Genomic DNA, 45,342 nt, shown 5'->3' on the forward strand with positions numbered 1-45,342 from the left:
TTTCATGGAATTGCCTTCCATTATGTATTCGGCGGATGTTTGGCTAACGGGTTTGTCATGGATAGGATTATTCTGTCTATTTATTATTATAGTGCGGGCTAACCAGCCTCCCCCGCATAAAATAGCCAATATTATTACGGTAGGAATGATAAACTTTGGCAGTCTTGGCGGATTTTTTAAAAGCTGTTCTACGGGGATTGGCTGTTCCTGAATACGGAGCGCCCTGTAAAGCGAAATTAATTTTTGATTGTCAAGTTCAAGGTATGAGCCGTAATTTTTTATAAAACCGATTAGGTAGGGTTCGCCGGGAAAGATGCCAAAATTTTCCGCCTCTAAAGCTTCAAGATAACGAACGGCAATGTTTGTTTCACGGCTGATTTGATCGATGGTCAATCCCTTTTCTTCACGAGTTGTTCTTAATTTTTCGCCCAGAGATTCCATTAATTTTCCTCCGCCTAATTAGAATCTCTAAATAAGAAATTATCATACATATTTGCCGAAGGCGGAATATCATAGGCAAAACGCGCCTCGGGAATACCGACATTTAATCTGATATTCGTAAAATCAAAACGCAGTTCACTCTCGCCAATTGTCCGTCCTTCAATCCGTCGGATTAATTTTGTTTCGGGATTTATGCTTAAAATAATTTCTCTAAAGCCTTCCGAAACAGAACGTCTTGTAAGGCGCAGTTTTACAACTCTCTCTCCCGATGTGCTATCCAACGGTTCAGGATTAGGACCTGTAACAAACGACGCCACATAATTGCGCTTTAAAAGTGAAAGCCCCTGGGAACTTGCCAATCCCGCTCCCGATGCTCCCGGTTTTCTGTTAATATTCTGATTTAATACGGCTCTGAATTCCGGCAGGTAAACGATTAGTACGTCACCGTTAAAAACAATAACCTGTCCCGACGGTCTTGTAAAATCAATACGCATAAAGCATGGCGACAGGTAGCTCACATTTCCGCTCATATCGGAATTTCCTGAGCGTAACGTTATAACTGCCTCATAATCCCTGATTGTAGAATAATTATCCGATACTATTCCAAGGTATGCTTCCGCAGTAACTATCTCCTGTCCAAAAAGATGAGTAAAACACGACATCAATATTAAAAACAGGAATATTCCTCGTTTTATCAAAATTAACCTCTGCAAACAATTCTATCTATTATAATAGTTAAAATCAAGGTTTATTGCAAGCGGTTTGCAAACCGAATATGGCTCGTTGACAATACCCCAAACAGGGTGATAATCTGGTAATACAGGTCCAGTAGCTCAGGGGATAGAGCGGCCGCCTCCTAAGCGGCAGGTCGGCTGTTCGAGTCAGCCCTGGATCATGGCCTGCCCACATAATCTTCGATTATGTGGGCAGGCTTAGCAGTTTCGCACAAGTGCGAAACTGCAACTGAGAGCCGAAGGCTTTTTGGGTTAGCAAATTCGCAGGGGCGAATATGCAACATTTGAGAGGCAAAGGCTTTTTGACAAATTGCGGCCGTCGTATAACGGCATTACCCTAGCTTCCCAAGCTCGTGACGCGGGTTCGACTCCCGTCGGCCGCTTTAGGATAAATTGACTAAAAACTGTTACAAGTTTTTAGTTTTTGATGATTTTAATAAAAAGTGTAAGACGGGAGTCGAGGAGTTTTATTAGTATTCATTACAGACTTTGCGGTTGCTGCATACCTCCGTCTGCCCGCGGCGCAAACGGCGGGATAAATCCCGCCTCATTTTATTCATCTGGGTTAAGCTGTTCGGCGCCGGAACGTTTAGATTTGGTTCAGCTACGCCCCTTGACGGGGCGCGGTTAATTGTTCCCCGTCGGCCGCTTTAGGATAAATTAACTAAAAACTGTTACTGATTTTTCGTTTTTGATAATTTTATGAAAAGTGTGAGACGGGAGTCGAGGAGTTTTATTAGTATTCATTACAGACTTTGCGGTGGTTACATACCTCCGTCTGCCCGCGGCGCGGACGGCGGGATAAATCCCGCCTCATTTTATTCATCGTGGCGGAGCTGTTCGGCGCCGGAACGTTTAGATTTGGTTCAGCTACGCCCCTTGACGGGGCGCGGTTAATTGTTCCCCGTCGGCCGCTTTAGGATAAATTGGATAAAAACTGTTACTGGGTTTTTATTCAAAGTCAGAACGTTTAAAAATATTAACTTGTGTCTTTAATAAAACAGCTTCAGAAATGATGTATTCCAGAATTGATTTTGCCAGATATTTTGTATGGGCGCTACTTTTGTCTCGCGGAATACGGTTTCCGGCACTGTCTTTAACCCATAATTCAAAGTGCCAATAATTGACTCTTGTTGGTTTATGAGAGAATGAAAGAATATGCGTTTCCCCATTAAAATCAATTTCTTGCCGATCCAATTTTGCTGCCGCGAGATAAAGCGGAAAAGATATTTCTTGAAAAAATTGTATATCATCAGCCATCAATTCCGGCAATTCCTTGTTCCAATCGGCAAACAACGCGGCATCTTTTACCCGAATTCCGATATGCCGATCTTCATAGTAACCGTACAAAAAGGTTGAAAGCTCGAAAACTTCACGCAATGACGGTTGGGGAGCAGTCACTAAAGGTAAAACATCGTCCGGTTCATACCCCGGTTTTGTAAGGAACCGATACACATCTACCATTGTCTCGCGCACCAAGGCGTTATCTCTTACATCATCATTTTTCAGAATCGGGTAAGTTTGACGGGAAAGAAGTATTTCTGGGTAACGCGCCACTAAAAACTTCCCAATGTTTCGGAAATACCGGCCAGATTACAATCTTTGACAAAAAGCTTTCCGTCTTTTCTGGTTAAAATAAAAACACTGTCCGGTTCATCAAAGTTATAATCAAGGACATAATCCTTGTTTTTATGATTTAGCCTGACTTTTACTGCTTTTTCCTGAAAGGTTATCCGCATTTTTTCATTGGCGGTACCAAGTTTTTCTATCGCCCGGAAAAACGGCTCGGTCTTTGCTATATCGAAATCGTTCTTACCATTGACGGATTTGTACCGCTTCATCGCGTCAACAAGGACTTCATTTTCCACTGTCTCAATATTGGTTTTATGGGTTTCTGGCACAGTCAGCGCAAATGGTATCCCTCCCCGCATTACGGCTTGTCTGAGGAATAGATTTATTGCTTCCGACATGGTTATGCCAAGTTTATCAAAAAGCGCAGTAGAGTCGTTTTTTGTCTGATCGTCAGTTCTTATTTGTATAGTAGGCATTTAAACCTCTTGACTGATAAAATAGTCAATTTTCTATTAATTGTCAATACATTGTAGTTAAGATTGCAGTACAAAAAACGAGCGCTATTTGCTTATAATCTAAAAGATACGCCAAAGCTAAAGTTTTGCACTGTATCAAACCCAAGTTCGGCAAATGCGCCGAAATTGGGCATGAAGAAATATCTGGCTCCAACGCTAACGCCAAACCAAAAAATATTATCACTTGTTGTACTTGATTTACTTTGGTTATTTGGGTTATTTGGGGGGTATGGGGTGCTTGTTTTAGTTGATACATTAACCTCAGCCTCAGCGAAAATTTCTCCAATAGTCACTAAAATATAAGGATCCAAACGCGGTATTTTATTAAAAAAATTCAAGTGATAAGCAATACGGCCGGCTACTAATAAAGCTGACAAATCAGTACTCGTTTCAGTAGTCAGAAAAGGAACCTTTATAGTATACTTTCCGGACTCAGATAAATATCCGGCAATTAGGCCAAGTGATACGGGAAAACCAATAACCGGAATTGCGATGTCCATAGAAATAGCAAGAGGCGGGCAGGCCATTTCAGTTTTCTTTCCTATTTGTTTTCCAAAACCTACTCCCGCATTTATAAAAATAGTGCCATTATTCATAATATACGGATAATCCGCGCTTTGTGAGTATAAATGAACAGTGCTAAAAAAAATTAGCAATAAAAATAACTTTCTCATAAGATTAACCTTTTTAGTAAATTACGATACCAACCATCGGACTTCCTATTATACGGAGAGAATTACTGCCGGAAGATCTTTCCGAATTAAAATACCATCTATTAAAATCATTGTCTTCGGGATCTCCAAATTCAAGTTTATAACCAAACCTTAAAGCAAATCCTTTTTGTCCGGGGATTAAATCTATTTTGGCTTCCAAGGTAGGTAATAAAGAGGAACTTTTTAGATTATCATCAATAAAGTATGTAAGACCGCCTTCAATTCCTAAAATAGCGTATTTCCATACAAAACTGTAACCGGTAGCAAAGCCAAAGCCGTAAACTAACTCCCCTTCTTTATTTTTAATCTTTTCCTGTACAGGGCTTATTGGGAGAATCGCTTTAAAGTCTAGCGAGAAGTTCCTATATCCAAAACCAAGCCCGCCTTCAACAGATAAAGCTTTTTCTGAATCACTTTCCTGTAGATTGTATAATGCCACTATATTGATATTTGAACGTTTTTCCAGTGGTTTCGAATTCCAATAATTTTCTTTTTCCCGCTTTTTTGTCACTTCTTTGTTACGCTTATCTGCTTTTTTTGCCACTTCTTTGTTATGCTTTTCTATTTCTTCAGGCAATAAAGGAACCAAAATTTGTTCTTTAGAAATAGTAGCTAAACTCTTTAATGGCATTTTACCGACATTGGTATTTCTTATGAAGTTATTTGCATTTGATAAATCCGCATTAATGTTGTTTATACTGTCAATCCGAATCTGCATATCGTCGGTTAATAAATTACCTTGAGTGGTTATAATCAATTTTCTTTCTTGGGTAGACACCGCTTTGATTCTATTATTGGATACTAAAATAAGCTGGCCATACATGACAAAATCAATCGTTCCGATTGGTTCATCTTCATTGTTATACAATGACGCCGTTATGTTATATGTTGAATATCCTTTAAAGGTATCATTTATTATTTGGTTTGCCTTGGTTGATTCAGCGGAAATAGTGGGCCAATTATCAAAGCCCCAATGATTTTTTTTGGAGTTTGTCTTGCTTAATTGTCTTAGAATGTCATTTAAAACATTTTCCATAGTCTTAACATTTTTATGGCGCATTCCTACAGTAAATTCATAATTAACTATTCCTGTGTCATAATCAATATCTCCTTTTTTGACCGGAACCGAAGTGTAGTATAATTCAAAAGGCGGATGATTCTTATAGAACTGTTCAAAAGCAATAAGGTTATTTTTCCAGTATGATTGTTGTTTTATATCTTCTTTTATCGCGGTTCCGGTGCCACCCATCATTTTAAAGGCATTGGCAGCCTGATTCTTTGCCGCTTGTGAACTTTTATCTGTATTTGACGCCGTATATGAATAAATTAACGCGTCTATCAAATTACCGCTCATGGACGCTTCATAGCTTAACGCGAGCGCATTCTGGGCTTCCAGTTCATCCGCGCTGATTTCTTTTCCCAACGCTTCCCTGCCGGCATCAGTTAAATTAACCTTAAGTTGTGGAAGAATGTTCGCAACGGCGGCGCGGCTTGCGGTTGAGTTAGTTATTTCTCTAAGTTTAATATTTGCTTTATTAAAATTAGCCTGACTTATACCCGTTTCAACATCGGTAACAGAAAGATTAAGCGTATAAGTTGTTCCTGTTTTTGTAAGCGTACCTGCCATTACATATCGGCTGTTTGCCAATTCACCAATTTTGATATAGTCTTTTTCGGAATAATTTCCCGAAAGAGAAAGGCGTTGCTGTTCCAGAATTTCTTTGTTATTCATGCTGTCAAAAAGTTTGATGGCGGAAAATTTGCCAACATCGTTGTAAAGAGCGCCCTGAATTATTCCAAGATATTTCTCTTCATCGGAAGATAAACCTTGTCCCGTAGGACGAAGAATGGCCATGGTCATGTCATCGCGGCCACCGCCTTCTTCGTACATTGGCAGATTCTCCGCTTTTGTAGAAGACTTATTATTAGAAATAGTTGAACAACCTCCAAGAATAAGAATAACCGCTGTTAATACTAATGTTACTTTAATTTTAGATTTCATTTTATTTATCCTTCTTAATAAAAATTATTTTCTTGTTAAAAGAGTCACCAGACTCCGTGCTTTTGCTTTTGGAAGCTCTTCAACCGGAGCAACTCTTACATATCCCTGCTGCATTGCTTTTTCCGTATTTATTCCATCAATATTGATAACCCTTACTACCATATCTTCCGTAATATCATTGTCAGCGTGAATAGCCTTAAAACTTATATGTATAATTTGAGAAGTATCGGCTAAAAGCGCATTTCTAAACGGAGTTATTCGGCTTTTAACTTTGAAGTTCGTTGACGCGACAACTTGATTTCTATTATTTACCAGTTCCGCGCTAACATTATAAGTCCTTGTTTTATCAAACAAAGGAGATCTGTACGGTCTTGTCATAAAACCCCATTGTTCCTGTAATTTTGTATTTATTAAACCTGTTTTTAGCGCCACATATACTTTTTGCATTGCTTCAAAAGAAACATCCTCTTGAAAATTTACTCTGAATTGAAGAACAGCGGTTCTGTTATCGTAATCGGTGTTTCCCTTTTGAAGCGGAAGCGGATCATAGGACAGAATAAAAGGCGGGTGAGTCTCATAAAATGAATCAAATTCATTTAGTATTTTTAGCCATTTGTCTCTTTCCTTTAAATCGCCTTTTACCGAGGCTCCGGCGTCTCCTGAAGCAAGTGAACTTGACAAACTTTGAAATTGGCTTGTCGCTTCGAGCAATGACGGGTCATAGGTTGACGCGTTATACAAATAGGTAAGCATCTCTATAGGGTTGTCGTTTTTTTCCGCAACTTTTCCCCGCGCTAAATTTATTGCGGCTTGTACTTCTTCTTTTGACGGATTTTTTAACGCCGCAAGTCCGGCATCTGTAAATTGAATATCAAGTTTTTTTGCTATATCCACAAATCCGGTATTAATCGCCTGCGCATTAAGGATGTCATTTGGCCGGATACTCGTACTTTGATATGACGCTTTCCGTAATCCTTTGGTAGTATCGGTTACGGTCAATTCCATTATGTAATTGTTGCCGCTTCTTGTCAGTTTACCCGCAAGAAGAAAAGCCGCATCAATTTTTACTCCGCTTGCCGTCTCTTGCGCGTTTGTTTTTACGGCAGTATATTTTTTAAAATTTGCAACCAGAAGATTTTGAATATAGCCAAGAACAAATTCGTCTTCTTTAGGAAGTCCTTCTCCCGTAGGCTTAATTATTATCAGCATTATTGCCGATCCGCCGTTGCCTGTGTAGTAATTCTCTGAAAAAACAAATTGTGGCAAAAAAATCAAATTAAAACAAATAAAAGCAATAAACTTAAGATACCTCATATAAAGTGTTCCTCAATGCAATAAATAATAATATTTTTCCATAAATTTATCAAGTACAATTATATTAATATTTGTAAAATATAGATAAATACGAAAATAGGTGTTAAAATAGGTTTTATCAAAATAATAATAAAAATTGAACAAAACCCTTATTAGGGGGAAGAAAAAGGAGAAAATATGTCGGAAAAAAACAATGAATGTAAATGTCCTTATGGCTGTGTGCGGCACGGTGATTGCAAGGCTTGTCAGGAGTACCATAGGAAAGACGGCTCCCGTACAAACTGCGGAAAGACTGGGTATGAGAACGGAAAGAAATAATTAAAATGTTTCTTTCCGTATTACGCAATTTTCATGATAAACTCATACACTGGACTTAACCTATCAGTGTCCGTATAACAAGAATATGTGACTATCCCCAACCTTCATTTATCACTGATACAATGTCTTTACTTTAACAAGGCTTTCGCTTTTTTCACAAAGTTGTCAACGTCTAGTCCGTAGCGGGTTACAAGGTAGTCCTGCGTTCCCACCTCGCCGAATTCGTCGTTAATGCCGATGCGCGCGAACTTGCAACGGCAGCCTTCCTCGGCAATTATTTCCGCTACCGCACTGCCAAGACCGCTCATCATTTGAGCGTTCTCCGCGCTGATGATGGCGCGTACTTTGCCGGCTTGATTCAGTATCGCGTCGCGGTCAATTGGTTTTAATGTGAGAACGTCAAGCACTCCGGCGCTGATTCCTTCTTCGGCAAGTTTTTCGCAGGCTTTAAGCGATTGGTTTACCATGAGGCTTCCAAGCGCTACAAAGCATACGTCTTTTCCTTCTTTTAAAACTTTTGCCTGCCCAAACTTGAATGTTTCATTTTCTGAATACAGATACGGTACGGGTTTACGCGGGATACGCAGATAATGACAGCCGTATTCTTCAGCCATCAAGCGGACAAAGGCGGCGCAGGACGTGGGGTCAGACGGCTCAATCATTGTAACTTTTGGAATTACCCTCATCAGGGCAAGCTCTTCAAAGGGCATGTGAGTTCCGCCGTTAAACGCGGCTGTTACGCCCGGATCGGTACCGATCAATTTTACGTTTAATTTTGCATAGTTGGCGGAAAGGAAAAATTGATCATATACGCGCCTTGATGAAAAACAGCCGAAGCCTGAGGCAAACGGAATTTTTCCAAGAGTGGACAGACCTGCGGCAACGCCAATCATGTTGGCTTCCGCAATACCGCAGTTGAAAAAACGGTCGGGATATGTTTTTTTAAAAATACCCGTGTTCGTGCAACTCATTAAATCCGCTTCCAGCACCACAATGTTTTTATTTTTTTCGGCTAATGCCATTACTGTATCGACATAAGCCATTCGCATTTCTTTTTGTTGTTCTGCCATGATTTACTCCTTATCCAAAGCGGCAATGGCTTCTCTTGCCTTTTCCATGTCGAAAGCCATGCTGTGATTTTTCTCCACGCCTTCCGCGAAGCTACAGCCCTTTCCTTTGATTGTGTGCATTACGATCATCGAAGCCCTTTCTTTTTCCGCGAGAGCTTTATCAATCGCGGCATCCAAAGCGGCAATGTCGTGACCATTGACTTCTTGAGTGAACCAGCCGAATTGTTCCCACTTTGCGGCAATGTTTCCCATGTCCAAAATGTCTTTGCAAAAGCCGTCAAGCTGTTGTTTGTTGTTATCGGTAAAAGCAATTAAGTTGGGGAGTTTTTGATAGCCGGCAAATAACGCGCCTTCCCAAATCTGCCCTTCGTTGGATTCGCCGTCTCCAATAATCGTGTATACGGTCGATGTTTTTTTATCCATCTTTAAACCGAGGGCTATGCCGATAGCGGCGGAAAAACCCTGCCCTAGAGAGCCTGTTGTCATATCGATGCCGGGTGTCTTATTGCGGTCGCAGTGGCTGGGGAGGCTTGTTCCGCCCTTGTTCAGGGTAGTAAGCCAGTCTTTGGGGAAAAATCCCTTGAGCGCTAAAGTCGCGTAAACTGCGGGACCGGAGTGCCCCTTAGAAACTACAAGCTGATCCCTTTCTTCCCAACGGGGATTTTTCGGATCAACTTTCATTTTGTGGAAGTATAACAGAGCCAAAAGGTCAACGATTGACATTGCCCCACCGATATGACCTGTTCCAAGATTTCCGATTTCTTCGATTGTCATTTTACGGATTTCTTTTGCCTGCGCTTTTAGATAATTTTCAGTTTCTTTATCCATGCTGTTCTCCTCTAAATAATAAATAATTATACCATGAATAAAAGCTTTTGTCATGTACCATTGACATTATAAAGAAAGAAAATCATTATTTATTAAAGATGCGATTAGAAAAACCTTATCTGGCGTTTATTTTTTTTATTTTGGTCAATATAGGTCAAATTGCCGCGCAAACATCGGAAGCGGAAAGGCCTTTCAGGATAGGGACAGGTCTGGGCTATTCATACACCGGATACCGGGAAGAAACGGATTTGCCTCTTAACAGATACTTTAATGCCCTAAATTTTAATATAAATTGTAATATCGAAAAAAATAATTTTTATTATTCACTTAATTTTGGATTTTTATCCGGTGAAAATAATGCTGTAGAAGTTGAAAATGATAATTTTTATGAATACCATCAGAGAGAATCTATTTTTTTAAGGGCATATTTGGAAAATGCGCTGGATTACAGACTGTGGGGAAACAGTGTTTTTCCGGGATACCTTGGCGGCGCAATTCGGGGCGATATTTATTATTCTGTTTTACAGCAGTCAAATTATTACAGCTTAACAATGTTGTTATCGCTCGATATTCATGTGACTCAGAAATGGATTATCAATGAAAAAAACAAATTTGTTTTTTCGGCGAGTCTTCCAGTTTTTGGTTACGGATTCAGACCCCCTTACTTTGGATTACTTTACGCGCCGCTTGACATGGAAAAAAGTATAACAAGCCTCCACAATTACAGGGCAGTTTTTGGAGATTTGAAATACCATCATCAAATAAACGGGTTATTTTCTTTTTATCTGGGGTTTGGTTTTGAATTTTCTCACATTACTTTTCCTCAGCCAAGAAAAGACGCGCTGTTCTGCGTGAACGCGGGAATTGCGTTTTCCCTTTAGGAGAAGGATTTGAAAATAAATTTTAAATTTTTGATATTACCGTTATTTGCATTACTGTCCGCGTGTCAGTTGTTTTTAGGACAAGACCCCGATGCCGGTCCTGAAGAAGTATTAAAAAGCCTCTGGAATGATTTTAATAATATTCATGCAAATTTAGATTTTAGAATGTGCAGTAACGCCAAGTATAACAGTTGGTATGATGTATATCATAATAAGTTAAATGGGTATGCTCTTAAAGTTTATTCCGGTATGCCTGATGGATATTTATTTGACGTATGCGCAAATATGTTAAAAGAATTAAATGATCCTCATGTTGGTTTATATGCCCCGGGTAAATATGCCGGAAGTTATGTTGACAGCTATAATGAAGATTTTAAACTTTCTACGGTAAAAAGTTATTTAATCGAAAACGGAAATAGTGATTATAAAAATTTTTTATATGGCAGATTTACAACTGAGCCTTATATAGGTTATATTTATATTGCATTATTTACAGATGAAGATTCTGAAAAGGATGAAAATGAATGGGGAAGGGCGATTAAGAATATTTTAAAAAGCCTTGCAAGTGCCGATGCTATTGTTTTGGATGTCCGCAACAATAGAGGAGGAGAGATATTTGTAATGGAATATATTGCCGCCCATTTCGCGTCCGAGCAAAAAGACTATATGAAAGCAAGAATCAAAACAGGTCCCGGACCAAATGACTTATCTTCCCCTAAAATTTACACTATAAAACCTTTTACAACAGTTTCTGATAACACGTATAATTATACAAAACATATTGTCCTATTAACAAATAGGAATTCAATTTCCGCAGCGGAATGGTTTACTATGGCATTGCGTACTCAGAGCCATGTAACGCATGTAGGAACGCCGACATGCGGGGCGTTTTCCGCGCGGAAAGATCGCCCTATGATAAACGGGTGGTTTTACTCGATCTCACCGGAAAGAGTGACGGATATGAACGGAATATACTATGAAGGAATTGGAATATTTCCCGATGAGAATCACATAATAGCAAATAAAACAGGCGATGAGCAGCTTGATTATGCTATTGAATTGGCAGCTAAGCTTGTGAAAGAAACAAAATGAAAACGAGTAACTTTTTAAAAATAAAAACTATTGCCATCTTTGTGGCAATAATTTTTATTGCTTGTGAAGACAAGGAAACTTCATACGGTAAAAATTACGCTATCACTTCACTTTCTGCCGACGGTTCTTCTGACATTCCAACAACCAAACTGTTCTTTACAGTTAACGACGATAACCTTGTTCTTACCGCCGAAGATATAAAAATAATTGCCGGCTTTTCTGTGATAAAGGGCGCTTTAATAAAGAATCTGGATACGATGATTTATGAGTTGCACATAACATCAGGGAAAACAGGTTTTATCAAAGTGGGTTTTGATCCTTATCGTGGTTTTACAGGGTGGGATGCAAAACAGGCAAATGTATACGCCGATTGGTACTTTACCGGCACTTCAGAATTGTCAATTACAGGTAAAAATAAACAAGGCGATTCGTTAGAAATACCGCCTGAAATAGACAAAGTACCAATCACTTCAATTAGTTTTGACGCGTTTAGTAATAAACATCTGACTAGCGTTATTATTCCCGAAAATATTACCGTTGTCGGGAATAACGCTTTTGCATATAATCAATTGACTACGATTGAGATTCCGGAAAGCGTTACCGCCATCGGAAATGCGGCATTTGCATATAATCAAATTACAAATATCACTATTTCAGAAAATGTTAAATCCATTGGGGACAACGCGTTTTACCATAACCAATTGTCCGTTTTTAATTTTCCGGAAAATATTACCGCTATCGGAAACGGAGTATTAGCATATAATCAGTTATCTTCCATTACTATACCAGAAAATGTTACCGTTATCGGTACAGGAGCCTTTGCGTATAACCAGTTATCTGACATTACTATACCTGAAAAAGTTATTACCATCGGAAATATCGCATTTGCATATAACCGATTAATTAATATTACTATTCCGGAAGGTGTTTTGTACATTGGAGACAATGCTTTTTCTTACAATCAATTGTACGAAGTTACTATTCCCAATAGCGTTACCACTATCGGAAGCAGCGCGTTTGCAAACAATAAACTAAGCGAAATTACCATTCCTGACGAGATTGTGACTATTGGGGCTAATACGTTTTTTAATAACCAATTAACTAAAGTTATTATTTCTGAAAAAGTTTCATCAATAGGAAATAGCGCGTTTGAGTACAACAAACTGGGCGAAATCACCATTCCTGAGAGCGTTAAAAGTATCGGCTTTCATGCGTTTTTTAATAACCAGATAATCAGTATCACCATCGGGGAAAATGTAACGCTTAGCGATTTGTCTTTTGGCGGCGGTTTTGAGAGAGCCTATAATATTGATCACGAAAAGGCGGCGGGAATTTATACGCGGTCTGATATTTACAGTAATGAATGGACATGGACAGAAAAAGAAGAATAGACTTGTATCGGGCTTAAGTCTGCGGAAACCCAGTTTGTTCCCGAACAAGTTCAATTACGCGCTTTCCACGCGCATCATGGATACGCTCTTCCCAGCATCTTTTGCGCCGCCTCAATATCTCCCGCGCTGATTGCGCTCCGGATGCGGCTTGAGCTGACAGGCAAAGCCCCTTCTGTAACTTTTGGTAAAATCTCTACCTGAATGTTATGCGAAGTAAAAAACTTCTGAATTGTCTCCGCGTCAGTGTCCTGTTGATAACCGCACCGGAAACCGCTTCCAACCGCGAAGAAACCGACATTGCCGCGCTTTAACAAAATATTTAAAAACTCAATACCCTTCATTTTTTTGAACTCTTCGGTAAAATCAATAACAACCGTTATCTTAATACCCATGCTTTTAAATATATCCAGTCTTTGATCAAAAGTTAAAATATTTCCGCTTTCAATTTTATGGTTATGCCTAAATGTGACAACAACAGGCGTTTTGTTTGCGTCATGTGAAACAATCCGCTTTAACAGCGCCTGATGACCAATATGTACGCCGTCAAAAATGCCTACAGTCATAGAAGAAGATTTTACGTTATGTGAAAATCCGTCTTCTAAAAACTTCTGCCATTCAATTATTTTCATCATTGGCGTTGTCATTAATCGACATGAGTTCTTCCAATTTTGTGCGGAAAAGCTCATAGTCCGGGGCAAGTCTTACCGCTCTTTTTACAAGGCGGATTGCCGATTTAATTTTTCCATTAACGTAATAAACAAGCCCCCATAAATAAAAAAGAGCCGGATCCGCTTTCGGTCGCGGCCTAATGGCGCATCTGAGTTTGTTGGAAGCTTCAAATTCTTTCGCGCTTCTGTCATAATTTTCAATACTAAACTCCCATTTTCCGGCAAGAGCGCGGGCTTCCCAGTCTTCTGTTCCAAGGAGGGACAGTTTTGGCATAAGAGCGGCAAGTTCCGGCATATTGTCTTGATTAAGGAAAATTTTCCCGGCGCTGACATAACGCGACAGAGCCTCTTTTTTATTTCCTGCCATTTCATGCGCGTTAGCCGCGTTAACTGCATATATGCCGTTTTCCGCGTTCATTTCAAAAGCTTTATCCCACGCTTCGGCTGAGTCAGCGTAATCTTTTAGTTCCCAAAGGCATTTTGCAAATAATGTGTAATAATCAATATCTTTATTTATATTTTGCTGATGTTTTATTATATATTCTTTTAACTCGGTAAATTTATTTAATTCATATAATATCTTTATTTTTTCAGTGCACGCTAATTTTCCTTCGGCTGAATCCGGCCATTGATCAAGAATAGCGTTAATAAATTCTTCTGCTGTTTTGTATTCTCTAAGCTGGAATGACATTCTTGCCGCAAGAAGCAGTTCTTTTTTTGTCCTTACGTCAGATACGGCGGAAACAGTACTAATAACTTCATCCCTTCGTTTCCACGCCCTGTTAATCTGATCCAGAGCCTTAACAGGTTCGTCCATTATGGCGTAAGTTTCGGCAAGCCTTAAACGCCCCTCGGCATTGATATTGGAATCGTCTGTCCATTTCTTATAGTATTCCTCTATTGATTTTATCCGCGTATCAACAGAGAGATAATCAAGCATCGCCTTACAAACATACTCATTTGATTCTTCGGCAGATTCATAAGAAGCCAAAGCAAAACCAAGCTTGCCATAAGCGATGGTATCGTCGGTTACTTCTCCCAGCCATTTGCCGTTTAGAAGAAAAATCAAACACGCGCCGCAGGTGATTATATTCATAGTAAAATTAATACCGTCAAAATCCGATATTTCAGTCCACGCAATAAGAGTTTTTGGCGCGTTATTCTTTACAACGTCAAGACGGAAATACCCCTTGCTGGAAACAAGCGCCAAATAATATGACTCCTCATCCATAATTCGAAAAATAATCCCGGCAGCCGAGTATCCGCCAAGAGTGTCCAATCTGATTTTTGCTTCTATTATGTGATCTTGAAATTCATAATCGGGCATATCTGCCCACGCGATACATTTTGCTTTTTTCAGGCCAAGCGTAAAAGAACCATTTGATAGGTAGGAATTATATGAAGATTCTGATTTAATATCAAAAGGAAGGTTTTTTGTTTTAGAAAAATCTATTGTCAACTTACCTTCGGAAGTGATGCCGTCCGCGTCATTATATCCCGGATTTATTTGCCGGATTTTATTGGAGAGCGTGTAAATGAGCCTTTTAGAAAAAGTAAGCATAGTTAAGATGTACCTTAAAAATCTAAAAAAGTCGATATGTAATATCAGCAGTATTGATATTATTATCATTATTACTTTGTTAATTTTGACCATATCCACATTAATCATGAAGTTGCCGGTTAAAAAGGAAGCCGAACCCAAACAGGTGAATCTTTATTTGTCTGTAAGCGGTGAAGAACTGTTTGGAAAAGAATTAATGGAAACATTAATATCGGAATTTGAAGAAAAAAATCCTGATATACGGCTTCTTTTTGCTAAGAGCGGCAGCGACAGCGATACTGATAGTGATACGGATATTGAACCGGACATCCTTTTTTTAATTGAAGGTGATTACAGCGCCCTTATCGCCGAAAACGCCTTGATGGAATTGAATTCATTTACTAACTACGAATCTGGCACGCGTCAAATGGCAATCCCTCTTGTCTCTTTTATGGATATGCTTTTTTACAATATTGATATCCTTACAGCCGCCGGTTTTGACCATCCGCCAAGGAACAGGGATGAATTTATTATTTATGCAAGAAAAGTCTCCCGAGGCAATTTCGGCGCGGCGGGATACGCGTTAAGTTTGAGCCAAAACGACAGTCAGGCTCTGTCTAGGGATATTTTTTCATGGATATGGGCGGCTGGCGGCGGCTTCTGGCCTGAGGAGGGAATCACTCCGACACTAACCAGGGCAATGACCAATGATCTTTCATTTTTTAGCGCTCTCAACCGTGAAGGAGTTTTAGCGCCGGATGTTTTTGAAACAACAGGCGATCAACGCCTTGATTCGTTTATTAGCGGAAAGATTGCAATGATGATCGCTTCTACACGTACAATTCCGTACTTAAGAGCGAAAATGGGAGACAACGTATTTGGCGTAACAACAATTCCCAGTCCGGAAACCGGAGGAAAGTACAACATAGGCATTTCCTCTATTTATACCGGCATATCCGCCAACACATCTCACCCGGATAAAGCGTGGAGTTTTCTTGCGTTTCTTGCTGAGAAAAGCCCTCTTCTTTGCGCTGAGTTAAAAGCTGTTCCCGGCATGGTTTCCAGCATTATTCCCGGTAATTATGTAAGCGATGATCTTTTCTATTCCAAAGCATGGGATATTTTTGAAGCGTCAGTAATCGCAGAAAGTTTTTCAGGAAAACCTGACGCGCAAAAATACGAAACTATTTTTTTAGAAGAATTGCGGCTTATGTTTGAAAGCAACCATACTGTACTGCAAACTACAGCCGCAATTCGGCAAAGATGGAATGAAGTTCCCAAGTTGAGGTAGCGGCTTCCTTCAAAATATATCAAGTAAAATGAAGGCATTTAAATTTAAATAGTAGGTTTTTATTTGTTTATTACGCTTTTTATCACTTTAGGGATATACCGTATCAGATCACTCGCCAGTACGGAATATTCAGTAAGGGCTAAACCGGCAAACCACCCGGCTTCTCCGTGCAAATACGCGCCAAGAATTGCCGCCTCGAAGCAAGTGCAGCCCTGCGCGATAAGGGAGACAATGATGCCGCTGAGTACGTCTCCCGTTCCGGCCTTCGCAAGAGCGGAATTTCCAAAAGGAAGAATGACTGCGGTTCCTTTCGCGTTGACAGCCAAAGAAGGGCTTCCCTTCAATAAAATATTTACATTTAATTGCGCCGCACAGTCCCTAAGCTTGTTTATCCTGTCGAGCGGTTCATCGGGCAAATCGCCAAAAAGCCTTTTCCACTCTCCCATGTGCGGGGTAATGACAATCTCCCCCTTGTGCCCTGCAAACTCCGGTAAACACCCAACAAACGCGTTCAGACCGTCTGCGTCAATTACAGCAGGTTTATCTATTTTACCGATAAGTTCCCGCACAAGAGACGCGCTCTGCTGGTCTCTTGACAACCCGGAACCGACGCAAAGAGCGTCCATACGCTCGCAGAGAGACAGGACTTCATTCAGCGCGGATGCCGCGCAAGCGCCGGATGCAGTTTCAGCTAACGGATGCAAAACAGGTTCAGTAACCTTAACGGACAATGTATTAATAAGTGATTCAGGGACAGCCAAATGAACCATTCCACATCCGCTGCGTAACGCTGCAATGGACGCAAGCGCGGCAGAGCCGGTCATTCCGCGCGAACCGCACACAAGAAGCGCAAGCCCGTGATCAATTTTTGATCCGGTTTCCTTACGTGCGGGCAGGATACGATTGAAGAAATTAATGTCAGGCAGAAAAATCCCGAGGGACTGCTCTTTTACAATATCCGCCGGATAACCCAAATCGGCGACTTGTAATTCACCGACATAAGCCCTGCCGGGGTAAAAAAATTGTCCCAATTTAAGAAATCCGGCAGACACGGTACAATCGGCTTTTATACATGAAGAAGTACATTTTCCGTTGTCGCAATCAAGCCCCGATGGAGTATCAACCGCTAAAACGAAAGCCTTGCTGGAGTTCACAGTCTTAATCAGCTCAGCGTACAATCCGCGAGGTTCTCCGTTCGCACCGATTCCAAGCATCGCGTCGATTATCAAACTGTAATTGTTAAAATCGGGTAATTTTTCATTGCTTGTAAGTATGCGAACGACGCCGTTTTCTAAACTGGCGTAATCCTTAAACGCCAATGCAGATTCACCGATTAATTCTTTGGTATCGCAAAGAGAAAAACAATCAACATTAATTCCTGCTTCTTGCAGTAGCCGCGCCGCGACATAGCCGTCTCCGCCGTTATTACCCTTACCGCATATTACCGCTATATTTTTATTCCCATCTTTCACGGCTGTCTTATCTAACATAGCCAACGCCGCTTGATAAATATGCTTGCCGGCGGCGCACATATAAGAGTACCCGGTATCGGTATTGCCGTTTATCGCCAGTTGATCAACAAGCTTCATTCGGGCGGTGGTGAGAACACTGTTTATATTTCTAAATTGAGTCGCCTCTGCCATAAAATGCTCCACCTCAAAAACATTCGGTATAAATACTAATGATCAGCTAACGCCGTGGAACCGCCGGTAATCTCCGCCATTTCCTGCGTAATACCCGCCTGACGCGCGCGGTTGTAACTTATTTTCAGTGAACCAAGCATATCTTCGGCGCTTTTGGAAGCCTCGTCCATCGCGTTCATGCGGGCGCTTTGTTCGCTGGCGTGAGATTCAACCATCGCCCCGTAAATAACGCCCTTAATATACTGAGGAACCAGCGTGTCAAACACCGCCCCCGTAGACGGCAAAAATTCAAATTTTAAATCCACTCTTTTCTCGCCGCCGATTTCAAAAATATCATGTTGAATCTTTTCTTTTACAAGAGGAATAATTTGATGTTCTGTTGGCAGAAGTTTTACCATACTGTACATGTGGGTATACACAATATGTATCGAATCAAACATTCCCCAAAGATACTGCGAGGTCACATAACCGGTAACTTCTCCTGCGTGTTCCAAAGTAGGCAACTGCGAATGGAAAGAAAAATTTTCCAGAATTGTATAATGAGTATGAGAAAAATAGCGATAAGCGATTGCGCCGCCGATAAGTATCAGAACCGGATTTTGCACTTTTGCGCAAAGCTCGTTTACAAGACGAAAAATATTCGCGTTATAACCGCCGGCAAGCCCCTTGTCGCTGGTTATTACAATTATCGCTGTACGGCCGGATTTTAAATCATCTGGTTTCTTAAAAAATTTGCTCTCAATATGATTCTCACTCGAAAGAATATCGTACATGGATTTTTGAATCCTGTTAAAATACGGCATGGTATCCGCGAGCATTTTTCGCCCTTTGCGCAATTTTGCAGTAGAGATAAGATTCATCGCCTTAGTAACTTTCAATGTCTGTTCGATAGCCCGCATCCGCAGGCGCACGTCCCTTAGGCTCGCCATTTATTTTCTCTCCGCTTTAAAAGATTTTACCGTTACGCGCAATTCTTCTTCCTGCTGATCTGAAACAACTCCCGTCTCCGAAATGCTCTTCATTAAATCAGCCTTTTGTTCTTTAAGGTATAACAAAAAATCTTTTGCAAACGCGGAAACATTTTCAGTTTTAATATCAAGAAGAAATCCCTCCACCGCGAGAAAAAGAACGACAATCTGTATTTCCAGCGGATGAGGCGAATACTGCGGCTGTTTCAGCACTTCCATAAGCCTTTCGCCCTGCGCAAGTTTGTCCTGAGTTGCCTTGTCCAAATCGCTGCCGAATTGCGCAAACGCCGCCATCTCTCGGTACTGGGCAAGATCGAGTCTGAGTCGGCCTGAAATTTTTCGCATTGTTTTTGTCTGCGCTGAACCACCGACACGGCTTACCGAAAGACCTACGTCAATCGCCGGACGGAAACCAGAATTAAACAATTCAGAATCAAGAAATATCTGTCCGTCAGTTATCGAAATTACGTTGGTGGGAATGTAAGACGAAATGTCGCCCGCTTGTGTTTCAACAATGGGCATCGCGGTAATTGAGCCGCCGCCCTTTGTCTGCGCCAGTTTTGCCGCCCGTTCCAAAAGCCGCGAATGTAGGTAAAATACGTCACCGGGAAAAGCCTCGCGTCCCGGCGGGCGGCGCAGAAGCAAACTGATTGCGCGGTAAGCGACGGCGTGTTTGGAAAGATCATCGTAAATTACAAGCACGTCTTTTCCCTGATGCAAAAAATGTTCCGCCATTGCGACCGCCGAATAAGGCGCGATGTATTGAAGAGCCGCCGAATCTGAAGCAGACGCAAGCACTACAAAGGTGTAGTCCATCGCGCCGTGTTTCTCAAGGTTATCAACAATTGCCACTACCGAAGACGACTTCTGCCCGATAGCGCAATACACGCAAATAACATTTTTTCCTTTTTGATTAATTATCGTATCAATAGCGATTGCGGTTTTTCCCGTTTGGCGGTCGCCGATTATCAGCTCACGCTGTCCGCGCCCGATGGGGATCATCGCGTCTATGGAAAGGCATCCTGTTTGAAGCGGAGTGTCCACGCTTCCACGGTCGATTACAGGCGCGGCGGGAGCCTCCATCGGCATAAATGCTTCGGCTGTTATAGGACCCTTTCCATCAAGAGGTTCGCCAAGCGGATTTATCACCCTGCCAAAGAACGCGTTACCTGAAGGAATAGACACAACCCTGCCGGTTCGTTTTACTTCTTCGCCGTCTTTAACCAAGTCTTCGCCCGTTAAAATTACGCAGCCGGCGTTCTCTTCCTCAAGATTGAAAACAATTCCATGGGCGCCGGAGGCAAATTCAACCATCTCTCCGTAGACTGCGTCGTTAAGACCGTAGACGGTGGCGACAGAATCGCCTACCTGAACAACAAAGCCCGAACTGCCGGACAAAGCCACGCCCTTCCAATTTTCAATTCGCTCTTTTAAAACTCTCGTTAAATCATCGTAGTTAGCCATTGCGGCCTCCTGTACTCTCTTTTAAATGAACCGCCATATCTTCCAATTGCCCCTTTAAACTTGCGTCAATATAATGACTGCCAATCCGCAGAAGGTAACCGCCCAGCAGTTCAGGTCTGAGGCGCATTTTCATTTTAACGCCCGACGCGCCGGTTTTCTCTTTTATCATTCGCGTCATTTCTTCTTCAAAGCCGCTGTCCGCAGGAGTTGCGGATTCAACAGTAACGTCAAGTATCCCGTTTTGCTCATTCAGACCTTGTTCAATCTTTTGCAGAACCAAACCAATTTGCGCAAAACGTTTTTTTTCAACTAACAGACACAGGAAGCGTATCGCGTACTCAATGGCGGGAGTTACTTGTGGGATAGATGCGGCGCTTTCTCTCAGTACTTTTTCAAGTTTTGCCGAGGCGTTGTGTCCGAAAAAAACGCCGTGTACGGTTTTAATCTGCGCGGAAAGCGCCGTAAGGCATAAAAACGCCTCGTTTGCGTCCGCGCCCGAAACGGCCAAAAACGCGCTTGCCCAACGTTGTGCGTGAAACACTTTAGCCCTTTCCTTTTTGCGCCGTCGCTGGAAGCGCAAGCTCGTCCAACAGCATATTCACATAACGCCTGTTGTCATCGCCAGAAAAGTCCTTCGCGGCAAGTTTTGCGGAGACGGCTATTATCAAAGCTGCGGCTTCAAGTTTGAACTTCGTAAGCGCCGCCTGACGTTCCATCTCAATCTGTTTAAGCGCGGCGGCTGTCATATCCTCTACGGAACGCTGACCTTCGGCAATAATCGACTGAGACTGACGCTCGGCGTCTTGATGCGCTATTTTTAAAATTTCATGAGCTTCCGCTTCGACGTTTTTCAGTTTGTCTTCGTATTCTGCAAGCAGTTTCTTCGCCGCTTCTTCGTCCTTCTGCGCCTGATCAATCGAGTCTTGAACGCGTTTTGCCCGCTCCGCCATGAACTTTGTTACCGGCTTAAACAATATCGCCTTTAATACAAAAAACAGAATCGTGATATTGATAATGGTAATTATAAATGTGACGGAAAAATCAAGCATAATTAACCCAATCTTGTGATTAGAAGAATCGAAATAACCAACCCGTAAATCGCCGTCGATTCAGCTAACGCCACGCCGACAAAGAACATCGGCGTCATTTTTCCGGTTGCCTCCGGCTGGCGCGAAATCGCCTGCAAAAAACCCGATGTCGCAATGCCGATGCCGATACCGGCTCCCAGTCCCGTGACTACCGCGATACCCGCGCCAATCGCAATCAATACTGTCAAATCCATAATTTAACCTCTTTTTTTATGCCGCGTGAGCGGCTAGTTATATCGAAGTCTCCGCAACGCGGAGACAAACCCCCTTTTTATTCATACCCGATCTATTTAAGTGATCAGTAAAATAATTCTATATTTCTTCATTAATTTTTACCGCCTCGCCGATATACAGGCTTGTCAAAAACACAAATATTGCCGCTTGAATCAATCCGTCAAAAAAATCAAAGTAGAGCGATAAAGCGACGGGAAGTGCAAGCGGAAACAGTCCCTCGATCATGCTCATCAGCACATAACCGCCTAACATATTTCCAAATAACCGCAGGGCAAGTGAGATAAGCCGCGTACCGTATTCCATAATATTGAAGGGAAACATAAACGGAACAGGTTTAAAAAGTTTTAAAACCCAGCCTCTTACCCCTCGCGCCGCAAACCCGCAGACAAGAACAAGCAAAATTGAAATGATAGCAAGTGCCGCCGTTACGTTGATGTCCCTTGTGGGGGGGCGGATTTCAAACATCGGAACAAATTCGTGTCCAAAGGCTTTCAGTCCCAGTGGCGACAAAACAGAGAGAATGTTAGCAAGGAGCAGGAACAAAAAGAGCGACCCCATGTATGGGCCAAGATATTTCGCAAATGGGCCAAATTGATTTTTCGCGAAGTTGTTCAGGAACTCGACCGCAGTTTCCAAAATCGCCTGCGGCCCTGTGGGAACCTCTTTGAGTTTGCGCGTAAGAATGAGCGATACGGCAATTAGTATGAGCATTACTACCCATGAAATTATGACTGTTTCGGTTATGGGTATTTTAGTGTTGAATAGAGAAAGAGTAAAAACGGTTTTTATCTCAAGAGCTTTCATATACCCCTGCCGGAAATCTTTTATATTTATAGAAGTATACTATAGTGGGAGAATATGTTCAATTATGGAATTTATTGATTTTTGGCTAAATAATGATGTATTTAGTCACTTTCTACACGATGTATGCCCAAAGAATTTATTTAGTACAGGCGGACAGGCTGCGCACGCTGTAAAAACTTCGGAGGAAACCGCCTACGAGCCTTTCCAGCGACTGAACAGCGTGGGTAGAAAGTTTTATCTAGGGTTTGTCGCCGGACGTTTTTTCTCTGAATTTTCTTTGTTTTATTCCAAAGTCTCTACGGCGGGGAATTCCGAAAGATGTTTTTACATCGCGCGCAGCCTGCCCGCCTGTACTCAAGAATTTTATTCGGCATACATCTTCTAGCGGTAATAGGCATTTTATCACTTAGTGATCTTTGTATCTTCGTGATCTTCGTGTGAAAATTTTTTGGGAAATAATTAATTATTTGACTACCGCCCACACCACACCGCTGCTAATTACCGCCGTAACCGGAATCGCTATTAGCGTAAAAGTCCTGCGAGAAGGCAGCCGGCGAGGAAAGCGAATAGGGTGAAGGCGATGAATTGTTTCATTCAATTTTAAATCTCCTTACGAAGAAACTCACACAAAGATCACGAAGGGACAAAGATCACAAAGAAGGTACACTTGGAAAAAGCGTTAGCTGCAACTATTGCGCCTCCTTTTTACATAAACCAAACTACCCCATATCTAGTGCCGCCGATTTGTCAACGGCACTATGAAATTTGGGTATCAGGCACGTTGCGTTTACTGTTTGTAAATCGTTGTCTATTGAAGAAAAGTCCTGTGAGTAGGCAGCCTGCGAGAAAAGCGAGGAGAAGATACAGAATAGGGCGAAGGCGACGAATTGTTTCATTCAAGTTTAAATCTCCTTTTGAAAAAACGTAAAAGGGTGACTCCTCTTTTGTTTAATCTTATTAAAAAGTGTGCATGACACTGTTGCGTTCATAGTAGTTTAAGGGAACCGCTTATCAGCAGTTCCCTTTGGTTTTTTCTTAATTGTCGTCCCAGTACGCTATATGAGGAAGAAAACTGCCGCCGTCGTAGTTGCAGCCCACGGCGACAAATTTGCCATTACCATAGGCAATTCCAAGGATTTGTGATTTGGTGGCAATGGAGTTGCTTGTGTTAAATGTTGTGTTCGCTATAGCAGTCCAATAATTGCCTCCTGCGCCGTTTTCGTCGGGGTCAGACAAATACGCCGCTTTGCCGTTAGATCCCACGGCGACAAACTTTCCGTTGCCATAGGTGATGGCACTGCCACCCCCTATGGTGTTGTCCATTGGTATGTCGCCTAGTCTGTCGATCCATATTATGCCATCAGTCGATTCCGCGACTTTGTCTTGGCCCACGGCGACAAACCTGAGGAAGCCCCATGCGATGCCGGAGATGTTTCTACCGAATTTGGTGTCCGCTACAGCAGTCCATGTTACGCCGTCAGACGAATATGCCATTTTTCCAAGATAGCCCACGGCGACAAACTTGGCGGTTCCCGCTCCCCAATAGTCGTCGCTATATGCGATGCCCAGTATGTTGTTGTTGACGTTGCCGAATATGTCATTTACGAATACTCTTGTCCATGTTACGCCGTCAGACGAATACGCAATACTTCCGTCTTCCCCTGCGACAAACTTTTCCTGTCCGGCAGCACCGCCCCAGGCGATGGCGTTGGCACTGCTTGCGGTAGTTACGGCTGTCCATGTTACGCCGTCAGACGAATATGCTATTTTAGAGTAGCCCACGGCGACAAACTTGCCGTTGCCATAGGTGATGGCTTCGATGTAACCTAATTTGCTGTCCGCTACGGTTGTCCATGTTATTCCGTCAGACGAATATGCCATTTTGCCGTCATCGCTTCCTGCGACAAACTTTTCCTGCCCGGCAGCGCCGCCCCATGCTATTGCCTGGATTTTGCCTGTACCGAATGTGGTGTTTGTTACGGCTTTCCATGTTACGCCATTGTCTTTTTTGCCGCCATTGTCATCATCATCGCCGCCACAAGCCGCCATTGAAAACCCGATTACCGCTGCAATGGCGATAATCCCGATCAGTTGTACCAAAGGTACATTGCTTTTGTTTTTCATAAAAAACTCCTTAAAATTGATATATGAAAAAGCCTTATGCGATCGAAGGTCGTGCGACCTTCGGTCGCTTGGCGTTTTCCCAAAGATTGGAAAATGAGAAATACTATTATTTTTTGATGAAAAAACAGTGTTAAGTGGTTTGTGTAGTTGACACGATTTTTGTTAGGTGAGTATAATTGTGTTGCGTGTTGCGTGTTGCGTGTTGCGTGTTGCGTGTTGCGTGTTGCGTGTTGCGTGTTGCGTGTTGCGTCGGACTGAAGCATTTTTATATAAGTGGGGATTTTATTTGTCCTCTCACCGTGCCGCATTTGTCCGTGAACGCCCCTTGACGGGGCGCAGTTGTTTGGGTGTGCCTGTTGCGTGTTGCGTTCACGGCTTAAAATTGTCTGACCACTAAAGTGGTCAGACAATTTTAAGCTTGGAGTTTGATTTTTATCGGTAAAATGGGCGGTTTCTTTGCCTTTCATTTGATGCCTCATACTGCTAATATATCTCATTTTTGCAGTTTTTTCAGGTTCATGCTATAAAATTATTTATTTTGAGTGAAAATTACAAATACATGGGAAAATGCTCTTTTTTGCGAGGAAATAGGGGGAAATGCCTATTAGCGGTACAAGATGTATGCCAAATAAATTCCTTGAGTACAGTCAGGGCAGGCTGCGCATGGCAAAAACATCTTCTGTGGGTTCCCCGCCGTAGAGACTTTGAAATAAAACAAAGAAAATTCAGAGAATAAAAGTTCAGCGACAAACCCACGATAAAGCCTTCTACCTACCGCTATATAGTCGCTGAAAAGGCTCGAAGCAGACTGTGTCAATTCTTTTTATATGCAACCGATTTTAGCTCATGAAAGCAGGGTACAAGTTCCAAGAATACGCTATTGCCGGAAATAACAGAGCATGGCAGAACCTCTATGCCATGTTTTCTATCAGTTTTCCACATCCAAGTATGTTTATTACCCGTTTTAAGTTATAAGCGAGAAAAGCAAGTGAAAATTCTCCCAGCACGTTCCTGAACCCTTTCGTCAGACAATATCCGCTGTCCATGCTTCGCTTAATCGTCCCAAACGGATGCTCTACAATGGATTTCCTTTGCCTGATTATTTCTTTGTCAGGCTTAATGCGTATCTGTTTTACTGAAAGATCCCGGTCATTATAATCTTTTGAAAAATCCTCTTTGTCCATAGGAATCTTATATTGAAAGCGGCCGCGCGGGTCCGTGGTGCACTTGCACGCGCATCGAGCGCATGCCCGATAGTTGTAAAATACTCCTATTGGCCCTTTTTGTTTATGCGTCGTTTGATATGCCGGGTACAGCACATTCCCCATCGGGCACAGGGCGATATTCCGTTCTGCTATGTATACGCATCTGCCTTTATGATGCGAGCTTATGTCGCTTGCTTCCCCTTCTTTAGCGGGCACGCAGACGTCAAAATCCGTCCCGGCGACATGCGCGTCCACGCCTTGATTTCTCGCGCTCATTATGTCCGCTATGCTTTCATATCCGGCGTCGGCGACCACCGTTATCGCCCGCGTCCCCAACAGCTTCTGGGAGGCGTTTGCCATCGGCGTGATGAAGTTCTTGTCGTTCCCCTGGTTGCTCGCTTCAAACTCAACTATAAGCTTGTTTTTGGCGTCTACCGCCGTCTGCACGTTATAGCACACGTCCATCTTTTGGCTGTTGGTCGTCATCAGACGGCTGTCCGCGTCGGTCAGAGACTTCTGCTTTTCCCCAGTCTTCTCAAGCTCGTCCGCGTATCCCTGATAACGCTCTTTGCGTTCCTTAAGCCCGCTTATAATTTGGGCTATTTCCTCTTTTGTTTTTTCACCGCCGGCGGCGTCTTCCGCCGCGTCGTTGCTCTCCAGCTCTTTTAGATACTCGTCTATCTTTGCCGCAATCGATATTATCTTGTCCCGTATCTGTTTCTCCGTAAAATTGCGCTTGCGGGAATTTACCGCTTTGAACTTGCTTCCGTCTACGGCTATCAGTTCCCTGCCGTAAAGGCCCATCCTCACGCACAGCGCCACAAAATCACGGAATACGTTTTTCAGCGCTTTGCCGTTGTCATGCCGAAACCGCGCTATCGTTTTATGATCCGGCGACAGTTTCCCCGTCAGCCATATGACTTCCAGGTTCCGTTTGCTTTCCGCCTCAAGACGCCGCGACGAGCGTATCCGGTTCATATAGCCGTACACGTACAGTTTTAATATGTCTTTCGGATCGTACATGGGGCGGCCAGTCCCGTTAGGATCAGCCTTGGCGAACCCTAATTCGCCCAGGTTAAGATTGCTTACATAGGCGTCTATTACGCGTACCGCGCTATTCCAATCTACGTAATCGTCTACCGTATCCGGCAGCATTATCGTCTGATGCCGGGCTTCGCCGCTGATAAATTCCATGCGCCCCTCCGTGTCTGTCATAATATTTTATTATATTATTTATCAAAAAACTAGTTTCTTTGTACTTTTGACACAGTCTGGGGGGAACGCTCCACAAAACACGGCGTAGCCTTGTAGAACTTCAACCGAGACCGTAGGTCGAAGATTCCCCTCTTGATGAAAAATGTAGCATAGTATTGCTCATTTTTACCCCTTCTTTTTTTTTGAACATTGTTATAATGTAAATCAATGGGTAAAAGCGAATTAGTATTGTATCAACCCGATAACTCTATTGCGGTCGAAGTCAGACTTGAAGATGAAAATGTCTGGCTAAACAGACAGCAAATATCCGTTTTATTCGATAGGGATATAAAAACCATCGGAAAACATATCAATAATGCGTTGAATGAAGAACTGGCAAATTTTTCAGTTGTCGCAAATTTTGCGACAACTGCCGCAGACGGTAAAGTATATCAAGTGGAATACTATAATCTCGACATGATTTTGTCGATAGGTTATAGGGTAAAATCAAATCGTGGAATTCAGTTTAGAATATGGGCTAACCATGTTTTGAAAAACTATTTAATGAAGGGCTATGCGGTCAACAAAAGGTTTGAACGCTTAGAAAATCGTGTAACTAAAACCGAAGAAAAAATAGATTTTTTTGTAAAAACCGCACTGCCTCCAGTACAAGGTATTTTTTATGAAGGGCAAATTTTTGACGCTTATATTTTCGCTTCAAATTTGATAAAATCGGCAAAGAAGTCTATAGTTTTAATTGATAACTACATAGATGAAAGCGTTTTATTCTTGCTGTCCAAACGGCAAACAAAAGTCAGCGCACAGATTTATACAAAACGTATATCCGCACAATTACAGTTGGACTTAAAAAAGCATAATTCACAGTATGAACCGATACATATTAATACATCAGACGCTTTCCATGATCGCTTTTTAGTGATTGATAATACAGTATATTTTATAGGCGCTTCACTTAAAGACTTGGGCAAAAAACTGTTTGCTTTTTCAAAAATGGAAATCAAACATACGGAACTTTTATCTGCAAGAAAGAACGGTAATTAAAATATAATATATTAAGAAAAATGGAGGACTTGAATGAAATAATATTATAGAATTATGTTAGGTTCGAAAAGTATATATGCGGATGAATGTTATAAAGGTAATTTTTTTGGTGCTAGTTACGGTATAAATGATGATTTAACGGAAAAATTACCAGATAATTGGAAATTATTTAATGCTAAATATATCCCAATTTATTTAGATAAAAATAAGAATAAAACTAAGGTCGCTGCAGGTTTAAGTTGTGGGCAATTATGGACTATTTGTAAAGGAATAAAAATAGGTGATATAATAATTTGCCCTGATGGTTCTGGTTTTTATTATATTGGAGAAGTTACATCGGATTATTATTTCATAAAAGATGAAACATTACCTCATAGGAGAAATGTGAAATGGTTAAGTAATAAAATAGAAAGAATAAATATGTCTGATGGATTAAAAAATCAACAGGTGCAATTGGAACTGTATCAGATATTACAAAATATGCCGATGAAATTGAAACATTTATACAAGGGAAAAATAATCCAAATATAATATCAAATGATGATACAATTGAAGATCCGGCAGCATTCGCAATGGAAAAACATTTAGAGGAATTCTTAATTGAAAATTGGAATCAAACAGAATTAGGTAAAAATTATGATATTTTTTCAGAAGATGGTGAAATAATAGGGCAACAGTATAATACGGAAATTGGTACAATTGATATATTGGCTATAAGTAAAGATAAAAAGACATTATTAGTTGTAGAATTAAAAAAAGGCAGGACGAGTGATGTTGTTGTTGGGCAAATACAACGTTATATGGGTTTTATTAAAGAAGAATTGTTAGAACCTCATCAAGATGTTAAAGGTATAATAATTGCATTAGATGATGATAAAAGAATTAAATATGCGTTAAATGTAACCAATAATATTGAATTTTATAGATATAAAATTGATTTTAAATTAATTAAGAGTTGAAAATTTCTGGGTGTTTTTTTATTTTACCCATTTTTCACCCCATAAATACATCTTCATAATAATTTCTTTCAAATCCTCTCCCTTTTCAGTTAAGGAATATTCAACTGTCGCAGGAACGGTGGCAAAAACTTTTCTGTTAATGAGTTTGTTTTCTTCCAATGAACGCAAACTAATGGTAAGGGATTTAGCGTTAATGTCATGCAGAAGCCGCCTTAATTCGCCAAATCTTTTTTTCCCTGGAAAAAGATTTTTGAGAATAAGAAAGCCCCATTTGCCCCCAATTACATTGAGCGTTTTTTCAACACAACATTCCACAGTACCGCAAGTTTCCGCAAAAATTTCCTGTTCTTTTGTTTTTGTAACCATTTTATCACCTACTTTCTTAAAGTAACTTATATTACCATAAGGTAACAATATGAAAAATATGTAATTACTTGACAGAATAAATCAGCAATAATATATTGTCAATATGTTCTATGAAAAATTTTACATATTGGAGGTAATAAATCATGAACAAAAGCTTTTTGGATCTCGCCAAAAGTCGGTATTCAGTACGAAAGTACGAGAATAGGGCAGTTGAAAAGGAAAAATTAACCGCTATTTTGGAAGCCGGGCACGTTGCACCTACGGCGGCTAACCAACAGCCTTGTATATTCCTTGTCCTTAATAAAGAGGAATCAATCGAAAAACTTTGTAAGGCTTGCAGTCCGCATGGCGCTCCGCTTGCCATTATTATTTGTGCGGAAAAAAGTAGCGCTTGGGTACGCCCATTTGACAAAGCCAATATGAGCGAGATTGACAGCACAATAGCCACTGACCATATGATGATGTGTGCCCAGGATTTAGGGCTTTCTTCTTGTTGGATAACATATTTTGACCCTAAAATCGTCCGCAAGGAATTTAATATACCCGATGGTATTATACCTTTCAATATCCTTGCTGTCGGTTATGGAGCAGACGAGCCACAATCTCCAGACAGGCACGAACAAACCCGAAAACCGCTTGATTCTATAGTCAAATATTCGTCGTTTTAATATTTTGGGGTGGGTGGCGGGTAATATAATGTACAAAAGAAAACTCATATACCGTATTATTTTTGCAATAATTGGTATTACTATTTTGGCAATGGGATTATCTTTTATGCGTTACGCTGTTCTTGGCGTTGATCCCATAACGTGTCTAAATATCGGGATTGCAAAACAGGTTGGTTTATCATTTGGAACATGGCAATTGATAATGTGTTTTATTTTACTTATTGGAGTATTCATCTTTGATCGCGGAAAAATTGGCTTTGGAACAATATACATTCTAGTTGCGTCTGGTTATACATCAGATTTTTTTCTTTGGCTAATTACAAAAATTCCTCTTTTGGAAACATTTTCGCTTGTGATAAGAGTAATTGTTTTTACATTAGGATTGATAACTGTATATTTTGGGTCGGCTGTATATATTGAGACAAATATGGGGCTTTCTCCGTATGACGCAATAGCAATAATTATTTCAGAAAAAATAAAAAGACAAAATTGGTTTAGATGGATAAGAATTGGAACGGACGCATTATGCGTAATTGGAGGAATACTAACCAAGAGTGATGTAGGAATAGGAACATTAGTATCGGTATTGATAGGCGGACCGTTAATCGCATTTTACAGGAAATTGTTAAAGTACAGGATAGGAAAAAAACAGGCAAAATGACAGAAATAGAACTTGGACCTATACGTCCCCCGTCAGAATCACAAAGCCTATTGATACGGGTAACAAGAGGTTGCCATTGGAATAAATGTTTCTTTTGCGGTTTATACAAAGGCATGAAATATAGCGTCCGTCCAACAGATGATATTTTAGAAGATATTAAAAAAAGTGCGGAACTTTATAATAGAAATGGAACGGTTTTTACTTCTTGTTTTCTTCAAGACGCTGATGCCTTAAATGTTCCAACAGAAGATTTGCTGTTAATATTAGACAAAATAAAATCATGTTTTCCTTCGCTTCAAAATATTACAAGTTATGCACGTTGCGACAGTATTTTAAGAAAAAGTGAAAGTGAATTGACAGCCTTGAGAAAGTTAGGGCTTAATCATTTATATCGTGGAATTGAAACTGGCTCTGATACGATATTAAAAAACATATACAAGGGTATTACTTCAAAAGATATAATCGTTTCTGGTTTGATGTGTAAAAACGCAGGAATAATTTTATCGGATTTTACCTTGCTTGGTATCGGTAGCAGGGAATTGTCAGAAGAAAATGCAATAGAAACAGCCAAAGTAATAAACGCAGTTAATCCCGATTACATAAGGGTACACCATACGGCTTTCAAACCTAATACTAAACTTGGGCATGATGTAGAAAAAGGTGTTTTCATTTTACAATCAGAAGAAGAAATAGTAAGGGAAGAACGCTTATTTATTGAGAATTTAAACGGCATTAACAGTTTTTATATCAATGAACATATTGTAAACCTTTTATTGGAAGTGCGAGGTCAATTACCTTCTGCCAAAAATAATATGCTTGAAACCATAGATATTTATTTAGGAATGTCAAAGAACGATAAAATAAATTTTGCTGTCGGAAGACGTATTGGGTATTATTACTTGTTATCAGATATGTATGATAAAACTAAAAATATGGCAGTATCTCAATACATAAACAATTTAAAAGCAAAACATTCAGACGTTGATTTCGACAAGGCATGCAATTTTTGCAGGGCTAATATGATATGATACCTATTTGATTTTGTGTTTTAGAGAGCAAGGACAAGGCGCATAGGAAAGGGTCTTGAAGGGGTCCGATTATTTTGCAAATTACGCCTTGCTCTCTTTTTTTATTTCCAATTTTATAATTAATTATTTAATTTATATATTTTTATAAACACTTAAATTTGATGTCCATTTTTATCAGTGTTATTTGAAAAAAGAGTATATCTACATAAATGAACAATATATTTTTCCAATTCATCTATATTAATCTTATGTTTTTCATAATCAGATGGATTAATAACTATTGTCAATTTATCAGAAAATGTGGACTCTGAACATGCTGCAATAAATGACTTAATAATTTCTCTTATAATTTCTTCTCTAGTTTTTGGCAATCTTGCAAACCCAGTGCCAACTACCGGAATAACAATATTCTCTTTTAGCCCTCTACTTCCAATAAACAACCAAAGACAAGCCAAGGCAACCTTTAAATCTTCATACGAAGCCGAAGCAACTCCGTATTCATTAATATTGGCTATTGCAAGCATATAAACGGTCTGATTTTTTGGATTAAGTCTTACAGTTGTACCAATCGGATATTTTTTATTTTTACCTATTCGTTTTCCAATTAAGATTTCCGGCTGTATATCCTGTAAAGCAAGTGAAATATCGTTATCAAGTTGTTTTTCATCCCCATAATAAAATAATTTTGTAAATTGTCCCTGTATACTTTTTTCTGAAATTAATTCTTTCGAAATATGAGTATCATAAGTCGTGTTCGAACTAATGACTAAACCGCCATTTTGTTTAAAAAAATCCCCAATCGTAATTTCAATAGAAATATCTCGATTATTTAGCTTCCCTCCGATGGTGAATATTGGCTTTGCTAAAATTATTGCTATAAGAAGACCGATAAAAATAAAAATAAACCAGCATTTTTTAATATCTATTATTATTGGCGATGTTTCGCCTAAAAAGTAAGTTCCAATTTCTGTAAAAAGCCACAATGCACCAAATGAACTTAAAATTGAAGGAATTAATTTCCTACTAATAGTTTTTAAATAGAATTTCAAAGAAAAAATAATTTCCTTAAAACTCATAACCCTAATCCCTTGTATACATCATCGTTGTAGTAATATGCACCTGTTTTTTTTTGATTTTTATATACTTCATGAGAATTAGGCCAATTTTCAAGAGCGTACTGCATAATGCCAGCGTTAAAACTAATATGTACTGCTAGTTCATCTTTAAGTAATGGTGGACATCTATCTGTATCCATAGACCTTTTACCATTTAAATTTACAGCAATTATCGGGAGTTCACGGGATATTGCTTGTTCAATTTCCCAACGGACAAATTTGTATAAATATTGTGTGTTTTCACCTACCAATAAAACAAAGACTTTGGTATTTCTAAGTCGCTCCATTAGCTGCGCTTTGATTGATTCTTCAGTGCTAGTATCTCTTGCGGTATTAAGGTCATGTGCATTATAAAAATTGAATGGAATATTATCATTCTGTTTCCATGCTTCCATGAGCCGATAATAGTGCATATCGGTATCACCATCAAAAGAGACAAAAGTTTTATTTCTGTAACTCATTTAAAATACCCCCAAAGGCTTTAATTTCTTTATAGTATAGCCAAAATAGTCTTATGAGCCAAGCCATATACACACTTGTCAAACAACAGAATTGAAGTATACTGACTTACTCGAGTACTAACATATACAATCTTACATCTTTTATATATTAGGGTAAGTTTCCTTCACGCTTCAAAGCCTACGCTTTTCCACTTCCACTTTTTTAACTTAATTAGAACTTCTAATGACATAAAGATAATAGACTGGATATGTGCCAGTTCAGGAACCCCGCAAACTGACATATACAGGACATAATTATTATATAAATACAAAGACGGCTTTATTGCTGAAAAATACATAGATTTATATTGCCAAATGTTTAAAACGGATAAATTAATAATAATGTCATGATCGCCCATTGCCGGGCAAGATTAGTCGAATATTACAAAGACGAAAATGAAGAAAATATATTAAGGGAAATAGTAAAAAATAATCTATAAATCAATTATAAAGTGCTATTTTTCCTTGACAAACCCTATTTAATAGGGTATATTCTAAAGTAGAAATATGACACGTGAATTTGTAATGATGCCAGAATTTGACCGCCAATGGCAAAAAATGGGCTTGGGCGATGATGAACTCCGTCAACTTCAAGAAGCCCTACTGGAAAATCCGAAAATAGGGGGTGTAATCCGGGGGACAAGAAAACTGCGTAAAATACGCATCGCCTTTGAGGGGAAGGGGAAAAGCGGAAGCGGCAGGGTCGCTTATGTGGACTTTGCCTTTTATGAGACAATATATCTCATAACCGCCTATCCAAAAAATGAGAAAGACAATCTATCAAAAGCCGAGCAAAACGCAATCGCTAAAATCATTATCCGATTTGAGCAAGGCTTAAAAGAACAGGAGAACAAAAAATGAATGTTTACGAAAGCATTATGCAAGGCTTAACCGAAGCCGTAGACTATCAGCAGGGCAAAATCCCCGCTCGAAAAACCAAATTAACTATAAAGCCAGTAGCAGCTTTCAACACCGAAGACATCAAGCGGATACGCAAAAAAACCGGATTAAGTCAGGTAGTTTTCGCCGGTTCTCTTGGAGTCTCCCCAAAAACAGTAGAAGCATGGGAAAACGGCAGAAATAAACCTGAAGGAGCCTCCCGCCGTCTGCTTGAAGTCGTCAGAGATGACCCCGAGTTTTTGAGGCGGTTTCAGGCTTGAGGGTATTAAGAAAAGAAATACATTAATCATAGGACGGATAAGTATAATGCAAAACAATCATTTCAATGAAGCCTACGTTAAAAAACAAAACCTATATGTAGACGAATACGAATTAATTCAAATTCGTACTTTTGATAAAGAATGTTATACTATAAAATACAAAGAGAATTTATTTTGCCCTGATTGTAAACAGGCACGTTTGGGACTTGAATTTGGTGATAAAATAAAATGCTTGCGAACACTGAAAGGTGAATTGCACATAGACAATTGTCAACACACTCCTGACGTAAACATTGTAAATCCAAAACAGATTCAAGAATATTTAAAAACCACCAGTCCATTGACTATAGAGAATAATTTATTATCATTATTGTCTCGTCTTAATTTCAAACAAGAAGATGTTTCATTTAATACGAAAACATCTTCTTTTGTATCTTCTTTTACGTTTCAATATACCGAAAAGAAAATAAAAATTAATGTTTATATACCACAACAAAAAATTGGGAACAGAAAGAACGTATTTTCATATTATATTGCACAATATTACTATGGCGATATTTGGCTTGAAATAGGGAAATATTCAAAAGAGTATGACTATGTTCAATTAAAGATATACTCTTTACAAAATATGGGAAAAGGGGGCTTAATCTGTAGCGTTTTTGTTTCTAAAAAGAACGATAATCTGTCAACAATGGTGGACAAACTCCTAAATAAAACTGAGAATGGCTTATACCACATAGCTTTTTTTGGGCAAATGATAATGAAAAATGCAAATGACGGAAAGCAATATAATAATTTGTACATTACTGACAAGCACAATATTGTTATTGTCAAAAGTTAATTTCTGCGCTGTATAGGGAAGCATATTATTGATTACGCCTATCCTTACATTCAATAATAATTTTACATATGTTATCAAAAATGGGTACAAATCTCTCGAAATTGATATTTTCATAATTTGTAAGTATAACTTTTTGGGAGAATATATGTTTACCATAATGCTTGTCATTTTCTTCCTTTGTTTTGTCTGGCTTAAATGTTTTTCCATCAATAACCCAATTGTATAAATTTTTATCAAATAAATCTTCTATTGCCGTGTCTTCTTTCTTGTCTATAAAGAGAACATATGTATTATTAGATATACATTTGTAATATATTTCTTCATTTTCAATCTTTAATATTTTTTTTATTCTCGTTGTTCCTAAATCTTTATCAACTAAAAATATTACAGGCATATACGAGCCGTGTATTTTAAACTTTTTTCTGTTGTTTAAATAATAATATATCAGTTTTTCTAATCCTGGCGCTCCTTCAGAAATTGAGAATACATCACGAAATAATTTAGATGAACGGAAAAAGTTTATTTTAAGATTGTATGTATTTTTATTAAACTCAATTAAATTAGTAAATTTATCTTTTAGTCTTTTTAAGGCACATTTTAAATATATAATATCAGTTTTGCCCTCTGTAAATATTGTCGGTTTTTCGTTGATTATAAAATGTTTGAAAAACAGATATTCTCTATACAACTTAGTAATAGCATTTGGTTTATCGTGTCTATCTTTATTATTTCTATCATACTGTCTTTTAACGCTATAAACGAAATTTAACATTCCTTCTAATTGAGCAATAGAATTTTTTTCGTCTGTTTTATTTATATAAAATTTATTATTTTTAAAGAGATTATTACACATTGATCGTATATTTCTATAATATTCTCTTTTGATATTTACTTTTTTATTAACTGTTAAGCCAACACACGTTTGTCGTGAATTTTTATATTGCATACTTATTTTTGTTTCATTTATATTGAAACCAGAATTTTGTATCAAGTTCCTCAATTCTTCGCCAACAATCCAATGATCATCATTTTCATATGCAATAGAACTTGGAAATATTTTTTTATTAGTTGAAAAAGTTAAATCATCTACATATCGAGTATAATAGCATTTTTCTTTTTTTGAAAGTTTTAATATTCTCATGTCAAGAATATTTCCTATTAAATTGGATATTATTGGAGAAACGGGACTGCCTTGTGGTAATTCATTATTAAAACATGCTATTTGAGCAATTATTGTCGCAACTTTATTATTTAACTTAAAATTCTTATCATTAATAAAATATCCACGTATACGACCAAAATTAATTGAGGGGAAAAAATCTTTTAAGTCTATATTGAATACATATCTCCTTTTACAATGATTACGACTATTTCTAAAAATAGGTGACATCTTAACAAAACATTGAACTCGACTTTTTCCGTGAATTGATGTATTTCTAATAAATCCGTATGATAATCTTGTTATTCCATGTTTACTCTTTATTATTTCATCATAACAATCGTAAAGAAGATTTGCCAATCGTTTTTGTAATAATTTCAATTTATCATTGGGCGCATTTATTATTCGTGTACCTCCATTTTTCTTTGGTATAGTAAATGATTCATATTTTTCATCATTCGACATTATATATAAAATATATGATAACGTTTTTGGTTTAAAGCCCAATAATAATGCGAATTCATTTATATTTTCTGATTTTTTTAATTTTTCAAGTATAGTCATAAATAAAGGCTCATAGGCACTCTTATGCGATAGGTAATACTATAAAGATATATGCTAAACTAAAAATAAATTAGCATAATAAAAGAGCAATTAAATAGCTAACCTGCCCTTGTTTTCCTATAATTGCGATACGCAATACTAAATCTGCCTATGAGCCTAATTAATAATATAAAACTATTTAAAATGATTGTCAAGTTCTAGAAAAATATTTCTCCATTTCATGACAGAAACAAGAGAAAACATAATAATTTGGTCGAATATGGTTATATAAATTCCCCTTCACTCAAAATAGAACCTGTCGCATTTCCGCTTCACCGCCGCCCATTCAGGAAGCGGCATACTTTCTTTTTTCCTGTTGTATAACTGAATATCTTTAGTAGTTATCAATTCCATTTCCAATGCAAGGGTAGTCATTTCCGCACGGCTACTCGCATGAAAGATGCTGTATAACCTGTTAAGGTGGTTATATACCGTTTTTCGGGATATATTCAATGTTTCCCCGATTTGGTCAATGGTACACCCGCAACACAGCATGACTAGACATTCCCTCTGCCGTTTGGTCATTTTGCTTTTGTTGTCCGGCCATTCCTCGCAATGGTCAATAAGTTTTTTCACCTTCGGCGAAATATACTGCCCGCCCTCCCGAACAATCCGCAAACCCAGTTGAAATTCATCATACCCTTCCCACAAATTAAGGTATGAATTCGCCCCCTCCCAGATGAACCACGGGGCACGGCTCAAGGGGAAATCATGGACGGAAACAACGGCGACGTTCAATTTCGGGAAAATCTTTACCAGTTCGCCGATCCTGCAAGACGTAGCGTCCTGATAAAAACGGCTGTCAATCATTACCAGACGTGGGTTCTTGTTGCAGATGACCGTATTCAGTTCGTCATTTTCCCTGTCCGTAACCGTAACATTTTCAAAACGCAAAGCTTCTAGCCGCCCTTTTATCTCCGCATGAAGTTCCACCGCCCTGGACAACGCCAACACCCCGCCGTTCATTTTTTATCCCTCATAATTAGCGAAATTATCAGGCGAGAAACAGGCTTGCCCGTCCTTGCCGTATGATTTCACCTTTTTTTCTTCGGTATGCGTTTTACCCCGAACGGATTCGGGTTTTTCCCCCTCCGTTTCAAGACGGATTGCCCTTAAAAGACGCATCCGCTCCGCCAGTTTTTCCCTCTCCACATGGGTTTTCGGCTTAACGGACGGATGCCTGCAAAGCCAGTTTTCTTCGGCAATTTTTCGCTCCTCGTCCGTTGCGTCAGGGTCTATGCCGGACATTTTTTTCCCGATAACGCAACGCCGTTCAAGCATGGGCAGGGTGAAGTATCCAGTTATCATTGCCGTACCTGTTTTTGCAATCTTCCGTTGACGTTTAACCCATTCAGGAACGTCCTGCAAACGGCAGACAGGTTCATCGGCGAACCATACGGATTGCGCCACCAATGCGTTCTTGGGGCATATAGACGCTGAACATTCTTCAAAGTATTTACATTTCATGTTTCGCCACCTCCATTTTTTTGCTTTCCATCCAGTTTTCAATCTCGGAAGGCTTGAACCGCACCGCCCTGCTCAATTTGTGGAAAGGTATCTCCCCTTTCGCAACATAGCGGTATATGGTCTTTACCGACACTTGCAACACCGCCGCCGCTTCATTCGCTTTCCAATAGGTTTCCATTTTTCACCTCGTATTCGCTAAAAATATCTGTTCATTACCGTGAACGGTACTACCCATTCGAGTAGGTTTTACAAAAACAATCAAGAAATAACGCCGCCGTATACGTTAAAAATAAATTCTGTCTGTTCAGAGCGGAACTGTTGTTTAGTGCAATTTTCAGTAAAAAATAGGTTTTCAGCCGTCTTTTCCCTGTTATTCATATTTCACTCCTCATACATAAAAAATACCTGCCCGTCACTGCGGACATTACTACTAAAAAGACAGATTCTAAAAATCATGTCGCCTTATACAGTAAAAATAAGGTAAGATGTTTCAAAAAGATATTTGGGTTTAGTACAAATTTCGGAAACCATATTTTCATAACCAGTTACACTTTCCCCCGCATACAAGTAAAAATACGGTCTGACAGTTCAAAATGATATAGTAGTTTCCTACAATTTTCGGGAACGTCAATTTTAACAGCCACTTTTCATAACCCGCCATAAATCACCTTTCATACAAATAAAAGTAAGTCCCGCCGTTTCAGAAATAAATAGTATCTTTGCACAATTTTCAGCAACAGACATTTCCCAAACTCCATACAAACAACAATAAGTCTTGCCGTTTCAAAAACATATGAGTATATAACGTAATTTTCAGCACCAGACTTTTCCAAAGCCTCATACAAACAAAAATAAGTCTTGCCGTTTCAGAAGCAAATGCGACTACTGTGCAAATTTAGCGTTTCAGCAACAGACTTTTCTAAAGCCCCATACAAATAAAAATAAGCCTTGCCGTTTCATACGCAAATAGGACTACTGCACAAATTTAACGTTATTGTCCGAAAACCTTTTTCCCTTGCCATGCGGTAATAGACAGCCTTCATAATCAGTCATTAGCCATGAAGGGGGAACCAAACGGCGGCGAATTATGAAAATTGCGGGGCAAAACCAGAGCCGGCCGTTTCGGTATCGTGTAAGAAGTCCGCCGCAGATTTACGGAAAGTGTCGCCTTTATTCGGTAGGTGCGGCTATGAATTTTATTGTCCGTGCCATGTTTCTTCCCCTGTCAGTCATTCCAGTAGGTTTCCATGTTCTTATCTTCACAGAGCCAAAAGCAAAAGTAATTGGGATAAACACGCAATTTTTATCAGGGCAAAAAAAATCCCCCGCCGCCGTCAGCGAGGGATAAGGTTCAAATAAGCCTTTTAAGCCTGTTTCCGTTCCTCTTGCGGTATGCCCTGCACAGGAAAAGAAAACACATTAGGCGGCATTTCCGTTCTTTCCTCCGTCTGCGTCTTATCCTGAACAGGCTGTAACAACGCCTCCTGTATTTCCTTCGCCTTCACAAATTCAAGAGGGTCAAAATGAGTGTAACGCTCCGTCATTCTTTCGCTCTTGTGCGTTGTTATCGCTTGCGCCTGTTCGGTGGTCATACCGCCCTTTAGCATTTCCGTATTGAAAAAATGCCGCCAAGCGTGAATATGCAAATTCCGCTCTTTTATTTCCGCACTGCTAATGCCGATGTTTACCAACGCCTTGCGCAGATACATTAAAACCGTTTTACGGCAAATAGGGCTACCGCCGCCGTCCGTAGAAAACAAATAGCCGTCCCCGCTTTTTTCTTTCAGCAGTTTCAAATCCGCAATCAAAGAAGCCGGAAGCGGAATATTATGTTTGTCTTTTGTTTTAGTCGGTCTATATCCGTAATTGTCATGTTGCATACAGACGTAGATATGATCGTCAAAAAGGCAACTCCCTTTAAGTCCCAAAATCTCCGACACCCTCATTCCAGACAACGCCGCCACCTTATTCACGGTACAGGTAATATGGCTATCTTCCCACACTTTACGCCAATCACCGACAAACAGCTTTTTGAATTCAAGAGGAGTAATAATTTTTATCTCGTCTCGGTCGTTTATCAGCCGTTCAACTTTGGCGGTAGGGTCAACAGGAATTATCCCACGTTCCACAGCCTCAATCATCATTGTTTTGAAAGTTCCGTAGTAGCCGTTAATGGTCGTATTTTTATATTTTTGTTTTATAAGGCTGTCCAGAAAAGCCTCAATCACCGCAGGGGTAATAGCGTCCATTCTCATATTTTTGAAATACGGCAAAATAACCTTATCCAAATTCCGCTTCATGTGGTCAGAATAACTTTGCGTCAGGTTCGCCCGCTTCCGTCTTTTTTTCATGTACTCGCAATTATCCCAATCCCACCAGTTCACGGAATATTCCCCGAAGGTAGGAACATCATCTTTCTTTGGCAACAACGCCCCATCTTTCAAAAGCCTGTTTACAAGTACCCTTGCCGCCGTTTTGTTTGTCTGCCCCGTTGACCTGCCTTTAGTCCGCTTGCCGTTTTCATCATAGGCGTAGAAATACACAACCCGCCTACCCGAAGAAGTAACCCTGAAATACAGGGTAAAATCATTATGAATCTTCATAACTACCTCTTTTTTGGGAATATGATGTCTTTTGTGATTACACCCAATTCCCATAATTTATAGCGTAAAAATCAGCAACGCTAATTCCTTATGGGATAAGCATTTACGGAAACGGTCTATTCTGTAATTAGGTAAAACGTGCAGTTTTCCTTATGTCGGGTAATGTAACGCTGGTCAGTTGGTTGTTGGAAAACGCACTCTCACCTATGTAGGTAACGCTGTTGGGGATGGTAAGGCTGGTCAGGTTATTGCCAGCAAACGCACTATAACCAATAAAGGCAAGGCCCTCGGGCAGTTGCATACGGGTTATGCTGTTATCTGAAAACGCGCCCATGTAGTAACCATAATCAATGCCTTTAACCGCCGTTCCGCCCAGTTTCGCGGGTATCTGAACTGCCTGCAACCCGCCTTTATATTTGATAATAACCGCCCCGTACTTTGTCTGAACAAACGTATAATCCCCTTCCGTTTTTTCGGAATACTTTACCGTATTGTCGTAGGTTCCGGCTTTTCTGTTGTTGCACATATAGTCGTAGTACACATGAAGGTTAAAAACACTCCGGTAAATGTCAATTCCCTCTCCCAGAACAAGTGTTTTAATATCTTTGTTGTTTTCAAACGCTCCATTGGCAATAGAACCGCCATTGCCCACGGTAATACTGGTCAGCTTATTGTTGGAAAAGGCATTTTCGCCGATAGTAACCTTGTCGCCCACGGTAAGGCTTGCCAACTGGTTGTTGGAAAAGGCGCTTTTGCCGATAGTAACCCCAGCCGGTATGGTAAGGCTTCTCAACTGGTTGTTGGCAAAGGCGCTTTCGCCGATGGTAACACCTGCGGGTATTTTAAGGCTGGTCAGCTTATTACTGGCAAAGGCGCTTTCGCCGATAGTAACCTTGTCGCCCACAGTAAGGCTGGCCAACTGGTTGTTGGCAAAGGCGCTTCCGCCGATGGTAACCCCGGCTGGTATGGTAAGAGTGGTCAACTGGCTTCCAGAAAAGGCTTCTCTACCGATGGTTTTAATGCTTGCTGGCAGGGTGAGGCCGGTAAGGCCCAGTCTTTCAAACGCTTTGTCCGCTATCGCCGTTATGGTAACACCGCCGATTTTTTCGGGTATGACGATAACCTTGTCCCACCCTTCGTAGCCGGTAATGGTTCCTTTCCCATCGGTCTTAAAATCGCTTGCGTTTTGCGCGAATACTGCCGCACACAGTGCCGTGCATAGTAATAATGCGATTACGATTTTTTTCATATTAAACACTCCTTTTGTGTTGTATAAAAAGCCTTTGTATAAGGCGTTTTTCCAAAGTGGGGATAATTGTAATGTGGTTGTTTGAATAAATACTGTTAGATACTTGACACGATTTTTACATAGTTGATATAGTTGCCTGTTGCCTGTTGCCTGTTGCCTGTTGCCTGTTGCCTGTTGCCTGTTGCCTGTTGCCTGTTGCCTTCGACCTGAAGACTTTTTCCATAACTGGGGCTTTTATTTGGCCTCTCACCATGCCGCATTTGTCCGTGAACGCCCCCTTGACGGGGCACTGTTGTTTGGGTGTGCCTGCTGCGATCTGTTGGGTTTTGGCTGTTTGTATGTTCTTATTAGCCATGCGATTATTTTATAGAAATATTTTTTGTAGTGCAATGAGTATTTAGAGTGAATAATGCCCTTTTTTCAAGGTGCGAATTGCTATCACGGCGATATAATTCTTATTAGCGCTAGAAGATGTATGCCGAATAAACTTCTTAAGTACAGGCGGGCAGGCTGCGTGCGATGTAAAAACATCTTTCGGGCGTTCCCCGCCGGAGAGACTTTGGAATAAAACAAAAAAAATTCAGAGAATAAGAGTTCGGCGACGTACCCTAGATAAAGTTTTCTACCCACCGCTGTTTAATCGCCGAAAGGCTCACAGCCAAATAAACGCACGGCGTAGCCGTGTAGATCAATAATGCCGCACGCTGAGAGCACCAATAAATGCCGCAGTCCCCAATAAAAGTAAGGCCGCCTTTAGGTGGCCGACAGTGCGAGTCGGGCTCGCCCATAGTTTTTGCCACCCGCAGCCCTGCCCTGACTGTACTTAATAAATTCCTTGGGCATACATCGTGTAGAGGAGAGGGATAAAGAGGTTTCAAAGAATTAGTTGTAGTCTAGTTCTTACGGACAACCCCTTCTCCCCTTTGTGATTGCGAACCAAAGGTTCGATGTTCCTTTGTGTTCTTCGTGAGAACTCTTGCGAATAAATGCTTTATGTAACCACAGCGATATTAATTTAACCTCGAGAAAATTTCATCAGCTATCACATGCGATGATTTCCCCCCAGCCTCGATAACAATATTGGCAATTTGCAGATAAGCCGCCGCCCGCCGCTCATGTAAAGCGCGGTGCGTCTCCCGTGGATTTTCCGTTCTGAGAAAGGGCGGCAATTCCCCACCGGCGGCGATTCTGTCCCACGCGTTTTCAGCGGAAATATCGAGATAAACCGTCACCGCGCCAGATTTCTTCAATATAGATAGGGCTTCGCCGTTGTCAATTAATCCGCCGCCTGCAGCAATTACACGCCGCTTAGCCCCATCTAAGTCCGCAAGAGCCGTCAGAGCTTCGGCCTCGGCTTTTTGAAAAATAGCCGGGGCTTCGCTAAAAAGCTGACGGGGGCTTTTTCCGGTTCTTTGCGAAATAAGCTCGTCAATGTCGATAAAATCGCATGAAAATAACGAGGCAAGCGCTTTGCCCGTGCTTGTTTTACCGGAATGTTTCGGCCCCATCAGAATTATATCTTTCATAGTTTTACTCTACAAGAATATTTGATAATTTGATAAAATGCTATATATGTCCGGTGCATGGTTTTTAATAGTTTTAATTTTAATTTCCTCGATCCCTGTGGTTGCCGTATACGTTTGGTTTCGTCTTGCAAAGTATCAACTTCCGCTTGTTCAATTTTTATTCGCGCTTCTTGCGGGCGCAGCGGCGGTTTTTCCCGCTCTAATTTTACGGGGCTTGCTGACATTTTCCTATTTCTCTCAAGGCAGAATAGCGGTGTTTTATAATTTCTTTATTAAAATAGCCTTTACTGAAGAATTAAGCCGTCTTATTATGAGGTATATAACACTTTTTAAACAAGTTCCTAATTGCCAATAAACTCCCTCATTTTTCGGCTCATCATAACTAATATATCATAATAGTGAGTACTTGTCATGCTCATAGTGAGTAAAATACCACTTTTTTGTATAAGTTACAAGTATTTTGTATAAGTTGTTTTTATGGAGATTTGAGGATAAATGCTTATTAGCGTCTGACCACTAAAACACATAAATAGTGCTTTTTAGATGATGCTTTTTTTAATGTATTTTTGTGGTCAGAATGTATGCCCAAACCAAAATACTGAAAAATTTCCGCCGCTAGGTAAAAGCCGTGCATACGCAAAGCCCTGCCGGGGGCGCACGGTGTGGATCGCCTACCATGCCACGCCAGAGCGTGCGTCAATTAATGCCACAGCCGTCTAGCCCCCGAAAGGGCTTTGCGTATGCACGGCTTTTATATAGAGTGATAATTATTTTTCGCTATTAATTTCTTTGGGCATACATCGTGTGAGGGCATTGCGTCTGTTTATGCAACAGCTTCTTTATTGTGCTTTTCCCATTGTCTTTTACGCCATAAACAAATACAAGCCAAAACAATGAGCGGAATAGAACAAACAGCCATAAATACAACTAACCACATAAATTACCCCCCGTTCTTTTTTCTTGATGATAATAACAATCCAGTAATCGCAAACACCAGAAAAACAATACAACCTGTAGCTATCAAAATATACTGTGGCAATTCTCCTTTTAATATACCGCCCAAAATGACACTGGCAAATGTCATTTTTGCCATATCCATCAATAACTTGCCAAGATTTTCCCAAAAATCCGGGTTTGGTTCTACTGTTTTTTTCGCTATACCTTCATTCTAGCATAATGCGGTAAAGGTGGCAAGCGTCAAGTTTAAAATGCCTGTTAGCGGTACAAGATGTATGCCCAAACCCAAAATATTGAAAAAATCCGTCGCTAGGTAAAAGCCGG

At 40.1% G+C, this 45,342-nt stretch carries 49 protein-coding genes and 2 tRNA genes (1 of these 51 cut by a window edge); 18 read left to right on the plus strand and 33 right to left on the minus strand.

The genetic code is table 11. The features are described 5' to 3' along the window. Together ACYVRH_RS03385 and ACYVRH_RS03390 are read right to left on the minus strand one after the other, a co-directional pair. Window positions 1-441: the start of a helix-turn-helix domain-containing protein gene (locus tag ACYVRH_RS03385; protein ID WP_461255524.1), read on the minus strand. 657 nt of this gene lie to the left of the window's left edge; the window shows 441 of its 1,098 coding nt (coding positions 1-441); its start codon is at window positions 439-441; the stop codon falls past the left edge of the window. A 14-nt stretch (window positions 442-455) separates the two neighbouring features. Further along, window positions 456-1,139 (minus strand): LolA family protein, encoded by a 684-nt coding sequence (locus ACYVRH_RS03390; protein WP_461255525.1) that lies wholly within the window; start codon window positions 1,137-1,139, stop codon window positions 456-458. 124 nt (window positions 1,140-1,263) lie between these two features. On the opposite strand from ACYVRH_RS03390, the gene ACYVRH_RS03395 reads away from it, so the two are divergent. Together ACYVRH_RS03395 and ACYVRH_RS03400 are read left to right on the plus strand one after the other, a co-directional pair. After that, a tRNA-Arg gene (locus ACYVRH_RS03395) sits at window positions 1,264-1,336 on the plus strand. 151 nt (window positions 1,337-1,487) lie between these two features. Continuing rightward, window positions 1,488-1,558 (plus strand) — tRNA-Gly (locus ACYVRH_RS03400). A 568-nt stretch (window positions 1,559-2,126) separates the two neighbouring features. On the opposite strand, the gene ACYVRH_RS03405 is transcribed toward ACYVRH_RS03400, so the two are convergent. The 5 genes from ACYVRH_RS03405 to ACYVRH_RS03425 all read right to left on the minus strand — a co-directional run bounded on the left by ACYVRH_RS03405 (window position 2,127) and on the right by ACYVRH_RS03425 (window position 7,291). Next, on the minus strand, window positions 2,127-2,732 hold the full coding sequence (locus ACYVRH_RS03405; RefSeq protein ID WP_461255526.1) for a hypothetical protein: 606 nt from the start codon (window positions 2,730-2,732) through the stop codon (window positions 2,127-2,129). Next, window positions 2,732-3,223 (minus strand): type II toxin-antitoxin system RelB/DinJ family antitoxin, encoded by a 492-nt coding sequence (locus ACYVRH_RS03410; protein ID WP_461255527.1) that lies wholly within the window; start codon window positions 3,221-3,223, stop codon window positions 2,732-2,734. The genes ACYVRH_RS03405 and ACYVRH_RS03410 overlap by 1 nt, the downstream gene beginning before the upstream one ends. A 92-nt stretch (window positions 3,224-3,315) precedes the next feature. Continuing rightward, window positions 3,316-3,858, minus strand: a complete 543-nt coding sequence (locus ACYVRH_RS03415) for a hypothetical protein (protein ID WP_461255528.1) — start codon at window positions 3,856-3,858, stop codon at window positions 3,316-3,318. A 91-nt stretch (window positions 3,859-3,949) separates the two neighbouring features. Then, complete coding sequence (locus ACYVRH_RS03420; RefSeq protein WP_461255529.1) at window positions 3,950-5,977, minus strand: hypothetical protein; 2,028 nt, start codon at window positions 5,975-5,977, stop codon at window positions 3,950-3,952. Window positions 5,978-6,001: 24 nt separating this feature from the next. Further along, window positions 6,002-7,291, minus strand: coding sequence for a hypothetical protein (locus tag ACYVRH_RS03425; protein WP_461255530.1), 1,290 nt, complete (start codon window positions 7,289-7,291; stop codon window positions 6,002-6,004). A gap of 193 nt (window positions 7,292-7,484) precedes the next feature. On the opposite strand from ACYVRH_RS03425, the gene ACYVRH_RS03430 reads away from it, so the two are divergent. After that, on the plus strand, window positions 7,485-7,613 hold the full coding sequence (locus tag ACYVRH_RS03430; protein WP_461255531.1) for a hypothetical protein: 129 nt from the start codon (window positions 7,485-7,487) through the stop codon (window positions 7,611-7,613). A gap of 124 nt (window positions 7,614-7,737) precedes the next feature. Here ACYVRH_RS03430 and ACYVRH_RS03435 read toward each other — a convergent pair whose 3' ends face one another. Both ACYVRH_RS03435 and ACYVRH_RS03440 read right to left on the minus strand, forming a co-directional pair. Further along, the gene (locus ACYVRH_RS03435) at window positions 7,738-8,679 is read right to left on the minus strand and encodes a transketolase family protein (RefSeq protein WP_461255532.1); all 942 of its coding nucleotides are present in this window, start codon (window positions 8,677-8,679) and stop codon (window positions 7,738-7,740) included. A gap of 3 nt (window positions 8,680-8,682) precedes the next feature. Next, a complete protein-coding gene (locus ACYVRH_RS03440; protein ID WP_461255533.1) occupies window positions 8,683-9,507 on the minus strand; it encodes a transketolase in 825 nt (274 codons plus the stop codon). A gap of 47 nt (window positions 9,508-9,554) precedes the next feature. Here ACYVRH_RS03440 and ACYVRH_RS03445 point away from each other — a divergent pair, with 47 nt between their 5' ends. From ACYVRH_RS03445 to ACYVRH_RS03455, 3 genes are read left to right on the plus strand one after another with little or no spacing between them, the layout of a single operon-like run. Next, complete coding sequence (locus tag ACYVRH_RS03445) at window positions 9,555-10,388, plus strand: hypothetical protein (protein ID WP_461255534.1); 834 nt, start codon at window positions 9,555-9,557, stop codon at window positions 10,386-10,388. A 9-nt stretch (window positions 10,389-10,397) separates the two neighbouring features. Beyond that, window positions 10,398-11,480 carry a S41 family peptidase gene (locus ACYVRH_RS03450; protein WP_461255535.1) on the plus strand — a complete coding sequence of 361 codons (1,083 nt, stop codon included), beginning with the start codon at window positions 10,398-10,400 and terminating at the stop codon, window positions 11,478-11,480. Next, complete coding sequence (locus ACYVRH_RS03455) at window positions 11,477-12,871, plus strand: leucine-rich repeat domain-containing protein (protein ID WP_461255536.1); 1,395 nt, start codon at window positions 11,477-11,479, stop codon at window positions 12,869-12,871. Before ACYVRH_RS03450 ends, ACYVRH_RS03455 begins: the two co-directional genes overlap by 4 nt. Before the next feature lie 74 nt (window positions 12,872-12,945). On the opposite strand, the gene ACYVRH_RS03460 is transcribed toward ACYVRH_RS03455, so the two are convergent. Together ACYVRH_RS03460 and ACYVRH_RS03465 are read right to left on the minus strand one after the other, a co-directional pair. Continuing rightward, the gene (locus ACYVRH_RS03460) at window positions 12,946-13,503 is read right to left on the minus strand and encodes a nucleotidyl transferase family protein (protein ID WP_461255537.1); all 558 of its coding nucleotides are present in this window, start codon (window positions 13,501-13,503) and stop codon (window positions 12,946-12,948) included. Continuing rightward, on the minus strand, window positions 13,487-15,100 hold the full coding sequence (locus ACYVRH_RS03465; protein ID WP_461255538.1) for a tetratricopeptide repeat protein: 1,614 nt from the start codon (window positions 15,098-15,100) through the stop codon (window positions 13,487-13,489). Before ACYVRH_RS03465 ends, ACYVRH_RS03460 begins: the two co-directional genes overlap by 17 nt. On the opposite strand from ACYVRH_RS03465, the gene ACYVRH_RS03470 reads away from it, so the two are divergent. Next, window positions 15,075-16,370 (plus strand): ABC transporter substrate-binding protein, encoded by a 1,296-nt coding sequence (locus ACYVRH_RS03470; RefSeq protein ID WP_461255539.1) that lies wholly within the window; start codon window positions 15,075-15,077, stop codon window positions 16,368-16,370. The genes ACYVRH_RS03465 and ACYVRH_RS03470 overlap by 26 nt on opposite strands. Before the next feature lie 59 nt (window positions 16,371-16,429). Here the strand turns inward: ACYVRH_RS03470 and ACYVRH_RS03475 are convergent, their stop codons facing one another. From ACYVRH_RS03475 to ACYVRH_RS03505, 7 genes are all read right to left on the minus strand, one after another. Continuing rightward, on the minus strand, window positions 16,430-18,013 hold the full coding sequence (locus ACYVRH_RS03475; protein ID WP_461255540.1) for an NAD(P)H-hydrate dehydratase: 1,584 nt from the start codon (window positions 18,011-18,013) through the stop codon (window positions 16,430-16,432). A gap of 35 nt (window positions 18,014-18,048) precedes the next feature. Beyond that, entirely contained in the window at window positions 18,049-18,942 is an 894-nt protein-coding gene (gene atpG, locus ACYVRH_RS03480; protein WP_461255541.1) for an ATP synthase F1 subunit gamma, read from the minus strand. Continuing rightward, window positions 18,943-20,445: a F0F1 ATP synthase subunit alpha gene (gene atpA / locus ACYVRH_RS03485; protein ID WP_461255542.1), complete on the minus strand. Its 1,503-nt coding sequence runs from the start codon at window positions 20,443-20,445 to the stop codon at window positions 18,943-18,945. It lies immediately after the preceding gene. Then, a complete protein-coding gene (gene atpH, locus ACYVRH_RS03490; protein ID WP_461255543.1) occupies window positions 20,438-20,986 on the minus strand; it encodes an ATP synthase F1 subunit delta in 549 nt (182 codons plus the stop codon). The genes atpA and atpH overlap by 8 nt, the downstream gene beginning before the upstream one ends. 1 nt (window position 20,987) lies before the next feature. Further along, window positions 20,988-21,494 carry an ATP synthase F0 subunit B gene (locus ACYVRH_RS03495; RefSeq protein WP_461255544.1) on the minus strand — a complete coding sequence of 169 codons (507 nt, stop codon included), beginning with the start codon at window positions 21,492-21,494 and terminating at the stop codon, window positions 20,988-20,990. 2 nt (window positions 21,495-21,496) lie between these two features. Next, the gene (atpE, locus tag ACYVRH_RS03500; protein WP_461251425.1) at window positions 21,497-21,727 is read right to left on the minus strand and encodes an ATP synthase F0 subunit C; all 231 of its coding nucleotides are present in this window, start codon (window positions 21,725-21,727) and stop codon (window positions 21,497-21,499) included. Window positions 21,728-21,845: 118 nt separating this feature from the next. Then, window positions 21,846-22,571, minus strand: coding sequence for a F0F1 ATP synthase subunit A (locus ACYVRH_RS03505; protein WP_461255545.1), 726 nt, complete (start codon window positions 22,569-22,571; stop codon window positions 21,846-21,848). Between the two features lie 64 nt (window positions 22,572-22,635). Between ACYVRH_RS03505 and ACYVRH_RS03510 the strand changes: the two genes are divergently transcribed. Then, window positions 22,636-22,956 carry a hypothetical protein gene (locus ACYVRH_RS03510; RefSeq protein ID WP_461255546.1) on the plus strand — a complete coding sequence of 107 codons (321 nt, stop codon included), beginning with the start codon at window positions 22,636-22,638 and terminating at the stop codon, window positions 22,954-22,956. 334 nt (window positions 22,957-23,290) lie between these two features. Here ACYVRH_RS03510 and ACYVRH_RS03515 read toward each other — a convergent pair whose 3' ends face one another. The 3 genes from ACYVRH_RS03515 to ACYVRH_RS03525 form a co-directional block, all read right to left on the minus strand. Then, complete coding sequence (locus tag ACYVRH_RS03515) at window positions 23,291-23,467, minus strand: hypothetical protein (RefSeq protein WP_461255547.1); 177 nt, start codon at window positions 23,465-23,467, stop codon at window positions 23,291-23,293. Between the two features lie 139 nt (window positions 23,468-23,606). Then, window positions 23,607-24,695, minus strand: coding sequence for a hypothetical protein (locus ACYVRH_RS03520; protein WP_461255548.1), 1,089 nt, complete (start codon window positions 24,693-24,695; stop codon window positions 23,607-23,609). Between the two features lie 911 nt (window positions 24,696-25,606). Continuing rightward, window positions 25,607-27,094 carry an IS1182 family transposase gene (locus tag ACYVRH_RS03525; protein WP_461255549.1) on the minus strand — a complete coding sequence of 496 codons (1,488 nt, stop codon included), beginning with the start codon at window positions 27,092-27,094 and terminating at the stop codon, window positions 25,607-25,609. A gap of 228 nt (window positions 27,095-27,322) precedes the next feature. Between ACYVRH_RS03525 and ACYVRH_RS03530 the strand changes: the two genes are divergently transcribed. Genes ACYVRH_RS03530 through ACYVRH_RS03540 form a run of 3 tightly spaced genes read left to right on the plus strand, consistent with a single transcriptional unit; the run spans window position 27,323 to window position 29,115 of the window. Beyond that, a complete protein-coding gene (locus ACYVRH_RS03530; RefSeq protein WP_461255550.1) occupies window positions 27,323-28,156 on the plus strand; it encodes a virulence RhuM family protein in 834 nt (277 codons plus the stop codon). 54 nt (window positions 28,157-28,210) lie between these two features. Next, window positions 28,211-28,687, plus strand: coding sequence for a hypothetical protein (locus tag ACYVRH_RS03535; RefSeq protein ID WP_461255551.1), 477 nt, complete (start codon window positions 28,211-28,213; stop codon window positions 28,685-28,687). Between the two features lie 41 nt (window positions 28,688-28,728). Further along, complete coding sequence (locus ACYVRH_RS03540; RefSeq protein WP_461255552.1) at window positions 28,729-29,115, plus strand: PDDEXK nuclease domain-containing protein; 387 nt, start codon at window positions 28,729-28,731, stop codon at window positions 29,113-29,115. 18 nt (window positions 29,116-29,133) lie between these two features. Here the strand turns inward: ACYVRH_RS03540 and ACYVRH_RS03545 are convergent, their stop codons facing one another. Continuing rightward, entirely contained in the window at window positions 29,134-29,481 is a 348-nt protein-coding gene (locus tag ACYVRH_RS03545) for a winged helix-turn-helix transcriptional regulator (protein WP_461255553.1), read from the minus strand. A 143-nt stretch (window positions 29,482-29,624) separates the two neighbouring features. Here ACYVRH_RS03545 and ACYVRH_RS03550 point away from each other — a divergent pair, with 143 nt between their 5' ends. From ACYVRH_RS03550 to ACYVRH_RS03560, 3 genes are read left to right on the plus strand one after another with little or no spacing between them, the layout of a single operon-like run. Further along, window positions 29,625-30,149, plus strand: a complete 525-nt coding sequence (locus ACYVRH_RS03550; RefSeq protein WP_461255554.1) for a nitroreductase family protein — start codon at window positions 29,625-29,627, stop codon at window positions 30,147-30,149. 28 nt (window positions 30,150-30,177) lie between these two features. Then, window positions 30,178-30,810 carry a YczE/YyaS/YitT family protein gene (locus tag ACYVRH_RS03555; RefSeq protein ID WP_461255555.1) on the plus strand — a complete coding sequence of 211 codons (633 nt, stop codon included), beginning with the start codon at window positions 30,178-30,180 and terminating at the stop codon, window positions 30,808-30,810. After that, a complete protein-coding gene (locus ACYVRH_RS03560) occupies window positions 30,807-31,838 on the plus strand; it encodes a radical SAM protein (protein WP_461255556.1) in 1,032 nt (343 codons plus the stop codon). Before ACYVRH_RS03555 ends, ACYVRH_RS03560 begins: the two co-directional genes overlap by 4 nt. Window positions 31,839-31,990: 152 nt before the next feature. On the opposite strand, the gene ACYVRH_RS03565 is transcribed toward ACYVRH_RS03560, so the two are convergent. Further along, complete coding sequence (locus ACYVRH_RS03565; RefSeq protein ID WP_461255557.1) at window positions 31,991-32,914, minus strand: macro domain-containing protein; 924 nt, start codon at window positions 32,912-32,914, stop codon at window positions 31,991-31,993. Next, window positions 32,911-33,414 carry a TIR domain-containing protein gene (locus ACYVRH_RS03570; RefSeq protein WP_461255558.1) on the minus strand — a complete coding sequence of 168 codons (504 nt, stop codon included), beginning with the start codon at window positions 33,412-33,414 and terminating at the stop codon, window positions 32,911-32,913. Before ACYVRH_RS03570 ends, ACYVRH_RS03565 begins: the two co-directional genes overlap by 4 nt. 546 nt (window positions 33,415-33,960) lie before the next feature. Between ACYVRH_RS03570 and ACYVRH_RS03575 the strand changes: the two genes are divergently transcribed. From ACYVRH_RS03575 to ACYVRH_RS03585, 3 genes are read left to right on the plus strand one after another with little or no spacing between them, the layout of a single operon-like run. Continuing rightward, complete coding sequence (locus ACYVRH_RS03575) at window positions 33,961-34,314, plus strand: type II toxin-antitoxin system RelE/ParE family toxin (RefSeq protein ID WP_461255559.1); 354 nt, start codon at window positions 33,961-33,963, stop codon at window positions 34,312-34,314. Beyond that, window positions 34,311-34,613, plus strand: coding sequence for a helix-turn-helix domain-containing protein (locus tag ACYVRH_RS03580; protein WP_461255560.1), 303 nt, complete (start codon window positions 34,311-34,313; stop codon window positions 34,611-34,613). Before ACYVRH_RS03575 ends, ACYVRH_RS03580 begins: the two co-directional genes overlap by 4 nt. A 46-nt stretch (window positions 34,614-34,659) precedes the next feature. Then, a complete protein-coding gene (locus ACYVRH_RS03585; RefSeq protein WP_461255561.1) occupies window positions 34,660-35,454 on the plus strand; it encodes a hypothetical protein in 795 nt (264 codons plus the stop codon). Between the two features lie 25 nt (window positions 35,455-35,479). Here the strand turns inward: ACYVRH_RS03585 and ACYVRH_RS03590 are convergent, their stop codons facing one another. From ACYVRH_RS03590 to ACYVRH_RS03605, 4 genes are all read right to left on the minus strand, one after another. Further along, window positions 35,480-37,177, minus strand: coding sequence for a retron Ec67 family RNA-directed DNA polymerase/endonuclease (locus ACYVRH_RS03590; RefSeq protein ID WP_461255562.1), 1,698 nt, complete (start codon window positions 37,175-37,177; stop codon window positions 35,480-35,482). Window positions 37,178-37,456: 279 nt separating this feature from the next. Then, on the minus strand, window positions 37,457-38,182 hold the full coding sequence (locus ACYVRH_RS03595; protein WP_461255563.1) for a response regulator transcription factor: 726 nt from the start codon (window positions 38,180-38,182) through the stop codon (window positions 37,457-37,459). A gap of 3 nt (window positions 38,183-38,185) precedes the next feature. Beyond that, entirely contained in the window at window positions 38,186-38,683 is a 498-nt protein-coding gene (locus tag ACYVRH_RS03600) for a hypothetical protein (RefSeq protein WP_461255564.1), read from the minus strand. Then, a complete protein-coding gene (locus ACYVRH_RS03605; RefSeq protein ID WP_461255565.1) occupies window positions 38,673-38,861 on the minus strand; it encodes a helix-turn-helix domain-containing protein in 189 nt (62 codons plus the stop codon). Before ACYVRH_RS03605 ends, ACYVRH_RS03600 begins: the two co-directional genes overlap by 11 nt. 1,011 nt (window positions 38,862-39,872) lie before the next feature. Here ACYVRH_RS03605 and ACYVRH_RS03610 point away from each other — a divergent pair. Continuing rightward, the gene (locus ACYVRH_RS03610) at window positions 39,873-40,031 is read left to right on the plus strand and encodes a hypothetical protein (protein ID WP_461255566.1); all 159 of its coding nucleotides are present in this window, start codon (window positions 39,873-39,875) and stop codon (window positions 40,029-40,031) included. A gap of 16 nt (window positions 40,032-40,047) precedes the next feature. On the opposite strand, the gene ACYVRH_RS03615 is transcribed toward ACYVRH_RS03610, so the two are convergent. The 5 genes from ACYVRH_RS03615 to ACYVRH_RS03635 all read right to left on the minus strand — a co-directional run bounded on the left by ACYVRH_RS03615 (window position 40,048) and on the right by ACYVRH_RS03635 (window position 45,163). Then, on the minus strand, window positions 40,048-41,286 hold the full coding sequence (locus tag ACYVRH_RS03615) for a tyrosine-type recombinase/integrase (RefSeq protein WP_461255567.1): 1,239 nt from the start codon (window positions 41,284-41,286) through the stop codon (window positions 40,048-40,050). Between the two features lie 127 nt (window positions 41,287-41,413). Further along, window positions 41,414-42,535, minus strand: a complete 1,122-nt coding sequence (locus ACYVRH_RS03620) for a leucine-rich repeat domain-containing protein (protein ID WP_461255568.1) — start codon at window positions 42,533-42,535, stop codon at window positions 41,414-41,416. Window positions 42,536-42,630: 95 nt separating this feature from the next. Further along, a complete protein-coding gene (locus ACYVRH_RS03625) occupies window positions 42,631-42,795 on the minus strand; it encodes a hypothetical protein (protein WP_461255569.1) in 165 nt (54 codons plus the stop codon). A gap of 750 nt (window positions 42,796-43,545) precedes the next feature. Continuing rightward, window positions 43,546-44,061 (minus strand): shikimate kinase, encoded by a 516-nt coding sequence (locus ACYVRH_RS03630; RefSeq protein ID WP_461255570.1) that lies wholly within the window; start codon window positions 44,059-44,061, stop codon window positions 43,546-43,548. A gap of 940 nt (window positions 44,062-45,001) precedes the next feature. Then, window positions 45,002-45,163 carry a DUF6722 family protein gene (locus ACYVRH_RS03635; protein WP_461255571.1) on the minus strand — a complete coding sequence of 54 codons (162 nt, stop codon included), beginning with the start codon at window positions 45,161-45,163 and terminating at the stop codon, window positions 45,002-45,004. Window positions 45,164-45,342: the final 179 nt, after the last annotated feature.

The organism is Treponema sp. R80B11-R83G3 (assembly GCF_054786115.1).

Coding starts and splice junctions, on each gene's coding strand:
- ACYVRH_RS03425 (WP_461255530.1), bottom strand. CDS start 7,291: ATGAGGTATCTTAAGTTTATTGCTTTTATTTGTTTTAATTTGATTTTT.
- ACYVRH_RS03530 (WP_461255550.1), top strand. CDS start 27,323: ATGGGTAAAAGCGAATTAGTATTGTATCAACCCGATAACTCTATTGCG.
- ACYVRH_RS03440 (WP_461255533.1), bottom strand. CDS start 9,507: ATGGATAAAGAAACTGAAAATTATCTAAAAGCGCAGGCAAAAGAAATC.
- ACYVRH_RS03620 (WP_461255568.1), bottom strand. CDS start 42,535: ATGAAAAAAATCGTAATCGCATTATTACTATGCACGGCACTGTGTGCG.
- ACYVRH_RS03495 (WP_461255544.1), bottom strand. CDS start 21,494: ATGCTTGATTTTTCCGTCACATTTATAATTACCATTATCAATATCACG.
- ACYVRH_RS03625 (WP_461255569.1), bottom strand. CDS start 42,795: ATGCGGCATGGTGAGAGGCCAAATAAAAGCCCCAGTTATGGAAAAAGT.
- ACYVRH_RS03630 (WP_461255570.1), bottom strand. CDS start 44,061: ATGAAAGATATAATTCTGATGGGGCCGAAACATTCCGGTAAAACAAGC.
- ACYVRH_RS03420 (WP_461255529.1), bottom strand. CDS start 5,977: ATGAAATCTAAAATTAAAGTAACATTAGTATTAACAGCGGTTATTCTT.
- ACYVRH_RS03580 (WP_461255560.1), top strand. CDS start 34,311: ATGAATGTTTACGAAAGCATTATGCAAGGCTTAACCGAAGCCGTAGAC.
- ACYVRH_RS03550 (WP_461255554.1), top strand. CDS start 29,625: ATGAACAAAAGCTTTTTGGATCTCGCCAAAAGTCGGTATTCAGTACGA.
- ACYVRH_RS03535 (WP_461255551.1), top strand. CDS start 28,211: ATGTTAGGTTCGAAAAGTATATATGCGGATGAATGTTATAAAGGTAAT.
- ACYVRH_RS03565 (WP_461255557.1), bottom strand. CDS start 32,914: ATGAGTTTTAAGGAAATTATTTTTTCTTTGAAATTCTATTTAAAAACT.
- ACYVRH_RS03460 (WP_461255537.1), bottom strand. CDS start 13,503: ATGATGAAAATAATTGAATGGCAGAAGTTTTTAGAAGACGGATTTTCA.
- ACYVRH_RS03570 (WP_461255558.1), bottom strand. CDS start 33,414: ATGAGTTACAGAAATAAAACTTTTGTCTCTTTTGATGGTGATACCGAT.
- ACYVRH_RS03430 (WP_461255531.1), top strand. CDS start 7,485: ATGAATGTAAATGTCCTTATGGCTGTGTGCGGCACGGTGATTGCAAGG.
- ACYVRH_RS03475 (WP_461255540.1), bottom strand. CDS start 18,013: ATGGCAGAGGCGACTCAATTTAGAAATATAAACAGTGTTCTCACCACC.
- ACYVRH_RS03410 (WP_461255527.1), bottom strand. CDS start 3,223: ATGCCTACTATACAAATAAGAACTGACGATCAGACAAAAAACGACTCT.
- ACYVRH_RS03610 (WP_461255566.1), top strand. CDS start 39,873: ATGAATTTTATTGTCCGTGCCATGTTTCTTCCCCTGTCAGTCATTCCA.
- ACYVRH_RS03560 (WP_461255556.1), top strand. CDS start 30,807: ATGACAGAAATAGAACTTGGACCTATACGTCCCCCGTCAGAATCACAA.
- ACYVRH_RS03510 (WP_461255546.1), top strand. CDS start 22,636: ATGGAATTTATTGATTTTTGGCTAAATAATGATGTATTTAGTCACTTT.
- ACYVRH_RS03505 (WP_461255545.1), bottom strand. CDS start 22,571: ATGAAAGCTCTTGAGATAAAAACCGTTTTTACTCTTTCTCTATTCAAC.
- ACYVRH_RS03415 (WP_461255528.1), bottom strand. CDS start 3,858: ATGAATAATGGCACTATTTTTATAAATGCGGGAGTAGGTTTTGGAAAA.
- ACYVRH_RS03540 (WP_461255552.1), top strand. CDS start 28,729: ATGGAAAAACATTTAGAGGAATTCTTAATTGAAAATTGGAATCAAACA.
- atpE (WP_461251425.1), bottom strand. CDS start 21,727: ATGGATTTGACAGTATTGATTGCGATTGGCGCGGGTATCGCGGTAGTC.
- ACYVRH_RS03515 (WP_461255547.1), bottom strand. CDS start 23,467: ATGAAACAATTCGTCGCCTTCGCCCTATTCTGTATCTTCTCCTCGCTT.
- ACYVRH_RS03455 (WP_461255536.1), top strand. CDS start 11,477: ATGAAAACGAGTAACTTTTTAAAAATAAAAACTATTGCCATCTTTGTG.
- ACYVRH_RS03470 (WP_461255539.1), top strand. CDS start 15,075: ATGAGCCTTTTAGAAAAAGTAAGCATAGTTAAGATGTACCTTAAAAAT.
- ACYVRH_RS03545 (WP_461255553.1), bottom strand. CDS start 29,481: ATGGTTACAAAAACAAAAGAACAGGAAATTTTTGCGGAAACTTGCGGT.
- ACYVRH_RS03590 (WP_461255562.1), bottom strand. CDS start 37,177: ATGACTATACTTGAAAAATTAAAAAAATCAGAAAATATAAATGAATTC.
- ACYVRH_RS03520 (WP_461255548.1), bottom strand. CDS start 24,695: ATGAAAAACAAAAGCAATGTACCTTTGGTACAACTGATCGGGATTATC.
- ACYVRH_RS03555 (WP_461255555.1), top strand. CDS start 30,178: ATGTACAAAAGAAAACTCATATACCGTATTATTTTTGCAATAATTGGT.
- ACYVRH_RS03605 (WP_461255565.1), bottom strand. CDS start 38,861: ATGGAAACCTATTGGAAAGCGAATGAAGCGGCGGCGGTGTTGCAAGTG.
- ACYVRH_RS03615 (WP_461255567.1), bottom strand. CDS start 41,286: ATGAAGATTCATAATGATTTTACCCTGTATTTCAGGGTTACTTCTTCG.
- ACYVRH_RS03575 (WP_461255559.1), top strand. CDS start 33,961: ATGACACGTGAATTTGTAATGATGCCAGAATTTGACCGCCAATGGCAA.
- atpA (WP_461255542.1), bottom strand. CDS start 20,445: ATGGCTAACTACGATGATTTAACGAGAGTTTTAAAAGAGCGAATTGAA.
- ACYVRH_RS03585 (WP_461255561.1), top strand. CDS start 34,660: ATGCAAAACAATCATTTCAATGAAGCCTACGTTAAAAAACAAAACCTA.
- ACYVRH_RS03435 (WP_461255532.1), bottom strand. CDS start 8,679: ATGGCAGAACAACAAAAAGAAATGCGAATGGCTTATGTCGATACAGTA.
- atpG (WP_461255541.1), bottom strand. CDS start 18,942: ATGGCGAGCCTAAGGGACGTGCGCCTGCGGATGCGGGCTATCGAACAG.
- ACYVRH_RS03600 (WP_461255564.1), bottom strand. CDS start 38,683: ATGAAATGTAAATACTTTGAAGAATGTTCAGCGTCTATATGCCCCAAG.
- ACYVRH_RS03525 (WP_461255549.1), bottom strand. CDS start 27,094: ATGGAATTTATCAGCGGCGAAGCCCGGCATCAGACGATAATGCTGCCG.
- ACYVRH_RS03595 (WP_461255563.1), bottom strand. CDS start 38,182: ATGAACGGCGGGGTGTTGGCGTTGTCCAGGGCGGTGGAACTTCATGCG.
- ACYVRH_RS03465 (WP_461255538.1), bottom strand. CDS start 15,100: ATGCTTACTTTTTCTAAAAGGCTCATTTACACGCTCTCCAATAAAATC.